Below are 57671 nucleotides of genomic sequence, written 5' to 3'. Positions count from 1 at the left end.
CCTTCGCGATGCGCTGAAGCACCGTGGGCTGCGGCGGGGGTGATTCCGTCACGGGACACCTTTGTTCTCGGGACCTGGGCAGTACGTGCGGGGCGTTGCTGTCGCCTCGGCCGACCGTTTCGGGCGTCCATGCCCGTGCCGACGCTTAGGAACGTACCGGTGATTACATTAGCTCCGCAAGCCCTGGCTCGATTTATGTACGGAATGGTACGGTCACAGCTATGCGCACCTCGATAGCCACCGTCTGTCTGTCCGGGGGCCTTGTCGAGAAGCTCCACGCCTGCGCCCAGGCGGGGTTCGACGGGGTCGAGATCATGGATGCAGACCTCGTCGCCGCCTACGAGTCCCCCGAGGAGATCCGTGCGCTGTGCGATCGGCTCGGACTCTCGATCGACATGTACCAGCCCTTCCGCGACGTCGAAGGCGTCGACGACGCCGTCTTCGCCGACACGCTGCGGCGCGCCGAGGCGAAGTTCGAGGTGATGGATCGCCTCGGGGCGTCGCTGATGCTCGTGTGCAGCAACGTCGCCACCGCCACGATCGACGACGACGAGGTCATGGCCGCGCAGCTGGGCGCACTCGCCGACGCGGCGGCGCGGCACGGCATCCGCCTCGCCTACGAGGCTCTCGCGTGGGGACGCTTCGTCGACGACTATCGCCGCGCGTGGCGCATCGTCGAGCGGGCCGAGCGGCCGAACCTCGGCGTGTGCCTCGACAGCTTCCACATCCTCTCGCGGGGGCACGACCCGGCCGGCATCGAGGAGATCGATGGCGCCAAGATCTTCTTCCTGCAGCTCGCCGACGCGCCGGCGCTCGACATGGACGTCCTCTCATGGAGCCGGCATCACCGCCTCTTCCCCGGCGAGGGTGACTTCGCCCTGAGCGGCTTCCTCGCGCACGTGCTCAGGGCCGGCTACCGGGGCCCGCTCTCACTCGAGGTCTTCAACGACACGTTCCGTCAGACCGATGTCGTGCGCACCGCCGCGCACGCCCGACGCTCGCTCGCGTGGCTCGCCGATCGCACCGCCGCGGACAACGGCTGGGAGGTCATGCGCCTGGGCGACCCTCGACCGGTGAGCGGCATCGACTTCGTCGAGGTGGCTGCCGAGGACGTGACACGGATCGACGAGCTGCTGGACGGGCTCGGCTTCTCGTTCCGCGGCCGCCACCGCAGCAAGCCGGTGCGGCTGTGGAGCGCCGGCGAGGCCCGCATCATCCTGAACGAGCAGGAGCACGACCGCACCGTGCGCCTCTCGGCGATCGGCCTCACCGTCGACGACGCCGCCGCCGCCGAGGAGCGCGGGCTCGCGCTGGGCGCGCCGAGCGTGTACCGGCGCACGTATGCCGGCGAGCAGCGATTGGGCGCCGTGGCGGCTCCCGACGGCACCGAGGTCTACTGGAACGACCGCCCGGCCGAGGAGTCCTGGATCACCGAGTTCGTCGGCGGATCCGAGCAGGACGCGACATTCGCGGGCGTCATCGACCACGTCAACCTGGGCTACCGCTGGAACGAGTTCGACGAGGCCGTGCTGTTCGCCCACAGTGTGCTGGGCCTGGCGACCGAGTCCGCCGCCGAGGTGCCGGGGCCCCTCGGACTCGTCCGCAGCCAGGTGATGCGCAGCGCCGACGGCGTCGTGCGCCTGCCGATCAACCTCGCCCCGCCCACGGCTCCGCTGCCCACGCGGCACATCGCCATCCGGTGCGACGACGTCATCGGGATCGCCGAGCGCGCGCACGAGGCCGGTGTGCCGTTCGTGCGGGTGCCCGATAACTACTACGACGACGTCGCGGCCCGGTTCGCGCTCGACCCGGAGCTGCTCGAGACCCTGCGCCGGCTCGACCTCTTCTACGACCGCGACGCCGACGGCGAGTTCATCCACTTCTACACGCACACGTTCGGCGACGTCTTCTTCGAGCTCGTCGAGCGTCGCGGCGGCTACGACGGGTACGGCGCGGTCAACGCACCGGTGCGCCTGGCGATGCAGCGCGCGCTGGCCTGATCGCCGCGTCGGCTACAGGCGACCCACGGTTTCGATGTCCTCGAGGAAGTCGTCCGCGACCTGCGTCGAGACGGTTGTGCGGGTGGTGGAGATCGCGGCGACGTAGTCGTCGATGAAGGGGCCCTGCGGGTCTTCTGCGCGCGAATCCACCGCGTGCTCGAGGGCGGATTGGGACGCCTTGCGCGCCGCGTACTCGATGTCGGCGGGCGAGAATCCCTCGGTCATCGTGACCAGCTGTGCGATGTCGATGCCGACCGCCGCGTCGGGGATGTAGCGCTGCCAGATCGCGGCGCGGGCCTGTTCGTCCGGCAGGCCGATCGGGATGACGTAGTCGAATCGGCCGTGCCGCAGGAAGGCGGCGTCCAGCGCCCGGATGAAATTCGTCGCGCAGATGAGAAGTCGCCCGGGCTGCTCCCGGAACGCGGGGATGATCTTCAGCAGCTCGTTGGTGACGCCCTGCGTGGGCGAAGGGGGCTCGCCCTGCCGGTGAGACGCGATCTCCTCGACCTCGTCGATGAAGACGACGGCGTGCTCGAGTTCGGCGATGGTGGCGAACGTCTCGCGGAGAGCGCCGGCGAGACCGCCGGGATTCGCGGCGAGGCGCGAGGGGAAGACCTCGACGAAGGACCACTCCAGGCGGGACGCGATCGCCTTCGCGAACGTCGTCTTCCCCGTTCCGGGCGGCCCGAACAGCACGATCGCCCGCGGCGGCACGACGCCGAACCGGTCGGCGAGCTCGGACTCCGCGAGCGGCAGCACGACCCGACGCTCGAGCATCTCCTTCTCGGCGGCCATCCCGCCCACGGCGTCCCACAGGCCGCGCGGGAGCACCCGGCCCCCCAGTTCGGCGAGGCGCTTGAGCTCCTCCCGCTGCACCGGGATGTGACGCTCGAAGTAATGCAGGTCCTGTTTGAGCTCGAACCCCTGGTTGAGGAAGGCGCCCATGCGCGTCTCCGCCGCAGGCATGAGTGCCGACAGCTTCGAGATGCCCTGGGGCGCCATCCGGGCCTCCAGCGCGGCGAGCAGCGACGAGCCGATGCCGGTGCCACGCAGGTGCGATGCGGTGGCGAGGAAAACCACCCATCCCTGCGCGTGGGCAGCGCGGCCGACCACGGCGCCGACGATCTGCTCGCCCGCCACCGCGACCACCGCGTGGTCCTTGGCGCAGGAGGCGAGCACCTCCGACAGGCTGTACACCGGTTCGGTGCCGTCTTCGGTGACCTGCTCCCAGAGCCGCAGAATCCCGTCGACGTCGTCGGCGTGATAGTCGCGGATGCGCCATCCTGCCATGGTTCGGATCCTCTCGGTTCGGCCGCGCCGGCGCAACCCTAGGCCGCGGGAACGAGGATGTCGCGTACCAGCGCGTCGAGCTGAGCGTCGGCGTCGAGGAACTGACGAAGGGTGTTGCGCGCGGCCCCGAAGTCGGCGAACTCGTCGGCGCGCATCCCGTCGACGTCGTAGGCGCGGCGGAACTCGCTGAGCGACATCAGTTCGTCCAGGATCTCTGCCGGCACCGGCACGTCGATGCGATCCTCGGCCGGGATGACGTTCGCATCGATGCGGTGCTGCCAGTCGAAGGGCGGAGAGACGACGAGGTCTCCCCCGACGAGCTCGGACCACTGCAGGTGATTGCGGAACGCCGCCGACAGCATGCGGCTGCGGAAGCCGCGCTCACGGAAGACGCGGTGCGCCTTCTTGAGCGCGGCGACGCCGGCCCAGTCGAGGGCTCCGGGAGTGGCCAGGATGCGATTCTTCGCGGTCCACGCCTTGAGCCAGTCGTCGAGGCGGCCGCCCATGATCGTGACGACGTGGCCGAACTCGCGCTCGGGCAGCTCCCCGTCGCGTCGGCGGTCGAGCGCGCGCTCGAGGGCCTCGCCCACGGCGACGGCCTGCGGCACGGTGAAGCTCAACGTCGCGTTGATGCTGACGCCGCGGAACGCCGCTTCCTCCATCGCGGCGATGCCCGGCGCGGTGGCGGGGATCTTGACGATGATGTTCGGGGCGAGCTGCGAGAACTCGACGGCCTGGGCGACGAGGGCGTCGACGTCTCGGTGCAGTCGCGGATCGGTCTGGATCGAGAGACGTCCGTCACGGCCGCCGCTCGCCAGGAAGGCAGGCTCGAGCAGCCGCGCCGCCTGGATGGAGAGCTCCTTGACCGCCTGCCAGCCGAGCTGCGACTCCCCCCAGGTCGGATGCTCATCCGCGAGAGCGCGCAGGCGCGGCGCCCACACGTCGGGGTGGTTGCGGATCGCGGTGAGCGCGATCACCGGGTTGCACGTCGCACCGACCGCACCCAACGCGATCGAGCGGCGCAGTTCGTCGGGGTCGGCGGAGTCGTTCCACAGCGCGGTGGGAAAGCGCTCTGCAGCTCGCGCGAAGGGGCGGGCGGCGGCATCGGCCATCAGGGTCATCGCGGCCTCCTCAGGCGTGGGTGACGGTCGGACCGGCAGAGGGCACGGCGAGCTCGCCGGTCATGTACTGGGCACGTCCGAATCCGAACGACCAGTCCTGCGGACCGTTCTCGACGTAGCCGATGAAGACGTCCTCCGGCGCAACCCCGACCTCACCGAGCCGCGCGGCGATCTCTGCGTAGAGGCGCTGCTTGTCCTCATCGCTGCGACCGCGCTGCGTGAAGATCTGGATGATCACGGGGTCGGTGCGTTCGAACCCGAGGCCGGCATCCTCGGCGACGATCGTCGTCGCGGGCCGGGAGGTGACGACCTGGAAGCGATCGCGCACCGGGATGCCGTAGACCTCGACGATGGCGTCATGAATGGCGGATGCCAGCTCCGCCGGGTTCGATCGGGCGTCACTGTGGTCGATGCGGACGAGAGGCATGGGTCCTCCTCAATCGGGACTTTGTCCTGACATACTCACATATACGGAGGTGCTCGTCAAGTCGGTTGCGGACCCCGGGCAGGTATGACAGTATGTTCGGACAAATACGCAGACGGTGTAGTCATACGAAACGAATCACGCAAAGGAGCGCCTCCCGTGTCTCAATCCACAACTTCCGCTGCCGCCCCGTCCGTCTCCCGGCGCAAGGGCTTCCTCGTCAAGCTGACGATCATCTCCACCCTCGGCGGCCTGCTCTTCGGCTACGACACCGGTGTGATCTCGGGTGCGCTCCTCTATATGCGCGACGACCTCGCCATGAACGCGGTCGAGGAAGCCTGGGTCGTCAGCTCACTGCTCTTCCCGGGCGCCGCGTTCGGCGCCCTGCTCGGCGGCCGCATCGCCGATGCCCTAGGCCGCAAGAAGGCCCTCATCGTGTGCGCGCTGATCTTCTTCGTCGGCGCGGTCCTGTGTGCGATCGCCCCGAACGTCGAGATCATGGTCGGTGCGCGCATCCTGCTCGGCTTCGGGGTCGGCGCGGCAGCCGTCTCGGCTCCTCTCTATCTCGCCGAGATGGCGCCGGCCGAGAAGCGCGGCCGCATGGTCACGATCAACGAGCTGATGATCGTCACCGGTCAGATGCTTGCGTTCGCGATCAACGCGCTGCTGGCGGTCACCATCGAAGGCGCGCACGTGTGGCGGATCATGCTCGCCGTCGCCGCCATCCCCGCGGTCGCCCTGCTGATCGGCATGTTCCTGCTGCCGGAGTCCCCGCGGTGGTTCGGCGCTCGCGGTCAGAGCGAGCAGGCACGCAAGGTCCTGACCTTCAGCCGCAGCGAAGACGAGATCGACGAAGAGCTCTCCGAGATCGTCGCGACGGCCAAGGCCGAGGGCAACAGCCGCAAGCACGCGTGGCGCGCGCTGCGCGCGAACAGATGGATGCGCCGCCTGCTGTGGATCGGCTTCGGTCTCGCTGCGGTGCAGCAGGCGACCGGCGTCAACACGGTCAACTACTACGCGCCCAGCATCCTCACCCGCTCGGGTCTCGGCGACCAGGCGGCCCTCATCGCCACGATCGGCGTGGGTGTCACGAGCGTGACGATGACGATCCTCGGCATCTGGCTGCTCGGCTTCGTCGGTCGCCGCGTCATGCTCATGATCGGCTTCGGCGGCGTCGTCGGGTCGCAGCTCGCACTGTCCCTCGTCTTCACGCTGCCGCCGTCGGACGCGACCAGCTATACGATCCTGGCGTTCATGATGCTGTTCGTCGCCTTCGTGCAGGCGTTCATCGGCACGTGCGTGTGGCTGCTGCTGAGTGAGATCTTCCCGCTCGCGATCCGAGGCCTCGCAATGGGACTCGCCGTGTTCGTGCTCTGGACGGTCAATGCCGCGATCTCGTTCGTGTTCCCGATCATCGTCGAGGGTCTCGGATCGACCCCCACGTTCCTCCTGTTCGCCGCGGTGAACTTCATCTCGCTGATCTTCGTGTGGCGCGCCGTTCCCGAGACGAAGGGGCGTTCGCTGGAGACCCTCGAGGAGGACTTCCGCACCCAGGCGATCCGCACGGTCCCCCGCCGCGAGCGACTGACCCACTGATGCGATGACGGATGTCCGGGCCGCACCCACCGGCCCGGACATCCGTGTTCCCCGCGGGGAGTCAATCGCGCAGGATCGCGACGCCCTGTGCCGGCAGCCGCATCCCTCGCCCCGGGGCGCCGGTGAGCAGGTCTGTGCCCTCGAGGCTGATCTCCGCGACATCGGCGCCGTGATTGATGACGAACGTCGCGTCGCCGCGCCGGACCACCTCCACGTCCGCGCCGTGGTCGACGCCGCCCGGAAGATCCAGCCCGGCCGAATCGGCCAGGCTCCGCGCCAGCCGCGCGAGCGGCTCAGGATCGGGCAGCGTCGCGACGTACCATGCCGCGCCACGGCCGCCGGCTGCCGCTCGGCACGTCACCGCCGGCCACCCGGCGAGCACGCCATCGTCGAACACACCGACCACGTCGGCGTCCGCCACGCGCACGAACTCGCCCCACGTCGAGGCCGAGACGGCGCCGCCCAGCACGTCGCCCGACAGCGCGAGCGGCGGCGGCGGCGCCTCCCCGGTCGCGGCGAGGTCGGGCCCCGCGGGCGGAGCGAACTCCTCGATCCACACGCCGAGCGCGGCACGCAGCGGCTCGCCGAGGTAGCCCCCGAGCCGGATGTGCAGGTTCTCATCGGTGAGGGCACTGGCGAACCCGACGGCGAGCGTGCCGCCGTCGCGCGCGTATGCCGCGAGGTTCTCGCCCTGGGCCTCGGTCGTCACGGCGTGGGCCGGAACGACGACCACTCCGTACCCGGACAGGTCGTCTCCCGCTCTTACGAAGTCGACGACCAGCCCCAGTGACGACAGGGCGCGGTGCCACGCGAACACGACCTCGACGTATGAGATCCGCACCGGCGCCGCCTCCTGCTCGACGGCCCACCAGCTGTCCCAGTCGAACGCGATGGCCACGCGGGCCGGCACCTCTCGGCCCTCGATCCCCGCTCCGGGCCCCGAGAGCGCGGCGAGCTCGCCTCCGAGCCGCTCGGTCTCACGCCACACCCGCGTGTCGGTGCCCCCGTGCGGAAGCATGCCGGAGTGGAACTTCTCGGCTCCCGCCGCGGACTGCCGCCACTGGAAGTACAGGATGCCGTCAGCACCGCGCGCGACCGCCTGGTACGACCACGCCCTCATCTGACCGGGCGCTTTGGGGGCGTTCCGAGTGCGCCAGTTCACGGCGCTCGGCGCCTGCTCCATCAGCAGCCATGGCGCTCCGCGCCCGAGCGATCGCATCAGATCGCGCACCATGGCGGCGTAGGCGGTGGAGGTCGGGTCGGCAGGATCGGGATAGGCGTCGTCAGAGACGATGTCGACCCTCGAAGCCCACTTCCAGTAGTCCACGGGCTTGAAGAACCCCATGAAGTTCGTCGTGATCGGCAGGTCCGAGTGCTCCCGGATGATCGCCGCCTCGGCGTCGTAGCACGCCATGAGCTCGTCGCTCGAGAATCTGTCGAAGTCGAGCAGCTGCGTGGGGTTGCGGAACGACGGCGCGGCGCGCGGCGGCGAGACCTCGTCGAACGAGTCGTAGCGCTGCGACCAGAACGCCGTGCCCCACGCGGCGTTGAGCGCCCCGACGGACCCGTACTTGGCCTCCAGCCACGCCCGGAACGCCGCTGCGGAAACATCGCAGTAGCAGCGGCTCACGTGGCACCCGTACTCGTTGTTCACGTGCCACAGCTCGAGGGCCGGATGCTGCGCGTAGCGTTCGACGAGACGCTCCACGAGCATCCGCGCCCGCTCGCGGTAGACCGGCGAACTGGGGCAGTACTGCTGCCTGCTCCCGACCGCGAGGACGACGCCCTCCTCGGTGACCGGCAGCGTCTCGGGGTGCCGCGCGGCCAGCCACGGTGGCGGAGACGCCGTCGCGGTGGCGAGGTCAACGCGGACCCCGCCGTCGTGGAGCAGGTCGAGAAGCTCGTCCAGCCAGGCGAAGTCGTACTCCCCCGGGCGCGGCTCGAGGCGCGCCCAGGAGAACACGCCGACCGTGGCCGTCGTGACGCCCGCGCGCCGCATGAGGGCGACGTCCTCGTCCCACACCTCGCGGGGCCACTGCTCCGGGTTGTAGTCGCCGCCGAATCGGATGACCATCGCTACTCCTTCACGCTGCCGGTCGCGAGCCCGCTCTGCCAGTACCGCTGCAGGAACAGGAACGCGATGATCAGCGGCAGGATCGAGACGAACGCCCCGGTGATGACCGTCGAGAAGAGCGCCTGGGCGCCGCCGCCGGCGGTCGCCGCCGACTGGATCTGCGCGAGCCCGACCGTGATCGGGTACAGATCAGAGCTGTTGAGCATGATCAGCGGCAGGAAGTAGTTGTTCCACGTCGCCACCAGCGAGAACAGGAAGACGGTCACGAGCCCGGGACCGAGCAGCCGCAGCCCCACCTGCCAGAAGATGCGGAACTCGCCGGCGCCGTCCACGCGTGCCGCCTCGATGAGGCCGTCCGGGATCGCATCCGCCGCGTACACGCGCATGAGGTAGACGCCGAACGGGCTGACCAGCGACGGGATGATGATCGCCCACGGGGTGTCGGTCAGGCCCATCCGCGAGAACAGCAGGTACGTGGGCAGGGCCAGCGCCGTGAGCGGGATCATGATCGCCCCGAGTGTGACGCTGAAGAGGACCTTGTCGCCGGGGAACTTGTACTTCGCGAAGGCGTAGCCGGCCATCGCGGCGAGCATCGTCGCTCCCGTGGCCGAGACGACCGCGTACACCACGGTGTTCAGCAGCCAGCGCAGGAAGATCCCGCCGCGGACGGTGAACAGGGTCTGCAGGTTCTCCCACAGCGACAGATCACCGCCGAACCACAGCCCGAAGGTGGAGAACAGCGCCGCGTTGTCCTTGGTCGACGACACCAGCAGCCACCACAGCGGCAGCACGAAGTACAGCACGCACAGCCAGAGCAGGACGGTCAGCAGCCAGTTGCGCCGCTTCGCAGGGTTGTATGCCCGCGCCTTGCGGCGGGCGGCGCCGCGAGCGCCCTTGATGACGACCTCACGGGTCTCGGTGGCGCTCATGCGGCGCTCCTCTCACGGCGCTCGCGGCGTTGCGAGCCGAGCTGGACGATGTACGACACGATCGCGATGACCAGTCCCAGGATGAACGCGATCGCCGCCGCGTAGTTGAGCTCCTGGTTGATGAAGGCGAGGTTGTAGGCGTAGTAGTTCGGTGTGAACGAGTTGGTGATCGCCGCCGGCGCGATCGCATTCAGCAGGCTGGGCTCGTTGAACAGCTGGAACGTGCCGATCACCGAGAAGATCACGGTCAGCATGATCGCCGGCCGGATCGCGGGGATCTTGATGTTCCACGCGATGCGGAACTGGCCGGCGCCGTCGATCTCCGCCGCTTCGTACAGCTCCGACGGGATCGACCGCAGGGCGGCGTACATGATGATCATGTTGTAGCCGACGAACTCCCACGTGACGATATTCATCATCGATCCGAGGATGTTCTCGGGCGACAGGAACTCCGGCGTGCCGAAGCCGACCGCCCGCGCCATCTGCGCGATCGGTCCGAAGTCCGGGCCGTACAGGTATCCCCACATCAGCGTGGCGACGACGGCGGGCACGGCGTAGGGCATGAAGATGAACAGTCGTGCGCCCTTGGACCAGCGGGCCCGGCCGCTGTCGAGGGCGAGGGCGAACGCGAGGGCGAGACCGAGCATGATCGGCACCTGGACGACGAAGAACAGCGCCATGCGGCCGATGCTCGCCAGGAAGGCCGAGTCGGTGAGCGCGCGCACGTAGTTGTCGAAGCCGGCGAACACCTCACCGCCGATGAGCTTGCTCTGGAACAGGCTGAGGTAGCCGGAGTACACGAGCGGGATGACCAGCATCGTGATGAACACGACGAAGAACGGGAGGATGAAGAGGTACGCCGCGAGGTACTGCTTCTTCTTGACCGGGGTCAGTCGCTGCTTGTGGCGCACGGACCTGCCGGTCCCCCCTGCCGTCGTGATGGCTTCTGTGTGGGTCACGATCGATCCTTTCGGGTGTGAGCCGGGTGGGCGCCCGCCCGTGGGACGGGCGCCCACGGGAGCATCACTGGACAGTGAAGCCCTGGCTCTCGGCGTAGCTCACCAGCTGGTCCTGCCAGCTGTCGAGCGCCACCGAGATGTCGCCCTTGTCGGCGATGACGGCGCCGAGGGTCTCCTCGTAGCTGGAGTAGACGAACTCCATGAACGGCAGCCACTCGAAGTCGGTGTCGACCGTCTCGGAGATCTCGGCGAAGAGCTCGTTGACCTGCTGGCCACCGTAGAACTCCAGCTCCTGGTCGGCGAACGCCGGGTCCTCGAGCACCGACAGCTGCGGCGGGAACAGGAACTGCTCCGTCGCGAGCTTGAACGCCGACTCCTCGTCGTGGTTGATGAACCGCGCCAGCTCGGCCGCGGCGATCGGGTTCTCGGTCGTCGCGAGAACGGCGTCCGACGATCCGCCCCAGTTTCCCGAGACGGACTCGCCGGCAGACCACTGCGGCAGCGGTGCGGCGCGCCACAGGCCCGACGTGTCCGCCGCGGTGCCCTGGAGGAAGATCGGACCCCATGCCGCGGTCAGCCAGCCCGCGTACTTGCCGTTGGCCAGGCCCTGGTACCACTGGTCGTTGAAGTCGACGTCGACCGAGATCAGATCCTGCTGGATCAGGTCGGTCCAGTACGAGGCGACCTCCTTGGCCTCGGCGCTGTTGACGCTGATCCCGACGGTCTCCTCGCCGTCGTACGAGAACGGCTTGACACCGGCCTGCCACATGAAGCCGATCATCTGTCCGGCCTGCGTGGCGCCGAGGTTGGAGATGTACGCACCCGTCTCGTCCTTGACGGCCTTGGCCGCGGCGGCGTAGTCGTCCCACGTCGCAGGCGCTTCGTCGATGCCGGCCTCGGCGAGGATGTCCTCGCGGTAGAGGTTCCCCATCGGTCCGACGTCCTGTGGGATCGCCCACACCTCATCGCCGGGCGAGACCTGGTTCCACGCCCAGCCGACGAAGTCGTCCGCGATGTCCTCGGCTCCGTAGGGCCGCAGATCCAGCAACGACTGGGTCAGCACGAACGACGGGATGTACTGGTATTCGATCTGCGCGACGTCAGGGGCGCCCTGACCTGCCTCCAGCGCGCTGCGGAGCTTCTGGTAGTGCTCGAGGCCCTGTCCGACGTTCTCGACGGTGACATTCATCGCGGGGTAGGCCGCCTCGAAGAGGGCGACCTCGTTCTCGATGTCGGGGACCCACGTCCAGAAGGTCAGATCGGTGGGCGTGCTCATCGCCTCGTCGAACTGATCCTGGGTCGTATCGTCGCCGGTCGACGTGTCCTCGTCGCCGCCGCCGCCGGCGCAGCCGGACAGCGCGAGCGCGGATGTGATGGCGATGGCGCCGAACGCCAGTGCTGCTCTTGGTGCGTTCCTCATGTCCTTCTTCCTTCTTCTTTGATGGGGACCGGAATCTCCGGCCGTTTCACTCGTCGATCAGGGTCAGCGTCGACCACGCCGCGAGCGAGAGGTCTGTGTCTGCGGGATGCGCGGCGCCGGTGACCGCGTCGCGCACAGGACGGGCGAGGCGCACGGACTGCTCGTCCCATCCCCAGTTGAAGACGAACCACGCGCGCCGGCCATCAGGGAGCTTCCCCGACGACACCGTCACCGGCAGGATCCGATCCGGAGCGAGTTCGTCCGCGGTCGCCGTGGGCAGCAGCCAGCGGACGAGGTCGGCGGCCAGCGCCGACGACGGCACGGTGCCCACCGTGGTGACCCGCCCACGGCCGTGGTCCTTGGTGGCGACGGTCGCGAAGTCGCCGAAACGGGGGTGCTGGTAGCGCACCAGCGTCTCGGCGTCCTCGGCAATGAGCCCGTCCGCCCACAGCAGCGCGGTCGCGCGCTCGGAGACCGGCATCGATCCAACCGCGACGACAGACACGGCGCCCGCCAGGTTCGAGAACTCCTCGTACCGGACGCCCGCGGCACTGCGCAGCCGGGACGGAGCGACCTCGACGCGGGCGCGCGCCTCCTCGTCGCCGTAGCCGGTCCGGATGCCGACCACGAGGTGGCCGCCCGCGGCCGCATATGCGGCCAGCAGGTCGAGGTCGTCGTCGGTCGCGACGTATAGAGCGGGCGCGACCAGAACCGGGAACCGCCGTGCGAGTTCGTCCGCGCCGAGCTCGTGAGCCTGCAATGGGTGGACGATGCGCGACTGCGCGCCCGCATCGATCACGCCCCGGTGGAAGGCGTCGAAGATCCGGTGGTAGGCGGCGGGGTCGTTCTCGCCGTCCGGCGTCCTCAGCGGCGAGAAGAACTCCAGGGCGAAGCGGCTGTCATTCGACCACAGGATCGCCACGTCGGCGTCGGGCTCGAAGCCGTCGAGCCGATCGCCGATCGCGGCGAGGTCGGAGCCGACGCCCGAGAGCTCTTCGTAGACACGACCGGGCACGAGGCTGTGCGGGATGACGCCGCCCCAGTAGGTCTCGGTGCCGTACGGCAGGGTGTGCCAGTGCCAGTACTCGATCATCGCCGCGCCGCGAGAGATGAACGCCATCGCCGCCTGCCGCAGCTGACCCGGGTACGGGGGGAGATTGAAGGCGGAGTCGCCGATCGACTGGGCATCCGTCTCGGTGACGAGGAACCGGGACTGCTTGGAGGAGTACAGCCGGTCTGCCTGGCGGAACAGGCCGCCGACGCCCGAGGTGGTCCACGGGGTGAGCGGTTCGAGGTCCTTCGTCGCGTCAAGGTGGTCCTGCATCGCGTAGTACGGGTTTCCGGCCGTGATGTCCAGAGCCTCGGTGAGCTTCTCGTCGGCCTGCGCAGGTCGCGGGTAGGCGATGCAGGTGGTCACGAACTGCCCTTCGGTCGCGTACTCGCGCACGATGTCCGCCTGCCACGCGATGAACTCGGCCGTGAGGTCCGCCTGGTAGCGGCGCCACGCCAGGTCGTACTGCGGCAGGGTGTTGCCCTCGGGGGTCCACAGGTCGGACCAGTCCGACAGCCGGTGCGACCAGTACGTCAGGCCCCACTCGCGGTTGAGCGTGTCGACGTCTCCGTAGGCCGCCTTCAGCCGCCGCACGAAGCGGGCGAACGTCCCCCGGTTGTGGAACAGGTGCAGCCCCGGCTCGTTGTCGACCTGGAACCCGATGACGCTCGGGTGATCGGCGTAGCGCGCGACGACGGCGCGGATGACACGCTCAGCGTGGAACCGGAAGGCCGGGTGCGAGTAGTCGACCTCCTGGCGTCCGCCCCAGGGAACGGGCTGCCCGTTCGCCTGCTGAGCGGCGATCTCGGGATAGGCGGTCTGCAGCCACGGCGGAACCGCGTAGGTCGGCGTGCCGAGGATGACGCGGATGCCGCGAGCATGGGCCTCGTCGAGCACCGGCTGCAGCCAGTCGAGGTCGAACTCGCCGTCGCGCGGCTCCCACGTGGACCACACCGATTCGCCGACGCGGATGACGTTCATCCCGGCCGCGACCATGAGATCGAGATCGACCGTGAGTCGCTCTTCGCGGTGGTACTCGTGATAGTACGCAACCCCGAACAGCAATCCGCTGGGCTCGTAGGTCTGCGTCGTTGCATCCATGTGCTGACTCACTCCGTCGTCGTCGCCGGGACCGGATTCAAACTTTTACCGGTAACAGTGTTGATACGGGGTATTGTTACCGGTAAAAGTTGGGTCCACAACCCCCTAGATCAGATTGTGACCTTGGGTACGCAGGGACGGAGACGGATGTGGCGACCGAGGCCTCGACGGCAGCGAGTGGCGCTGCTCGCACCCCGCGACGCTCGGCCACCATCTACGACATCGCCCGCCTCGCGGACGTCTCGCACCAGTCGGTGAGCCGGTACCTGCGGGGTCTTCCCATGCGCGATTCGACGCGGGAGCGCATCGAGAAGGCGCTCACCGAGGTCGAGTACAAGCCGAACCTCACAGCGCGCGCCCTCACGACGGGCCGCTCGCATCGGATCGGCGCATTGACCCATGAGATCGATCAGGTCGGTCCCAGCCAGATCGTCCAGGGCGCCAGCCAGGCTGCCCGCGCGGCCGGCTACCTGCTCGACATCGTGTCGCTGGACATGACCGATCCGGCCGCGGTCGAGGAAGCCGTCGCCCTGTTGAGGCAGCATGACCTCGCGGGCATCCTGGCCCTCTCCTCGACCGACGAGATGCGTCGCGCCTTCGAGCACGCATCGTTCGACGTCCCGACGGTGATCGTGACCGAGTCTGACGATCCGGACGACGATGACCTTCTGTCTTTCGCCATCCCCGCCCTGATCGACCATCTGGCCGATCTCGGCCACGAACGCTTCCTTCACGTCGCGGGCCCCGACGCCTGGGCAGCCGCGCGCAACCGGAGGCTCGCCTACGAGCGCGCAGTCACGGCGCGCGGCCTGACATCGGTGGGAACACTCATGGGTGACTGGTCGGCGAAATCGGGGCACGACGCGATCGCGAGCCTTCCGGACGCCCGGACCGCGACGGCGATCGTCGCCGCCAACGACCAGATGGCACTGGGGGCACTCCGCGCGCTGGCGGAGCGCGGCATCCGCGTCCCGGACGACGTCAGCGTGACGGGCGTCGATGACATTCCCGAAGCCGCATACTTCACGCCACCCCTCACGACGGTGCGAATCGACTTTCGCACGCAGGGACGGGATGCCGTCCACGAACTGCTGGCCGAAGTCGACGGGGTCGAGCGCGAGCGCGCGACCACGATGAAGTCGGGGCTGATCCTGCGGTCGTCCTGCGGCCCCGCTCCGCGACTGCTCGGCGCCTGAGCGAGTCGATTCACACAGCCGCTATACGCCAGGAAGCCTCGGCCGTCTCCCCTGGTGCGAGCTCGATGAGCGCGGTGTCGAAGTCGTAGTTCGCGTCGTTGTAGGCATCCGGCGCACACGTCATCGGCTCGACGGCGAGTCCGATCCGATGGCCCGCTTGCGCCGGTCCGTCCGGCAGGTCCGCCGTGTGGATCTGAACCCACGGGCAGGCGGAATCCCACGCCATCACGACACCTGACCCATCGGTCGCGGTGAGCGTCACCTCCGCCGCCCCGCTGTCACTCCGGATCAGGCCGGTGTACGCGTGATCGATCCGCGCGCGTCCGATCGGGCGTGGCGCGCGGTAGTCGAACCGCCCGGCTGGCTCCCCGTCCACGGGGCGCAGCGCGCTCGGGATCAGGCGATCATCGGAGACCAGCAGGACCTGGGATGCGGGCAAGTCCAGCGTGCACTCGTCCAGCGAGGATGCCCCAGTGGACAGGTACGGGTGGGGAGCCGTTCCCCAAGGGGCCGGGCTCTCGCTGCGGTTGCGACCTCGGACGGATTGGGTGAGCCCGTCAGGGCCGAGAGAGAAGGTCGTTTCGACGTCCACGCGCCACGGGTAGCCGGCTTGCGGCTCGATCGTGGCGGTGAGCGTGACGCGGTCGGGCTTCGCGCCGGTCACATGGAAGTCGAGCCACGACGCCAGCCCGTGCAGAGCATGACCCCTGCCCCGCTCGGTGAGCGGCAGCTCGTAGGTCTGCCCCCGGAATGAATAGCGCCCGTCGACGACGCGGTTCGGCCACGGCGCGAGGGTCGCGCCGCGGTAATCGGGACGCAGCTCGTCGACGTCGAACGAGACGACGAGGCCTCGTCCGTCGTGCTGCAGGCTGCGAAGCGATGCGCCGACGCTTGCGATGACAGCCTCGTAGGGACCTGCTCGCAGCGTGTGCTGAACACCGGAGGCGGGAATGCGCGGCATGGGAAGAACCTCTCTGAAGCAGCCGGCCCGACGCTCGTGCGCCGTCGGAGGAGTCGGGAGCCCCGGCATCGAGCGTCGGGCGCGCTCGATGCCGGGGTTCCCGTCGCCTCTACTTCTGCTTCTTGCCGATCGTGAACTCGATCGTCGTGGTGTTGCCGAGCACATCGGTCGCCTCCACGACGTTCACACCGCGCACGACGCCGGGGAAGTCGGGCGTCAGCTTGTCGAGGTCGAAGCTCGCACCGACGACACCGTCCTGCTCGATGCCGTTCACCGTGACCGAAGCGAGCCAGAACGACGGTGCGTGAACCGTGTACGAGACCTTCCGATACACGCCGTCCTCGCCCACGGTCCACTGCGCCCCGTCCTTGACGGTGAACGTCGGACCGTGGACTTCGCCCACCGGAATGAGCGACCAGTCCTGGGTTCCATCGTCGGCGGACGCGCGCAGCGCCACATCACCGTCGGCTCCGCCGGCGAGATAGAGGTCGTCGAAGCCATGCGCGCGGAATCGGAGATAGCCGTCTTCGGTGGCCTCGAGGTCCCAGCGTCCGCCGTCGGCCTCATCGACCCACTGCACGATTTCCTGTCCGTCGAACCCGGGGGCTCCCCACGTCGAGACCGAGCGCCCTCCCGACTGGTTGAGCAGTTCCATCGTCCCCTCGCCCTCATCGACCACGTGCCACGCCTGCGTGTCGGCCCGGAATGCTCCCGCATCCTCGAGCTGGACGTCGTCGTGGCGAGGCACGTTCCATGATGCCTGCGCATCGGCGATGTTCCCGTCCGTGCCGAGGACCTGACCCGTCGCACGGTTCACAACGGTGTAGTAGTCGCCGACACTGTGACCGAGGTCGACGTCGCCGTACCGGATCACGGCACCGACGTCGGGTCCGCCCCACGTCCCCTGCAGGATGACCACGCGGCCGGTCCCCTCGACGTACTGGAGGTTGCGGCTGTACCCGCCGTCCAGGGTCGTGTTGAGCTGCGTCCAGACTCCGTCGCTCGCACCGGACTCGTTCATCCACACGTCGCCGCTGCCCGAGGCGTTGTAGAGCAGCCGGCCGTCCGGCAGGGCGACGAGCACCGGGCTGCCGCCCCACGACAGTCCCTGGGAGTACTCGTCGAACGGCAGGCCCACGGTCTGCGCGTCATCGATGTCCCCCACCGGGATGCCGTCGACGTCGCCGTCGCTGAAGTAGTCGACCGGGCTGTCCGAGATCTTGTAGCGGTTGTTGGCCATCCACCACGGGTCGCCCCAATACTCGAATGTCATCAGCCACTTGCCATCGGTGGTGGGTACCACCGTCGTCATGCCGGGTCGGCCGCCTCCGATGAGGTCCTTGCCGAGATCGAGCTCGACCCACTGCTCAGCGTCGTCGTCCCACGCCCAGCGCGTGCTGAACGTCTGCCCGGCGACGTCGACGACGGGCTCACTCCACGCCGAACCGCTGGTGCCGTCCCACGTGCGGTGCACGAGGATCTGCCCGCCCCCATCGATCGCGGTGTCGTTGTCGGGGTCGATGGCAGGGATGCCGGTCGCGGCGTCATAGCCGAGGTACTCGTTCTCGTCCGAGTAGTACGCGACCAGCTGGCCGTCGTGGACCATCAGGTGCGGCTCCCACAGCGGGTCGACCTGGCCGTACTCGTTGGCCTCTGCGACGTGCGAGAAGGAGGCGCCGGCGCTGCCGCCCTGCCAGCCACCCGCGGCGATCATGTCGACGAGGCCCCATGAGGCGCCGTCGTCGGCGCTCGAGAACAGCGCGATCGACACGTCGCGGCGGTCTCCGTCGTTGTCCGGAACCCAGGTCGCATCCGCGGCCTTCTGCTCCCGGTAGTACTCGTCCTCGCCCGACACGACGCTCGCGAGCAAGAGGGTGCCCGCGGCGAGGTCACCCACGTCCTCCGGGAGGACGTAGAGGTAGGGGTTGGTCCAGTTGCTCGTGTACGGGTCGTATTGAGGGTCGTCCGACAGGAATGCGGGCGCCTGGACCTCCGTGAGCGGCTGCCACGTGTCGCCGTCGTCGTCGCTCTTGTAGATGGGCATGGTCTGGCCCACCGCGCCGGTCGTCCCGTCGGCATAGGTGACGACGGTGGACCGCTCGAATGCGGCGACGATCCGCCCGCTCGGCAGCTGCGCGGACTTCGGGTAGACGGCGCAGTTGCCGAGGCCCTTCAGGCAGTCCTGTTCGCCGACCTCGTACAGGATTCCGCCGTCCGGGTCGTAGGCCTGCGCGGGGGCCAGCGGGGCGAACAGCAGCGCGAGAGCGGCCCCGGTGGCCGCAACCCCTTTCGTCTTCCACGACGACATGAGCTCTCCTTCGACTCGTGATGTGGGCGTCATCGACGTCCACGGCAGTTGCGCGTCCTCGATGACGTCCCCCGACCGTAGCATCAATGTTGCCGGAAACATACACTCGGCCCGAAAAAATGTTTCCGATAACATCCCCGTGATTCCGGCAAAGACGAGGGGACCCGGCGGTACCGGGTCCCCTCGCGCGGCGGACAGTCGGGTCTGCCCGCTAGGGGACGGTGATCGCCCCCACCGCAGAGACGTTGCCGGCTCCGTCGGTCGCTCGATACTCGAGGTCGATGGACTTCTTTCCGTTGAAGGTCACCGGGCCCGCGTACGACGTCCAGCCGCCGGCCCCCGCCTTGCGGTACTCGATCGAAGCGATACCGGACGCGTCATCGGTCGCGGTGAGCGTGAGCGTGCGCCCGGCGACCGACGCCGACACGTCCGGCGCCGTCGTATCCGACGGGGGCGTGGCGCCCTCGGCGTACAGCTGCCACTCCTGGGTGCCGTCGTCGACGAAGGCCGCGAGCGTCAGCGCCGCACCGCCGGATGCGCCGGTGAGATAGAGCGACTCGTCCGCAGCCGACTGCAGCCGGACGTAGTCCCCGGTCGTCGGCACGATGTTCCACAGGCCCGACGACGTGTCGTCGACCCACTGCCCGATCTGCGCCCCCGCATACGCGTTGCCGCCCCAGATCGCCGCGGCGCGCCCGCCGGACTTGTTCAGCAGCGTCGCCGCGCCGTCGGCCTTGGTGACCACGTGCCAGTACTGGGTGTCGGCGACAGGGGATGCGCCGAAGCCCTCGAGACGGACGTCGGCCACGTCGCCGTTTCCGATGTTGGCGTCGGTGATGTTCCCGCCCGTCCCGATCACCTGCCCCGTGGCACGGTTGACGACGCTGTAGTAGGCGTCCGTCGTGTGGCCGAGGTCCACGTGGCCGAACCGGACGGTCGACGGCGTCGTCGCACCCTCCCATGCGGCCTGGAGGATCAGGATCTGGCCGGTGACCGCGTCGTACTGGAGGTTGCGTGAGTACCCGCCCGGCATCGCGGTCTGGAACTGCGTCCACACGCCGTCGCTGGCGCCGGACTCGTTCACCCAGATGTCTCCGCTGCCCGCGGCGTTGTAGACCAGCCGGCCGTCGGGCAGCGCCTTGACCACGGGGCTGCCTCCCCACGTCAGACCCCGTGACCCGGGCGCGAAGGGCAGGTCGCCCTGCTGGCCGCTGGCGAGGCTGATCTCGCGGCCGTTCGGGTCGCCGTCGGAGGAGAAGGCCAGCGGGTCGCCGACCATCTTGAAGCGCACGTTCGCGCCGCCTCCGAAGTACTCGAACGTCAGCATCCACTGGCCGTCCGTGGTCGGGGCCACGTACGCCATGCCCGGACGGCCGCCGCCGATCTGCTGCCCGCCGTTCCAGCTGAAGGTATCGCCCGAGACGTCGACGATCGGTCCGCTCCACGCCGCGCTGGTGCCGTCCCACGTGCGGTGCGCGAGGATCTGCGCACCCGAGTCCGGAGCCGTCGCGTTGTTCGGGTCGACCGTGGGCACGCCCGTGCTCGGGTCGAACGCGAGATAGTCGTTCTCGTCGGAGTAGTAGGCGACGAGCTCGCCGTTTCGCGCCATGAGATGCGGTTCCCACACCGGGTCGATCTGGGCGAACTGGTTGGCATCGGCGATGTTGACGCCCGTGGCGCCGGCCGACCCGCCCTGCCATCCGCCGGTGGCGATGATGTTCTCGAAGCTCCAGCTGGCGCCCTCGTCGGTGCTCGAGTAGAGCGCGATCGCGATGTCCGAACGGTCGCCGTCATTGTTCGGCGTCCAATTCGGGTCCGCGGCCTTGTGCTCGAGGTAGTAGTGATCGTCACCCGACACGACGCTCGCGAGCAGCAGGGTGCCGGCCGCGAGGTTCCCGACGGCCTCCGGAAGCACATAGAGGTTGGGGTTCGTCCAGTTGCTGATGTACGCGCCGTACGCCGGGTCGCCCGACATGTAGGCCGGCGCCTCGACCTCGGCCAGGTGCTGCCAGTTGTCGCCGCCGTCGTCGCTGACGTAGATCGGCAGCGTCTGCCCATCGGCACTGCCCGATGCCCCGACGACGGAGCGCTCGAACGACGCGACGATGCGCCCGCTCGGAAGCTGGACCGACTTGGGGTAGATGGCACAGTTCCCCAGGCCCTTGAGGCAGTCGGCGTCGGCCGGGAGCTCGTACAGGACGTCCGGCGTGGGCGTGTACGCGTGGGCGGCCCCCACGGGGAGCAGCAGGAGCGCGGATGCCATCGCCCCCGTCACCAGCAGTCGTTTCGTCTTCGATGACATGAACTCTCCTTCGAGTCGTCGGCGGGCCCGACGGGTGTTTCGGCACGAGGTGCGCGACCCGTTGCGGTTCGGGAACGATAGCATCGATGTTGCCGGAAACATAGGTCTCGCCGAAGGTGAATGTTGCCGACCACATAGCCGTCATGTCGCGTCAGCCGTTTCGCCCCGATCGGCCGCGACCGCACGCGGGGGTACGGTGGGTGGACACACCACGAGTGGCGGTGGGAGGAGGCTGATGGTCGAGCAGCAGCCCGCGGGCGCTCCCGGCGCGGCGCTCGAGGGCGAGCCGGTGCCGCGACGAGTCGCGCTGTCGACACAGCGCCGCGCCTCGACCGGGCGCACCGGACGTCCCGCCACGATCTACGACGTGGCCCTCGCGGCCGGCGTGTCGCATCAGACGGTGACGCGCTACCTCAAGGGCTTCGAAGGCATTCGCCCCGCGACCCGCGGGCGGGTCGAGAAGGCGCTCAGGGACCTGGACTATCGCCCCAACCTCGCAGCGCGCGCGCTGACGTCGGGGCGCTCGCTCCGCGTCGGCCTGGTCACCCACGAGCTCGATCAGTTCGGGCCGGGCAAGATCGTGCAGGGCGCCACCGAGGCCGCACGCGATGCCGGGTACGTCCTCGACCTCATCACGGCCGATCTGACGCGACCGGACGTTCTGGATCGCTCGTTCGACCTGCTCCGACGCCACGACCTGGCCGGCGTCATGGTGCTCTCATCCACCGATGCGATGTCCGAGGCGCTCTCGCAGGCGGATTTCGGCGTGCCGGTCCACCTCGCGGCCGAGCCCGATGACACGAGCGGCGAGGTGCCCTCCGAGCTGACCGAGTTCGGCTTCCCCGCCCTCTTCGATCACCTCGTCGAGCTGGGCCATCGCACCTTCCTCCACATCGCTGGTCCCCGCGACTGGTCGGCGGCACGGAACCGGTCGCGCGCCTATTCCCGAGCACTCGAGGCCCGTGGACTCGCGTCCGCCGACGTGCTCTACGGCGACTGGTCGGCGCGTTCGGGCTACGACGCGGTCGCGTCGGCCGCCGATCTCGGCGGAGCGACGGCGATAATCGCCGCGAACGACCAGATGGCACTGGGCGCGATGCTCGCGCTGCACGACCGCGGTCTGAGCGTCCCCACCGACATCAGCGTCGCCGGCGTCGACGACATCCCCGAGGCCGCGTACTTCTCACCGCCGCTGACGACGCTGCGCGTCGACTTCGCCGCGCAGGGCCGAGCCGCCTTCAACGCCCTGCTCGCGAAGATCGCCGGTGAGCCGGCGGCGAACGAGCCCGCGCTGCATGCCGATCTCGTCGTCCGGCGCTCGACGGCATCCGCTGCGGCATCCGTCTGACCACCGGGCGCCCGAAGGCCCGCTCCCCGTCACGGAGTCGGCCCTCTCGCCGCGCGCGTCCGGCGCTACTCGATCGCGGGTTCGGTCACCGAGGAGAGCCCTTCGACGAGCACAGCCACCGACCAGGGCGCGAGCTCGACGCGCGTCCCGGCCGACACCGTCTCACCGCCCTGGACCATCGTGCGCGGTGCGGTGACGACCGCGGCCTCGCCCGACCAGTTCGACGCGAACCACACGCGGCCCGCGGCCGTGGTGCCGGACGCGAGGGCGACCGTCGGGTCGGCCGCCCACGCGCCGCCGAGCGGCTCGGGCACCGCCCACCCGAGCACGGCCCGCGCGAGGGCCGCATCGGGAACCGTGCCGACATAGGTGACACGCCCGTCTCCGAATTCGTGGGTCGTCACGGCGGGAAGCCCTTGGTACACGCCGGCGCGGTACGTCATGAGCGACTCGGCGCCGGCGAGCTCGAGGCGATCCGCCCACGCCGTGCCCGAGCCCGCCGAGACGGCGTCACCGGCCACCGGGAGGGGCTCGTCGAGCGAGCTGTACTCCTCGTACGTGATGCCGGCGGCCTGCGCGAGCGGTCCGGGGGCGACCTCGGCCCGCGCCCGGGCCAGCTCGTCGCCGTAGCCGCTCCGGATGCCCACCACGAGGTGACCTCCCGCCTTCGCGTACTCGACGAGCAGCGCGAGCTCGTCGTCGTCTGCGATGTAGAGCGACGGCGCCACGAGCACCGGATGCCGCGAGGCGAGCGACCGCGGATCGAGCCCGGCCAGCTGCGAGTCGTGGAGGATGCGCGTCTGCAGCCCGCTCTCGAAGGCGCCCCGATAGAACGCATCGAAGATCCGCAGGTAGGACAGGCGGTCCGGGCCGCCGTCGGCGTCGGCGAGTGGCGGGTAGAACTCGAAGGCACGCTTGGTGTCCGTCGAGTAGAGCAGCGTCACATCGGCATCCGGCTCATACCCGCCGAGCACGGGCTCGATCTCGCGGATGCGCGCGCCGAGCGCCGCGATCTCGCGGTAGATGCGCCCGGGACGTCCGCTGTGCGGAAGGATGCCGCCCCAGTAGGTCTCGACGCCGGTCGACATCGTCTGCCACTGCCAGTACTCGATCATGCGGGCGCCGCGCGAGATGAGCGCGAACGCGCACAGCTCGATCTGTCCGGGATACGGCGGATGGTTCTGCCAGTGCGACTGACCGATCGACTGTGCGTTGGTCTCGGTCACGAGGAACGGCGCCTGCGCGGAGGAGTACATCCGGTCGCCCTGCTCGTACAGGCCCCAGACGCCCGACGACCACCAGATCTCGGGGCGCGGAACCTCGACGCCGATGCGCAGGGCTTCCTGCATCTTGTAGTAGGCGTTTCCCGAAGGGATGTCGAGGGCACGCGACATCCCGACGTCCTCCACGGCGGGCCGCTCGTAGGAGATGCACGTCGTCACCCACTGCTGCGGGGAGGCGTACTCGCGGACGATGCCGGCCTGCCACGCGATGAAGTCGTTCACCACTTCGGCCTGGTAGCGGCGCCACTCGAGGTCGTACTGCGGGAACGAGTTGCCGTCGGGAAGCCACAGGTCACCCCAGTCGCTCAGCAGATGCGACCAGTAGGTCAGACCCCACGCGCGGTTGATCTCGTCGACGGTGCCGTACTTCGCGCGGAGGTGGGCGACGAACCCCTCGAACACATCCCGGTTGTGCAGCAGGTGCAGCCCGGGCTCGTTGTCGACCTGGAACCCGATCACGGCGGGATGATCCGCGTAGCGGCCGACGACGGCACGGATGACGCGCTCGGCGTGACGGCGGAAGTCGACGTTCATGTAGTCGATCTCCTGGCGGTATCCCCAGGGGACCCGACGCCCGGTGGCGTCCTCCGCGGCGATCTCGGGATGCATCCGCTGCAGCCACTGCGGAATCGCGTAGGTGGGGGTGCCGAGCACGACGTCGATGCCTCGGGCGGCGGCCCCGTCGAGGACGGGCTCGAGCCAATCGAGCTCGAACCGCCCGGGCTCGGGCTCCCACGTCGACCAGACCGACTCCCCGACGCGGATGGCGGAGAACCCCGCCTCTGCCATGAGGTCCAGATCGCGGTCGAGGGTGCCGCTGACGCGGTACTCGTCGTAGAAGGCGGCTCCGAAGAGAATGCGGCTGTTGAGGTCGGACGGCGTCGTCACGTGATCTCCAGGGTTCGGGGGTGTGCGGGAAGCGTGAAGTCGGAGCCCGGAGGCGGCGGACCGGTGGAGCCGCGCACGACGAGGTGCGGCGGTGTTGCAGGCGCGGGCGACGGCGCTCGCTCCTCGATCTGCGCCAGCAGGGCGTCCATCGCCACGCGCCCCTGCTCCTCGTAGTGCGCGTCGATCGTGGTCACCTCGGGGCGCCCGAAGGCGGAGTCGGGGGTTGCGTCGAAGCCGATCACCGAGACGTCCTCGGGAACGCGGATGCCGCGAGCCAGCAGTCCGTGGGTGAGGCCGATCGCGCCGGCGTCGTTCGCGGCGAATATCGCGGTGATGCCGTCGGCAGGATCGAGGTCGCGTGCGGCGCGATCGCCCGACTCGGCCGACCAGTCGCCACGCCATACGCGGACGCACTCGGCGGGCCCATCGGCGAGCTCGGCGACGAAACCCTCACGGCGCTGGCGAGCGGGCAGCCAGTGTTCGGGGCCGGTCAGCATGGCCACACGCCGGTGCCCGAGCGCGACCAGGTGGCGCGCGGCCAGCGCGGCGCCCGCTTCATTGAACGACGCCCCCTCCCGGACGACCTCGGCCGGGTCGACGAGGATCGGGACGCCGGTGGACCGCGCGTCGACGGCATGGCGGACGCTGTCCGTCAGCGTGACGGCCATGATGCCCGCCGCCTGCTCTTCTTCGAAGGCCGCGAAGGCGGAGGCCACGGCGACCTCGTCCTCGCTGTCGACGCCCACGATCGTCAGTGTGTAGCCGTCCTCGCGAGCACGCCGGGTCGCGCCCCGCAGGAGGCCGGCGGGCCCGAAGGCGAACATCTCGTGGATCACGACGCCGATGCGCCGGGAACGCCGGGTCCGCAGGGCCTGAGCGACGCGGTTCGGTCGGTAATCCAGCCGTGCCAGGGCCGCCTCCACCTTGGCGCGGGTGACCGGCCGGATGCCCTCGTAGCCCGACAGGAATCGGGATACGGTCTGGGCGGATACACCGGCCGCCTCCGCGACGTCGTAGACCGTCGCCGGCCTGCGCCGATCGGGAGTGCTCGGGGTCATCGCGGCCCCTACAGCGTAGGATCCAGCGCCACGGCGACCGTCGACGGAAGACCGCGCACGACGCGGGCGACACCGGTGACGGCCACGGGGATCTCGATTCCGGGATCCGCCGCCGACGAGGCGACCGTGAGCATGACGGCTCCCGGTTCGACGACCCGCTCGAGATCGCGACCGATGTACGACAGGGCATCGGCCGGCACGTCGAAGGTCACCCGGCGCGTGGCGCCCGGGTCGACGGGCACTCGGGCGAAGCCGATGAGCCTGCGCACCGGCTGGACGACCGTCGACACGTCGTACGACACGTACAGCTGCGGGATGTCGGCACCCGGCACGTCGCCGGCGTTCTCGATGTCGACCTCGATCCTGACCGAGCCATCGCTCGGCATCGAGGCGGCGATAGGACCGGTCAGCGCGCGCTCGAACGTCGTAAAGGACAGGCCGTAACCGAAGGGGAACCGCGGCGTGGGGTCCAGAGAACTGATCCCGTCGGAGTGCCGACCGAGTCTGGGCGCCAGATACGTCCCCGGCTGCGGCGCATCGGGCTGCGGCACCTGGACCGGCAGTCGCCCGGACGGATTCACTGCTCCGGTGAGGATGCCGGCGAGCGCGCGACCTCCTTCCTGCCCCGGCTGGAACGCCTGGATCACCGCTCGCGCGGAATCGATCGAGTCGGCGAGGGCGTAGGGCCGGCCCGAGCTGACCACCACGATGGTCGGCGTGCCGGTCGCGATGACGCTGTCGACGAGCTGCTGCTGACTGCCCGGCAGGCGCAGATCGGCGACATCGCATCCTTCGCCAGACGTGCCGAGCCCGAACATGCCGGAGCGGTCGCCGACGAAGACCACCGCGATGTCCGCGCCGCACGCCGCGGCGATCGCCACGTCGAGGTCACCGGCCCCGTCGTCGAACAGGGATGCGCCGGGGGCGGCCGTGATCTGGGCATCGGGGACGGCGTCGCGGATCGCATCGATGTACGACCGCGCGTCGACGCCGATCTCCAGCCCCGGGTGATGGGGAAGAACGTGGTTGGGGAACGAATAGCAGCCGAACAGGCAGTTGACGTCCTCGGCGATCGGGCCGAGGACCGCGATCCGACCGAGCCCGCCGGCCAGCGGCAAGATGCCGTCGTTGCGGAGCACGACGATCGATTCCTCGGCGAGACGCCGGGCGACGTCGCGGTTCTCCGGCGAGTCCGGATCCAGGCCCGTGACATCGAGGTCTGCGGACCACCCGGGCTCGAGGAGACCGAGCTCAGCCTTCTGAGTGAGCACGCGCAACACGGCGCGGTCGATCATCGCCTCGTCTACACGGCCGGCGGCCACGGCATCCGCAAGGCGGGCGAACGTGCTGGTGTGGGGCAGCTCCACGTCGCATCCGGCTGCGAGAGCCATCTCCCCCGCGCTGAACCCATCGCCGGCCACCCCGTGCATCGTCGCGACGAAGGGGATCGCCCAGTAGTCGGTGACGACGGTCCCCTCGAATCCCCAGCTCTCACGTAGTGTGCGGTCGAGAAGCTCCCGGTCGATCGTCGCCGGAACCCCGTCGCGATCGGTGTAGGCGGTCATGACCGAGCGGGCGACGCCGAGTGCGTGCTGGAACGGCGGCAGGCAGACCTCGGCGAACTCGCGCGGCCCCATCGACACCGGCGCGTGGTTTCGGCCCGCACGGGATGCCGCGTACCCGGCGAAGTGCTTCGGCGTTGCCACGATGCCCGCAGACTCGATGCCCGAGACGTATGCGGTGCCGACCGTCGCGACGAGATGGGGGTCCTCCCCCATCGTCTCCTCGACCCGCCCCCATCGGTAGTCACGGGCGACATCGAGCACGGGCGCGAGCCCCTGGTGGACGCCGAGCGCCCGGAGATCGCCCGCGATCCGGGCGCCCATCTCCTCGACGAGCGCAGGATCGAAACTCGCACCCCACGCGAGGGGGGTCGGGTAGACGGTGCACCCCCACGCGGTGACGCCGGTGAGGCATTCCTCGTGCGCCATCGCGGGGATGCCGAAGCGGTTCGCGGCGACGACCCGGCGCTGGCGCTCGGCCAGCGCGGCCGCACCATCGGCCGCCGATATCGGGGCGGTGCCGTACGTGCGGGTCAGCTGGCCGAGGCCGTCGCGGATCGCGTCGGCGAAGGACTCCGCTGCGCGGTGGACGTCCTGCATCGGGGCGACATCGCCGGTCGCCTCCTCGGCGCCCGGCCACGTGCTGCCGAGCTGCGCGATCTTCTCCTCGAGCGTCATCTGAGCGAGGAGCACGGCCGCCCGTTCGCCAGCGGTCCGAGACGGGTGAGGTCGCGTTGCTGCATCCCTCACTTGCCGCCCACTCCCATGAGGCCGCGGACCAGGGCTCGACGGGCGAAGATGTAGATCAGCATCATCGGGATGATCGTCAGGACGACCGCGGACATGAGCCCGGGAACGTTCAAGGCGTACTCCTTGCGGAAGATGCCGAGCCCGAGCGTCGCGACGCGGATGTCCTCCGACCGGGTCAGGGTCAGCGGGATCAAGTAGTTGTTCCACGCCTGCAGCGCCGCGTAGACGACGATCGCGGCGATGCCGCCCTTCGACAGGGGAAGGACCATGGTCAAGAACGTGCGGAGCGGTCCGGCGCCGTCGATCGACATGGCCTCGTAGAGCTCGGGTGAGATCTCGCGCATGCTGCTGGACAGCACGAGCGTGCACAGCGGGATCGCGAAGGCGACGGTCGGCAGGATCACACCGAGCAGGGTGTCGTACAGCCCCACCTGGACGATGAGGAAGTACAGCGGGATCACGACCACCTGCGCGGGGATCGCCAGGCCGAACAGCATGACCTGGAACACCATCCGCACCCAGCGGCTGTTGCCGCGCACGATGACGTAGGCCAGGGGCGGGACGAGGATCGCGATGACGATCATCGTGCCGACGGTGACGATGCCCGAGTTGAGCAGGTACTTTCCGAAGCCGCTCTCGAACGAGTACACGAAGTTCTCGAAGGTGAGGGGATTGAACCAGCCGATCGGCCCGGTGGCGCCGTAGTCCTCCTGGCTGGAGAACGCGGCACGGACCATGACGTAGACAGGGATCAGGACGACCAGCAGCCAGACGGCTGCGAAGATGCCGGCGACCCAGGCGGGACGAGTACGCATCAGATTCCCTCCAGAGTGCTCTGCATCTTGTCGTAGCCGGTGACCCGGACCATGACGATCGAGACGAACATCGCGATGACGATCAGGAGCACGGCGACGGCGCTTCCATAGCCGAAGTCCAGCGACGTGATGCCCTTGTCGTACATGAAGTAGGGCAGGTTCGACGTGCCGCCGCTGGGACCGCCACGGGTCAGCAGCAGGATGATGTCGAACGAGGTGAAGGTGCCGACGACCATGATGATCGTCGAGGTGATGATCGTGTTCTTCAGCTGCGGGATCGTGATGCTGAAGAACTGACGGACCTTGCCGGCACCGTCGAGCGAGGCCGCCTGGTAGAGGACCTCGGGAATGGCTCGCGCGCCGCCCTGGTAGAGCAGGGTGTGCAGCGGTGAGGAGCCCCACAGGTAGATGAACGCGATCACGCCGATCGCCGTCCACTGGTTGCCCAGCAGATTCGAGAACATGTTGTCGGGCGGGAGGTTGAACACCTCGGTCAGGACGGCGGGGATGCCGAAGTTCGGATCGACCAAGGACGCGAACAGCACCGTGATCGCCGCGGACGACATCAGCAGCGGGATGAAGTACAGCGAGACCACGATCGCCCGAGACTTCTGGAAGCCGGCCGCCCATACTCCGATCAGGAGCGAGATCGGCACCTGGGTGAGGACGGCGAGGACGATGAGGACGATGGTGACCACCAGGCTGCGGTACATGGCCGGATCGCTGAACAGCCGGGTCCAGTTGTCCAGGCCCGTCCACTGCGGCGGGATCACGGGGATGCCCTGGTAATCCGTGAAGGAGAGGTAGATGGCCACCGCCAGGGGCGCGAGCGCGAACAGTGCGAAGAAGAGGAACGCGGGCAGCGACCAGACGAAGCCGGGGCGGCCTGCACCGTGCAGGCCGCCCCGCTTCCTGGTGTCCGCGTCCTGTGCGAGAGGACGGGTCATGATGTTGCTTTCTGGATCGATGGGTGGCTGGTGGCGGAGATCCGCGGGCTAGCCGCCCGTCACCACCGAGTTCATCGCGTCGACGAAGCCCTGCGCGTCGATCACTCCGTTGAAGAAGTCCGCAGCGGCGTCCTGGCTGGCCGGTGCCTGCGATGCGGGAACCGTCTGGTCCCAGGACAGCTGGAACGTCGGGGCGTCGGCGACCAGGTTCACCACGAAGGTGAGGTGCTCCTTGGTCTTGTCGTCGAGGCTGGTGTCGGCCGCGATGAGGTCCGCCGCGTTCGTGGTCGGAGGCGTGTTGCCGAAGCTCAGCTGACCGTTCAGGAAGTCGTCGCTGTACAGCTCCTTCAGGAAGTCGCGCACGGTCTCGGGGTACTTGGTGTCCGCGACGACGTTGTAGAAGTTGCTGAGGTTTCCGGCGATCTCACCATCCTGGCCGTCGCCACCCGACACCGACGGGAACGGAGCCCAGCCCAGGTTCGCGGTGTCGCCGATCGTGCCGAAGTGCCACGATCCCATCAGGTCGTATGCGGCCTTGCCGGTGCGCAGCAGCGCGGCGGTGCCATCAGCGCCGTACGAGACCGAGGCGTAGTTCGACCCGAAGGCGCCGGCGTCGATGAGCTCGCTGATCATGTCGAGCGCCTCGTAGGAGCCGTCCGACTCCCACACCGACGTGTCGCCGGCGAGGCCCTTCGCGACCTCGTCGTTGCCGATCATGCGGGCGTAGAGGAACTGGAACCAGATCTGCTCGGGCCACTTGTCGGCACCGGCAAGCGCGAACGGGATCACACCGGCGTCCTGCAGAACGGGGATCTGAGCGAGCAGCTCGTCCCACGACGCCGGCGGCTCGAGACCCGCGTCGGCGAGCACCTCGGTGTTGTAGTAGAGGAACTCCGGGGCCACGCCTCGCATCGGGATGCCGTACGCCTTGCCGTCGATGACCTCCTCTTCGAACACAGAGGGCAGGAACGAGTCGCGCAGCGCCGGGTCCTCCTCGATGAACCCGTCGAGGGGAAGCAGCGCCTGGGCGTCGACGAGAGGCTGGATGCCCGCCGAGCCCCAGCTCATGAAGATGTCAGGGCCGGTCGCGGTGCCGATCTGCGTGCGGACCTGGGTGTTGTACTCGACGCCGGCGGTGGGTCCGGTGTCGATGATGACCTTGATGTCCGACGTCTCGTTGAAACGGTCGGCGGCGGCCTGCTCGACCTCTGCGACCGAGTCGCCGAGGACAAGCACGTGGATCTCGTCGTCGGGCCGGGCGTCGTTGGGCTTCCAGTTCTCGTAGCCGAGCCCGCTGTCGGTGGTCTCGTCCGAGCCGGAACTCGCCGACGAGCAGCCGCCGAGGACCGCGGCGACGGACAGTGCCGTCCCCGCGGCGAGCAGCCTCATGGTGCGTGACTTCATCGTTGATTCGCCTCCCCGCCGCGTCCTCGCGGCGTTTCGAGTGGATTGCAGCGAGGGGCGGGTAGTCCCTCGTGCTTCTTGGCATCGATAACATTTGCTATCGATAACATTGGACTATAGGGGTGAGACCGCTGGTGCGCAAGCCACGTTTCCTGCCGTCGCCGAACCGAGATCCTCACCCCGGGGTTGCACGTGCAGGACTCCACGACGGTGCCCTCACGCTTGAAGGCGACCGTGGGAAGGGAAACGGCGAGCGCGGTGCCCCCGTCGCCGGGCTCAGGATCGGGCCGCGGTCGATTCGCGCACGACGAGCCGCGGCGGTGCCGGAGCCGTCACCGCTGCCGCGTCGGTGAGCTCACCGACGTCGAAGAGAAGCTGCTCGACGAGGCCCGCGCCCTCGCCCTCGAAGTCGAGCGCGATGGTGGTCAGCGCTGGGAGGTGGAAGCGCGCTTCCGGCACGTCGTCCGCGCCGATCACGCTGAGATCCTCCGGCGCCGAGAGGCCGTGCGCCGCCATCGCCGAAATGGCGCCGACCGCCGTCGCGTCGTTCGCCGTCGCGAGAGCCGTCGCTCCGGAATCGGTGCCGAGCAGCGACTCCGTTGCGGCGTAGCCCGCAGCCGCGGACCAGTCCGCGGAGACCGACCAGACCACACGGGCACCCAGCCGCTCGGCACGAGCGGTGAATCCGCGGGCCCGCTCATTCGCGGGGTCCCACGACGCGGGTCCGCCGAGGTAGGCGAGATCACGATGCCCGAGAGAGGCGAGGTGCTCTGCCGCGAGCGCACCGATCGCCTCATCGTGGGTCATGTCGAAGCCCTCGGGCGTGGTGGTCGCGCCGACCACGACGGGAAGTGAACCCGCTTGCCGCGCGAGGGTCGCGCGGACCGCATCCGTGTGCGCGGTCGCGATGATCCCGACGATCTGGTGTTCTGCCGCGAGCGCGAAGGCCATCGCGATCGATGCCGGATCGTCCCCGTCCATGGGGACGATATCCAGCACGTAGCCGTGACGACGGGCCGCGAGGGCGGCGCCTTCGAGAGTCCTGCCGGGTCCGGTCGAACTGACGGCGTGAACCAGCGCGCCGATTCGGTTGACCCGGCGCGTTCGCAGAGTGCGCGCGGCCTCATTCGGCTTGTAGTCGAGCTTGTCGAGCGCCTTCATCACGCGATCGCGGGTCACCGGCCGGACACCCTCGACTCCGCGGAGGACACGGCTCACCGTCTGCGCCGACACTCCGGCCACGTCGGCGACGTCGTAGATCGTCGCGCTCCGGGATGCCCCGCCACGCGTCGGCCCGGCCGTGGCGGCGGCCTCCGAGACCTCCTCCGGGGGTATCATCCGGCGACCACCTCCGCCGTCATGCTACCGGCGCGGGCCGCCCGTCAGCCGATGAGCTCGCGCAGGCGCTGCAGCTGGTAGCGGGACACCTCGTCGGCTGTCTCGTCCTCGGCGAAGACGTTCGAGACGACGAGGGCGTCCTCGCGGGCGAGGTAGCCGATCGAGCGCAGGGTGCCGAACAGCTCGTCCCAGTCGACGTCGCCGTCGCCGATCCTCAGGTGCTGGTGCACGCGGGCGGTGTTGCCGGGCGGGTTCGAGATGTAGCGCAGACCGTGCGAACGGGTGTGGTCGAAGGTGTCGGCGGTGTAGACGGTGCCGAGACGCTCGCCGATCTCGGGGAGGAGCGTCGTGGCGCGGTCGCCGTAGTGGAACGTATGCGACGCGACGTATACGAAGCCGACGGCCGGCGAGTTGAGCCCGCGCAGCACGCGCCACGCCTCGAGGCCGTCCTCGACGAAGTCGTCGGGGTGCGGGTCGATGTTGAGCTTCAGGCCCTCGAATTCGATGATCGGCAGCAGCTCCTCCATCGACCGGTAGAACGCGGCCTCGGACTCCTCGGAGCGCTCCGGGCGCCCCGAGAACTCGGTGTTGATGACCGGGATGCCGAGCTCGACCGCGAGCTGGATCACGCGGCGGAAGTTGCGCACCGCGGCCTCGCGCTGCGGCTCGTCGGGCCACGAGATGCGGTGGACGGGCAGGATCGCCGGAATCGAGACGCCCGCGTCGGACACCCCCTTCTTCAGCTTCGCGACGAGGTCGTCGTCGGCCTTCGGGTATCGGAAGAACGGCGTGAAGTCGACGTGCGGCGTCAGCTGGAAGTGCTCGTAGCCGAGGCGTGCGGTGACCTCGGGGAACTCCAGCAGCGAGAAGTCGTGGTGGTACGGGGTCGGGTCGAGCGCGATGCGGACCATGGGGCTCCTCCTTCGGAGCGATCGGGCTTCTGCGGTGTCAGGCGTAGAACGCGGGGCGTGCGGTGGATTCGACGGGGACGACACCGCCGCCCTCGAGGGCCTTCACGCCGGCCTCGCACGCGAGCGCGACGCGGTAGCCGTCGTAGGCGTTCGGTCCGTCGATGAGGCTGCCGTCCTGCACGGCGTCGACCCAGCGCTGGATCTGGGCGTCGTACGCGGGCGCGAAGCGGGTCACGAAGCTCGTGTGGTCGGCGATGCTGAACCGGCCGTCGCGCCACTGCTGCAGGCCCGACGGCTGACCGATGCGGGCGAGGCCCTTCTCGAACACCGCCTCGGTGGCGACCTGATACCCGAACTGCACGCTGACGTTCATCTCGACGTCGACGTGGACGCCGTTCTCGAGCTGCATCAGCACGAGGATCGGCTCGCGCAGGTGGACGGGCGACAGCGAGTTGCGGCGGGGGAACTTCACCTCGACCGAGGCGACCGGCGACCCGGCGAGCCACGGCACGACGTCGAACTCGTGCACGACCGAGTCGTTGATGAGCATCTGCTGCGTGTACGAGTCGGGCACCGACGGGTTGCGGTGGACGCAGCGGAGCATCATGAGCTCACCCGGCTCGCCCGAGGCGATGAGGTCGCGCAGAGCCTGGTACTCGTCGTCGAAGCGGCGCATGAAGCCGACCTGGATGTGCGGCCGGTCGAGCTTCTGCTCGAGCTCGAGGATGCGCAGCGCCGATGCCGAGTCCGGCGTCAGCGGCTTCTCGCACAGGATCGGCAGCCTCGCCTCGAGCGACGGCACGATGACCGGCTCGTGGAACCTCCCCGGCGTCGCGATCAGGACGGCGTCGACGGCATCCGCCGCGATCGCGTCCTCGATGCTCGCGAACGCCTGCGAGCCAGGCGCGTCGGCCGCCGCGGCGGCGGCTCGGCCGGCATCCGGCTCGACGACCGCCGAGACGACGGCGCCGTTGATGCGCCGCGTGATGCGGGTGATGTGGTCGGCGCCCATGAGGCCGGCGCCGACGACGCCGATGCGAAGGTCGTTGGTCATTGTTCTCTCTCCGATGAGATGTGGGTCAGTGGACGCGGGCCAGATGCGTGCATCCGAAGATGTGCTCGCGGGTCCGCTTGGCGATGGGGAACGGGGAGTCGACGGCGCAGCCGTACATGTCCTGCTCGACGATCGCGAAGATGTCGGGATCGATCGCGGCGACGGCCTCGATGATCGGGGCGAGGTCGGGCACGCCGTGGGGCGGTTCGATCATGATGCCCTGGCTCACGGCATCCGCGAACGGCACGTCGTTCTTGAGCACGTCGAACAGCAGCGATGTATCGACCTGCTTCAGGTGGAGGTAGCCGATGCGGTCGGGGCGATCCTGGATGAGCGCCACGTTGTCGCCGCCGTAGTAGGCGAAGTGGCCGGTGTCCAGGCACAGGTTGGTGTAGCGCGGGTCGGTCTCGTCGAGGAAGCGCAGGACCTCGCGGGTCGTCCCGACGTGGCTGTCGGCGTGCGAGTGGAACTGCTGCCTGACGCCGAACTCCTCCCGCAGCGCCTTGCCGAGCCGGTCGTGCCCGGCGGCGAGCTTCGCCCATTGCTCGTCGGTCAGGGTGCGCGCTTCGAGCACCTCGCTCGTGGCGTCGCTGCGCCACAGGTCGGGGATGACCACCAGGTGCTCGGCGCCGAGCTTCGAGGCGAGCCCCGCGACCGCGAGAGCCTGATCCCACGCGCGCTGCCACTGGTCGTCGCCCTTGTGGAAGCCTGTGAACACGGTGCCGGCCGAGAGCTTCAGGCCGCGCGAGCCCAGCTCGTCCTCGAGTTCGTGCGGATCGGTGGGCAGGTATCCGTACGGTCCGAGCTCGATCCACGAGTAGCCCGCCGCGACGACCTCGTCGAGGAACCGCTGCCACCGAACCTGCTTCGGGTCGTCGGGGAACCACACGCCCCACGAGTCCGGGGCGGTGCCTATGCGCAGCCCGGGGTTCTCGCCCGCGAGCGACGAGGCGGCCGTGAGGGCGGTGTCGGTCATGAGGCTCTCTCTGGTGAGGAGTGTCGGATGGCGGGTCAGCCGAGCAGGGGCCGCTGGGCCGCCTGCTGCTCGAGGTACTCGGTGCGGGCGCGCTGGGTCGATTCCAGCGTCGAGGTCGCGGGGACCGGGACGTCCCACCACCCCGCGCCGTCGGGCGCGTAGATGAGCGGGTCGCTGTTGATGTGGATGAAGGTCGAGCGGTCGGACGCCTTGGCCGCCGCGACGGCCTCGGACAGCTCGACGATCGCCATGGGGCTCGGCTCGATCTCGACGACGTCCATGCCGTAGCTGCGGGCGTTCATCGCGAGATCCACCGGGAGGATCTGCTCACCCTGGAAGTTGCGCTTGTCGGGGTCGTATTCGCGGTACCACGTGCCGAACCGCTCGGAGCCGACCGTCTCGGACAGGTGCCCGATCGACGCGTAGCCGTGGTTCTGGATGAGCACGACGATGAGCTTGATGCCCTCGGCGACCGCCGTGACCAGCTCGGAGTTGAGCATGAGGTACGAGCCGTCGCCCACCATGACGATCACGTCGCGGTCGTCGCCCTCGGCGATCAGGCCGCGCTTGGCGCCGAGACCCCCGGCGATCTCGTAGCCCATGCACGAGAAGGCGTACTCCACGTGGTAGCCGAGCGGGTCGCGCACGCGCCACAGCTTGTGGAGGTCGCCCGGGAGGGAGCCCGCTGCCTGCACGACGACGTCCTCCGGGGCGCTGGCGGCCTGCACAGCGCCGATGATCTCGGGCTGCCCGGGCAGCTCGAGGCTCGACGGGGCGAACGCCTCGTCGACTGCGGCGTCCCACGTCGCCTTCTCGCGCGCGATCTGCTCGGCGTGATCGGGCGAGACCTCGAAGCCCTCGAGCTCGATGATGAGCTCGGCCAGCGTCTCGCGGGCGTCCGCGATGACCGGCAGCTGCGAGCCGTGCTTGTAGGCGTCGAACGAGGCGATGTTGATGTTGACGAACGTCACGTCCGGGTTCTGGAACGCTGTGCGCGACGCGGTGGTGAAGTCGCTGTAGCGCGTGCCGATGCCGATGATGACGTCGGCCTCGGCCGCGAGGCGGTTCGCCGCGAGCGTGCCGGTGGCCCCGACGCCGCCCAGGTTCTGCGGGTGATCCCAGTCGAGGACGCCGCCGCCGGCCTGGGAGGTGCCGACCGGGATGCCGGTGGCCTCGACGAGTTCGCGCAGCTGCTCCTCGGCGCCCGAGTAGAGCACGCCACCGCCCGCGACGATGAACGGTCGCTTCGCGGCGCGGATCGCGGCGACCGCGCGGGCGAGGGGTCCGCGTTCGGGCAGCGGCCGACGGATGTGCCATTCCCGGTCCTGCAGGAATTCCACCGGCACGTCGAGCGCCTCGGCCTGCACGTCCTCGGGGAGCGCGATCGTGACGGCACCGGTCTCGGCGGGGTCGGTGAGCACGCGCATCGCGGCGAGCGCGATCGAGTACAGCTGCTCGGGCCGCTGCACGCGGTCGAAGAACTTCGACACCGGGCGGAACGCATCCGTCACCTGGAGGCCCGTATCCCACGGCTGCTCCACCTGCTGCAGCACGGGGTCGGCGACCCGCGTGGCGAACGTATCGCTCGGCAGCAGCAGGGCCGGCATCCGGTTGGTCGTCGCCAGTGCCGCGCCGGTGAGCATGTTGGCCGCGCCCGGGCCGACCGAGGCGGCCGACGCGAGCGTGCCGCGACGGCGGTGCATGCGGGCGTACCCGACGGACTGGTGCACCATCGCCTGCTCGTTGCGCGCCTGGTAGTACGGCATCGCATCGGGCTGCTCGACGTTCAACTGCTTGAGGGCCTGTCCGATGCCGGCGACGTTGCCGTGGCCGAAGATGCCGAACATGCCCGCGACGGTCCGCTCCCGGAGGTCGCCGTCGACGGTCCATTGATGGGCCAGGAACTCCACGAGCGCCTGGCTGACCGTCATCCGCTTCGTCGCCGCCATCAGTGCCGGCCTTCCTTGTCGCTGGTGTACGGGAGTCTGGTATCGAACTCCTGGCCTGTCCAGGAGTCGCGCACCCACGCGTGGGCGGGGTCGTCGCTGATGAGCCACGCCCGCTCGGGGTCGGGGCCGGCCATGACGTTGAGGTAGTAGAGGTCGTACCCGGGGGCCGCGACGGCGGGGCCGTGGTAGCCGTAGGGGACGAGAGCGATGTCGCCGGTGCGCACCATCGCGTTGATGTCGATATCGCCCGCGGGCGAGGAGTAGGTGCTGAACATGCCGAACGCGTCCTCGTCGGATCCCGCGTCCGCGCCGCGCGCGCGAGCGGTCTCAAAGTAGTAGATCTCCTCGAGGCGCGACTCGTGGCCCGGGTGGTGCTCGTCGTGCTTGTGGGGAGGATAGGACGACCAGTTCTCGGCCGGCGTGATGACCTCGCACACGATGAGTTTGTCGGCGTCGAGCGCCTGCGGCGTGCCGAAGTTGTGGACCTGCCGGCTCGAGCGCCCGGCTCCCCGCAGTTCGACGGGGGTGTCTGCGGCGGGGATGTAGCGGACCTGGCCGCCGGCGGTGCTCGGCGCCTCGGCGACGGCGACGCGGCCGAGTCCGCGGATCTCGGCGGCAGTGCCGCTGGGGAGGTAGAGCACGTCGGTCGGTCCGTCGAAGACGGACGCACGCCCCTGCAGGACCGTCTCAGACTCCCCGGGGAAGTGGTGGTGCGTGACGGCGAACGAGCCGGCGAGCGGGACGACGATGCGCTCGACGTCGCGGGCCGTCAGCGAGACCTGATCGCCCTCGGCGAGTTCGGCCACGCGGATGCCCGTGTGCTGCCAGCCGGGGATCGACCCGTCGACGACGGACTCCCACCCGTCGTCCGCCAGGGTCCCCTTGCGGCGGAACCAGCCCTCGTCACCAGCCATGTTGCTTCTCCAGATCGGATGCCGCGCCCCTCGTCATCGAGGAGCGCGGGACGCGGCATCCGTCGTATCGGTTCGTCGTACGTCAGTGGTTCTGCGGGAACCCGAGGTTGATACCGCCGTGCGTGGCCGGGTCGAGCCAGCGGCTCGTGATCGCCTTCTCGCGCGTGAAGAAGTCGAAGCCGTGCACGCCGTAGGCCTTGCTGTCGCCGAACAGCGACTGCTTCCACCCGCCGAACGAGTGGTAGGCGACCGGTACCGGGATCGGGACATTGATTCCGATCATGCCGACCTGCACCTCGTTCTGGAAGCGCCTGGCCGCGCCGCCGTCGTTGGTGAAGATGGCGGTGCCGTTGCCGAACTGGCCCGAGTTGATGAGGTCGAGACCCTGCTCGTACGTCTCGACGCGCACGACCGAGAGCACCGGGCCGAAGATCTCCTCGGTGTAGGCGCGGCTGGTCGTGGGGACGTTGTCGAGCAGCGTCGGGCCGAAGAAGAACCCGTCCTCGTGGCCGTCGACGGTGAAACCGCGGCCGTCGACGACGATGGTCGCCCCGTCGGCCTCGGCGATGTCGACGTAGCCCGAGACCTTGTCGCGGTGCACGTCGGTGATCAGCGGCCCCATGTCCGGCTCCACGCCGTCGACGCCCGCGCCGTTGCCGATGCGCAGCTTCGCGATGCGCTCGGAGATCTTGGCCACCAGCTCGTCGGCGACGGGCTCGACGGCGAGGACGACCGAGATCGCCATGCAGCGCTCACCCGCGGCGCCGTAGCCGGCGTTGACGGCCTGGTCGGCGACGAGGTCGAGATCGGCATCCGGCAGCACGAGCATGTGGTTCTTGGCGCCCCCCAGGGCCTGAACGCGCTTGCCGTGGCGGGATGCCGTCTCGTAGATGTACTGGGCGATCGGCGTCGACCCGACGAACGAGATCGACTGCACCGTGGGGCTCGTCAGCAGCCCGTCGACGGCGAGCTTGTCGCCCTGCAGGACCGTGAAGACGCCGTCGGGGAGCCCTGCCTCCTTCCACAGCTGCGCCATCCACAGCGACGCCGACGGGTCCTTCTCACTCGGCTTGACGACGACGGCGTTGCCGGCGGCGATCGCGATGGGGAAGAACCACATCGGCACCATCGCCGGGAAGTTGAACGGGCTGATGACGCCCACGACGCCCAGCGGCTGCTTGAGCGAGTACACATCGACACCGGTCGAGGCGTTCTCGCTGAACGCGCCCTTGATCAGGTGCGGGAAGCCGGTCGCGAGCTCGACGACCTCCTGACCGCGCAGGATCTCGCCCATCGCGTCCGAGACGACCTTGCCGTGCTCGGCGGTGATGATCTCGGCGAGCTCCTTCTTGCGGGAGTTCAGCAGCTCGCGGAACGCGAACAGCACGGTCTGTCGCTTCGCGATCGAGAAGCCGCTCCAGACCTCGAAGCCGCGCTGCGCCGAGGCGATCGCCTCGTCGATCTCGGCCTGGTCGGCCAGGGCGACGTTCGCCTGGACCGCGCCGGTCGCAGGGTTGTACACGGGAGCGGTGCGACCGCTCGTCGACGGGCGCTCGGCCCCATCGATCCAGTGCGAGATCACACGGACGTCGGTGTCGGCGCCCGCGGTGGCGGGAGTGGTGTCGGTGATGCTCATCAGACGGTTTCCTTCGTGGTCGAGCTCAGAAGCTGGGAGTGGACGAGACCGGCGGCGATGTCTACGGCTGCCGCGACATCGCCGTCCGGCGGATAGAGGAGGGTGCGCCCGACGGTCAGACCACGGACGCCGGGGAGGGCCAGCGCGTCCTCCCACGAGGCGAACGTCTCGTCGGGGTCTGCGCCGGAGTCCCCCCCGAGCAGGAGGGTCGGCATGGTGGTGGCTTCCATGACGCGCTCCATGTCGGGGACGACGGGGAGCTTCATCCAGGTGTAGGCGCTGCTGGCGCCCAGGCCCGAAGCGATCCCGATCGAGAGGATCACGGCATCCGTGGAGAGGTCGTTGACGATCCGGCCGTCGACCCAGCGGCTCATGAACGGCTCGAGCATGATCGGCAGGCCCGCGGCCGCCGCCTCGTTCACCGCCTTCGTGGTGGCCTCGAGCGTGGGAGCGGTCGCCGGATCCGCGAGATTCACGCGGATGAGCGTCTTGGCGAAGTCGAGCCCTGCGGAGACCATCGACGCGACGTCGTACCCGGTGTAGCGGTCGTCCATCTCGAAGGACGCGCCCCGCAGCCCTCCGCGGTTCATCGAGCCCACGACGATCTTGTCGTCGAGCAGGCCCAGCGCCGCGAGGTCGTCGATGATGTCGGGCGTGCCGAGCACGCCGTCGACACCGGGTCGGCTCAGGGCGACGGCCATGCGCTCGAGCAGGTCGTACCGGTTCGCCATGGCGGTCGGGTTGGACCCGACCGCGAGCGCGCCGCGCGCCGGGTGGTCGGCCGCAACGATGAACAGACGTCCGTCGCCGTTGAGGATGTCGCGCCGACGGCGCTGGGCGTAGATCGCGGCGAGCTGCTCGGGACGCCGGGCGCGCAGTTCGCGCAGGCCTTCGAAGTCGGCCGGGGCGAGGATCGGAGCACCCATGTCAGCGCACTCCGCTCAGGATGGCCTCGACCTCGTCCGAGGTGGGCATGGCGGTCGAGCACTCGCGGCGCGATGCGACGAGGGCGCCGGCGACGTTGGCGAAGCGGAGGATGCGCTCGAGGTCCCAGCCCGACAGCAGGCCGTGGCAGAGGGCGCCGCCGAACGCGTCGCCGGCGCCGAGGCCGTTGACGACGTCGACCCAGTACGGCGGGACCTCGACGGACTCGCTGCGGGTCTTGGCGAGAACGCCCTTGGGGCCCTGCTTGACGATGGCGAGCTCGACGCCGCGGTCCAGCAGCGCGTCGGCCGCGCGCTGGGGATCGGTCTCGCCGACGGCCACCTCACACTCCTCACGGTTGCCGACCGCGACCGTCGCGTGCTGGAGGACCGCGTCGACCTCGGCATGCGCCTCACGCGGATCGGTCCAGAACATCGGGCGGTAGTCAAGGTCGAAGATCGTGGTGCCCCCGGTGCGGGCGGCGAGCGCGTAGTGGTGGGCCGCGCGGCTCGGCTCCTCGCTGAGGCCGGTGGTGGTGAACCAGAAGATGCGGGCCTGACGAACGGCGTCGAGGTCGATGTCGTCGATGCCGACGTTGAGGTCAGGCGCCTTCGGCTCGCGGTAGAAGTACAGCGGGAAGTCGTCGGGCGGGAAGATCTCGCAGAACGTGACGGGAGTCTTCAGATCGGCGTCACGGCGCACATACTCGTTGCCGACGCCGAGCCGGTCGAGCTCCCCCAGCAGGTACCCGCCGAAGGGGTCGTCCCCGACGCGGGAGATGAGCGATGCGCGGTGACCGTAGCGGGCGGCGGCGACGGTGACGTTTGCCGCCGTGCCCCCGAGGTACTTGCCGAAGGTCTCGACCTCCGCGAGCCCCACGCCGTCCTGCAGAGGGTAGATGTCGACGCCGAGCCGGCCGATGGCCAGGACGTCGAGGGGGGTGGTGTTCTCGGTCATACTCCGCTGTACAACTCTCTGATCGGGGTGCTCGTACCGTGGACTATTTGTCCTGACATTAGCACATGTAGGGAAGTTCGTCGAGTCCCAAGGGACTGGGTTCCCGCCGGGCCGCGTGCACGAGACACGGCCCGGCGGGAGGTCGGGTCAGGGCAGCTTGGTGGGAGCCGTCAGCTCGGCGAGCTCGGCCTCGAGCTCCGCCATCGCCTCGCCACCGGCCATGAGGTCGGTGATCTGCTCGCGCGTGCGCTCGCCCTTGCGGAAGTCGTCGGCCTTCTTGCCGTGGATGAGCACGGCGAACCGGTCGCCGACCGCCATCGCGTGCGTGACGTTGTGCGTCACGAACACGACCGCGATACCCTGCGCACGCGCGTGCATGATGATGCGCAGCACGTGCGTGGACTGCTTGACGCCGAGCGCCGACGTGGGCTCGTCGAGGATCAGCACGCGCGCCCCGAAGTACACCGCGCGGGCGATCGCGAGCGACTGACGCTCGCCGCCCGACAGAGCTCCGGTGAGGCGGTTGCCGTCGGTGACGCGCGTGATGCCGAGCTTCTGCATCTCGCGGACCGTGATCTCGCCGGCGGACTTCTTGTCGAAGTACTTGAACGGCCACACGCCCTTGGTGGGCTCGTGCCCGACGAAGAAGCAGCGGGCGACCGACATGAGAGGGAACGTGCCGCCGTACTGGTGTACGGTCGCGATGCCGACGTCGCTGGCGTCCTTCGGGCTGTCGAAGACGACCGGCTTGCCGTCGACCTCGACCGTCCCCGACGAGGGCTTGTGAACCCCCGAGAGCACCTTGATGAGCGTCGACTTGCCGGCGCCGTTGTCGCCGAGCAGGCACAGCACCTCACCGGGGTTCACCTCGAGCGAGATGTCCGAGAGGGCCTGGTTCGTACCGAAGCTCTTCGAGACGTTCGACAGTTTGAGCAGTGGAGTGGACATGTCAGGCTCCCTTCGCAGCCGCAGGCTTCTTCTTGCCGCCGCCGCTGAGCGCGAGGCGTCGGAAGGTGTTGTTCATGAGCACGGCGACCAGGAGGAGGACGCCGAGGATCAGCTGGGCCCAGTCCGAGTTCCAGCCGGTGTAGTAGATGCCCTGGTTGACGATCGCGAACGTGAGGCAGCCGAGGATCACGCCGGGCACCGAGCCGTAGCCGCCCGTGAGGAGCACACCACCGACGACGACCGCGACGATCGAGTTGAAGACGAACGACTGGCCGGAACCCGTCTGGGCCCCGTTGTAGAGCATCGTCTGGATGATGCCGACCAGCGAAGCGCCGATGGCCGTGGACATGAAGAGCGCGATCTTGACCTTGGGCACGGGGATGCCGGCCGCGCGGGCGCTCTGCGAGTCGCCGCCGATCGCGAAGATCCAGTTGCCGGCGCGCGTCATCTGGAGCAGCCACACGACGATGAGCGCCGCGCCGATCGCCCAGAAGATCGCCACTTCGAACTGACCGTTGATCAGGGTGCCGAACATGGCCTTGAAGATGGGGTCCGGCGTGATCGGGACGCTCGTCGAGCCGGCGATGACGCGGGCGAGACCGAGGGTGAGGCCGGCGAGCGCGAACTGCATGGCGAGGGTCACGATGAACGACGGGACGTTCGTCCGCGCCACGATGATCCCGTTGATGAAGCCCGTGAGCGCGCCCACAGCGAGGGCGGCGATGATGCCGACGATCTGAGGCATCCCGTACACGCCCGAGACGACCGCGAGGGTGACCGAACTGCTCGCGACGACCGAGCCGACCGACAGATCGAATTCGCCGGCGATCATCAGGAGCGCGACGGGCAGGGCGATCAGCGCGAGCTCCGAGGCGATGTTCAGCCAGCTGGCGGTGCCGCCGGTGGTGAGGAACTGCGCGCCGCCGAAGATGGCGAAGAAGATGAAGACCGTCACCGTGCCGACGAGGGCACCGGTCTCGGGTCGACGGAAGAGGTCGCCGATGGTCCGCTGGGAGTGGACACCGGGGAGGACGACGTTCGTCTCGGTGGGGTTGAGGGAGGACGAGCCGCGTGACGGCGGCGCCCCCTGGGGTGTTTGCGTGGTCATGTCTGCTCTTTCGCTCGTGCTTCGTTGCAGTGAGGTGGTGTCCCGGGGGCGGCGCAGTCCCGCCGCCCCCGGGATGGTGATCAGCGGACGCCGAGGTCGACGCCGGCCAAAGCCGACTCGACGTTGTCCGCATCGATGACCGCCGGTCCCGTCAGGAACGGGTCGACGGCGAGCTGGATGCCGTACGCGGCGAGCTGGAACGCCGCCGAGACGCCGTAGTAGCCCTGGGCATAGCCCTGCTGGTCGATGGCGAACAGCTGAGTGCCATCCTGGATGCGGGTCAGCGACTCGGAGTCGAAGTTCTGGCCGCCGAGGAACACGCTTCCGGTGGCGCCGGCCTGGTCGATGCCGCTGGCCGCCGCGTTGGTGTCCGACTGGCCCGGGGTGAAGATGGCGTCGATCGTCGGGTCCTGGATGATGGCGCCCTTGATCGCCTGCGCGACCGCGGTCGGGTCACCGAACTGCGAGGTCGGCAGCGCCAGCTCCTCGTAGTCCACTCCCGTCGCCCCGTCGCTCACGCCCTGGCAGCGGGCGTCGGCGTTGGTCGTGCCGGGGAGGGTGTTGACGCACACGACGTGCTGGGCGCCGGCCTCGACGAACGTCTCACCGGCGAGCTTGCCGGAGGCGTAGTCGTCCGAGCCGATGTAGCCCTCGGCGCCGACATTCTCGACCTCGTCGATGCCGGTGTTGTACAGGAAGACCGGCGTGCCGCCGCTGGTGATCGAGATGATGTTCTCGTTCTGCGCGTCGGGCGCCCAGTCGGGGATGACGGCGGCGCTCGGGTTGAGCGACTGGATGTTGGCGACGAGCTTGGCGGCGTCGGCGTTGAAGTTGTCGTAGTTGGGCATGGCAAGGAAGGTGACACTCCCGCCGGCCGCCTCGACGGCCTTGGCGGCCGCCTCGCCGCCGCGCTTCACGGTCGACCAGAACGGGTCGTCGGTTGCGCCGCCCATGACGACGATCGAGATGCCCTCGGCACCGCCGTCGGACGAGGTGCTGCCCCCGTCGGTGCTGGTGGCCTCTCCGCCGCCGCCAGAGCATCCGGCGAGAACGACGCTGGCGAGGGCGGCGGTCGCGATGGCGGCGCCGACGACGATCCGACGCTTCGGGTGAGAGCTCAGCGATTCGAGCAGCGTGGAATTCATCCCGCGACTCCCTTCATTGGGGTGTAGTGCCGCACAGGGCGGCAGGATCGGCTTTGATCTGACGGATAGACTGAAGTATGTCCGCACATAAGGACAACCGTTTGTATACTTCCGTTACCGTTTCGTTACAGTCATCGCACCGGCGCGACGAGAGGACAAACCCATGGCACTGCGCATCGGACTGGTCGGCTACGGAGTCGGCGGCAGGATGTTCCACGCCCCCTACATCCGCGCCTCGCAAGCGTGCGAACTCGTCGGCATCGTCGCCCGCGCGCCGGGAACGGTGGCCTCGGCAGCGACCGACCACCCTGAGGCCGCCATCCACTCGTCCCTGCCCGAGATGGTCAACGCCGGCATCGACGCCGTCGTCATCTCCACTCCACCGGCAACCCGGCGCGCGCTCGTCCTGGAGGCCGTCGGCCGCGGCGTGCCTGTCATCGCCGACAAGCCATTCGCACCATCTGCTGCCGCGGGGCGCAAGCTCGTGGCCGCCGCGAACGAGGCCGGCGTGCTCCTGAACGTCTTCCACAACCGCCGCTTCGACTCCGACATCGTCACCGCGAAGGCGGTGACGGCATCGGGAGCCCTCGGCCGGATCACGCGACTCGACCTCCGCTGCGATCAAGACGACCGGGCGACGCTCGAGGCCGGACCCGACGGCGGCCTGCTCCGAGATCTGGGGAGCCACGTCGTCGACCAGGCCCTCTTCCTGCGGGGCCCGGCACGCGCGGTCAGCGCCCACATGGACTGGGTCGACCTGCCTGCCGGTCGGACCGACAGCGGGTTCGTGATCACGATCACCCATGCCGACGGCTCGCACTCGCACGTGTCGTCGAGCAAGATCAACCACCTGGTCTCGCGCGAACTCCGGCTCCACGGCGACCGCGGATCCTACGCATCGGACTACAGCGACGTGCAGTTCGAGGCGCTGCGCGCGGGCCGCACACCAGCGGAGGACCGCGAGCATTGGGGATACGAATCCGCAGAACGCTGGGGAACGCTGGCGGTCGACGGCGAGCGCCGCGCCGTGCCCTCGCTCCAGGGAGACTACGCCGCGTTCTACGACGCCTTCGCCGCTGCCGCTATCGACGGGGGCGAAGGACCGGTGCCCGGCCGCGAGGGCGTCGCCGTCCTCGAGGTGCTCGACGCCGCACGCGCGAGCGCGATGGAGGGTCGAGTCGTTGAACTTTGATCTGACCTATTGACAGGACATATCGACAACTATAGAGTCCCCACGGAGCGCTCCTCATGGAGTCTCTCACCGCACCGGCGCCGTGAGGGGCCGGGTTTCCCCTACCTGGAGGACCGTTGTCCACGACTAGCCTCGGCGTCGCCGTCATCGGAGCCGGCATGGCCGGCAAGGCGCATGCCGCCGCGTACCGCACGGCTCCGACCTTGTATCAGAGCATCCTTCCCCCGATCCGGCTGGCGTCGATCGCGGACGTGTACCAGCCGGCTGCTGAGGCAGCGGCCACTCGCTACGGGTACGAGCGGCATGACACGTCCTGGCAGGCGATCGTCGAGGCGGAAGACATCGACGTGGTCAGCGTCGTCGTCGCCAACGCCCTCCACCGCGAGATCGTCGAGGCACTGCTGGATGCCGGCAAGCACGTCCTGTGTGAGAAGCCGCTCTCGGACACGATCGAGAACGCGCGCGCCATGGCCGATGCCGCCCGCACCGCGTCGAGCATCGCCCGCGTCGGCTTCACCTACCGTCGCTCCCCCGGCATCGCCTCGATCCGCGCCCTCATCCAGTCGGGGGTGCTGGGGTCGGTCTATCACGTGAGCGGCCGCTACTGGACCGATTACGCCGCCGACCCGCGCTCGGCGATGAGCTGGCGCTTCCGCGGCGCACCGGGCACCGGCGCGCTCGCCGACGTCGGAAGCCACGTCTCGTACCTCATGGAGTTCCTCGGCGGAGACATCACCTCGGTCGGCGGCGGCCGGTTCAGTACGGTCATCCCGCAGCGCCCGAAGCCCCTCGGTGCCGTCTCGGGGCACGGCAACGCGTCGGCCAGCGATGAGTACGAGGCCGTCGAGAACGATGACTACGCCACATTCAACCTGTCGTACGCCAGCGGCGCCGCGGGTACCGTCGAGGTGTCGCGCGTGGCGGCCGGCCACCCGAACGCCCTCATCCTCGAGGTATTCGGCGAGAAGGGCTCGGCACGCTGGGACCAGGACCGTCCGTCCGAACTGCAGCTCCACCTCAGCGAGGGGCCGGCCGATCAGCGCGGCTTCCGTCGCGTCCTGCTCGGCCATGACCACCCGTATGTCGCCGGCGGTGCGCCGATCGACGTGTCGGGCGTCGGCTTCGGCCAGAACGAGGGCTTCGCCTATCAGGCGCGCGCCTTCCTCGAAGAGGTCGCGGGCATCCCCGAGTCCGACTCGCTCCCGCGCAACGCCTCGTTCGACGAGGGCGTCCACAACATGCTGCTCCTCGATGCCGTCGCCCAGTCGGCGGCGCAGGGCGGCGCCTCGGTCCAGATCCAGCAGCACCAGCTCCAGCACTGAAAGACACCATCATGCGACTCGGTCTCTACAACGCCATCCTCCACGACCGCTCTCTCCCGGAAGCCATCAAGGTCGTCGCCGACCTCGGCCTCACCGGGCTGGAGATCAACACCGGCGGGTTCCTGCCGGCCGTCCACGTTCCGACGATGGATGACATCCTCGTCAGCGACGCCGCGCGCGACGACTTCCTCGGCATCTTCGAGGGCACCGGTGTCGAGATCGCCGGCCTCAACTGCAACGGCAACCCGCTGCATCCGAACGCCGTCATCGGCGACAAGCACGCCGAAGACGTGCGCCGAGCGATCCGCCTCGCGCAGCGCCTGGGCCAGCACCGCGTGGTCACCATGTCGGGTCTCCCCGGGGGCGAGCCGGGCACCGTCCACCCCAACTGGATCGTGAACGCCTGGAACTCGGCGGCGCTCGACGTGCTCGACTACCAGTGGGGCATCACCGCCGACTTCTGGCGCGAGACCGACCGGCTGGCGCGCGACCACGACGTCAAGGTCGCGCTCGAGCTGCACCCGCAGAACCTGATCTTCAACTCGGCGGACGTGCACAAGCTGATCGACCTGACAGGCGCGACGAACGTCGGCGTCGAGCTGGACGCGTCACACCTGTTCTGGCAGCAGATGGACCCGGTCGCCGTCGTCCGCCACCTCGGCTCGCTGGTCTTCCACGCCGCGGCCAAGGACGTTCGGATCAACCCCGAGTGGGCCGCGCTCAACGGCGTGCTCGACAACAGCTTCCGCCGCCTGTCGCCCGACGAGCCGCGCGTGAACCTCGGCGGTGACGAGTGGGCCAACGAGTGGCCGAAGAACTCCGCGTGGGACTTCGTCGCCCTGGGCAAGGGACACGACGTCGCGTACTGGACCGAGTTCCTGCGGGCGCTGCACGAGGTCGACCCCGAGATGATGGTGAACATCGAGCACGAGGATGTCGAGCTCGGCCGCATCGAGGGCATCCAGGTCGCCGCCGAGGTCCTGAGGGCCGCGGATGCAGCACTCGAGGCCTCGCTGGTCTCCTAAACCCGGAAGTCCGTATCCGGGCGGGTGCTCGGGGCCGCATTCGGCTTCGAGCACCCTGTCTCCATACACATGCGAGCGGGTCGCTCCGCCCGCATCCGATCGCCGCGTGTAACATTGTCCCGACAATGTGACGTGTGGAAGGAATGCAATGGCGCAGGACGAGAGCAAGCTGCCGAGCGACTTCTTCCTCGAGCTTGACCGCTCCAGCCCCATCCCGCTCTACTTCCAGATCGCCAAGCGACTGGAGACCGCGATCGCGGATGACGAGCTGCCGGCGGGGTCGCGACTCGAGAATGAGATCTCGATCGGGCAGAGATTCGGACTCTCCCGGCCTACCGTGCGACGCGCGATCCAGGAGCTCGTCGACAAGGGCCTTCTGGTGCGCCGTCGGGGCATCGGCACCCAGGTCGTCCACGGGCAGGTCACGCGCGGCGTCGAGCTCACGAGCCTCCATGACGACCTCGCCCGCAGCGGACAGCGCCCGGAGACCCGGGTGATCCACTTCGAGAACACGACCGCGGATGAGCAGGCGGCCGCCGCGCTCGGCGTCGAGGAAGGCGCGCCCGTGGTGCGCATCGTGCGCCTTCGCCTCGCCGACGGCGTCCCCATCGCCGTGCTCGACAACACGCTCCCCGCTGAGTTCACTGACCTCACCGAGCAGGACTTCGCCCAGTACGGGCTCTACCAGCTCATGCGGTCGCGAGGCATCACCCTGCGGGTCGCCAAGCAGCGCATCGGCGCGCGCACCGCGACGGCCGAGGAGAGCCGCCTGCTGTCGCTGCCCAAGGGAGCAGCGGTGCTGACGATGTCGCGCACAGCGTTCGACAACTCCGGTCGTGCCGTCGAGTTCGGCCAGCACTGCTACTCGCCCGACCTCTACTCCTTCGAGATGACCCTGGTCGAGAAGTGACGCGGCGCGGCTCAGCCTGCGCCGATGGCGTGCCGCGAACCCCAGGTCCTCACGGGAGCCGGGGGTAGACGGTGCCGTCCAAGCCCGGGACGACAACGCGCGACGGATCGTTGTCGTTCTCGACGAGCTGCGCCACGGCGTAGTCCGTGACGCAGCCCGAGAGCAGCTGGCGCGGGTCCTCGAGCACCACCCGCAGGCGCGTGCCGAGCGCATCCCAGTCGTCGGGCCCGTGGATCACCGGCAGCTCACCCACCTCGCGCACCTCGCCCGCGTCGAGATCGGGGAGGACCTCCGTCCGAGCCCGGAACCGCGGATGCTGCGGGAACATGAGCCCGCCGAGCCGGACGGTGCCGGCGATGTTCGCCCACAACTCGCGCATGGGCCCCTCGAGGCCGGCGACGTCGCCTTGGGCGGCAGCGGTCGGGGCATGCGGCGCGAGCAGGATGCGCGCGGGATCGAGCTCGTATCGCGATGCGCCGCGCACGAGTGCCGCGACACTCGACGTGTCGAGGGTGACACCGGCCGTCGGGCGTCCCTGCTGCCCGGCGATCACGACCATCGCGCGATCCCAGTCGATCCGGTGCTGGTCGAACCAGCGGAGCACCCTGAATCCGGTGTCGAGGCCGACCAGGAAGAACGTCGCGATCATCACCTTCTCGAAGGGGACGGGCAGCCGGTCGTCGCCGCCGGCGAGCACGTCCCGATGCAGCGTGTCAGCGCTCAGGGACGCGGGATCCGACAGACCGTGCTCCAGGTACCGGATCGCCACCGCGCATGAATAGTCGATCATCGCCGCGATCGCCGGCTCGCGACCGAGGAACGCCTCGACCCTGATGCGCTCCCGCCACAGCTCGACCGAGTTCGCCGCGCGTGCCGCCTTCGTGCGATCGCGCAGGCGCGCCGCCTGCTCCCGCCACGCGTCGTCACCGTAGGTCTCGCGCAGTTCGACGATGCTCGCCAACGCAGGTCCGAGGTGCGATACGGCGGCAAGCTCCGTGAATCCGCGCGCCCCGAGGCGAAAGCTCTCGACCGTGGGAGGGCGTCCGCGCCCCGGGAACAGCACCAGATCCGAGGCGGTGGCGAGCAGCAGAGGGTCGTCGACGCTCGTCGCCGCACCCGCACGGCTGACTCGCGCACCGATGCTGTCCGCGCTCGCGGTGTAGGTCGTGAACAGCTCGACCAGCTCGGGGCTCTCGTACGGTGTCGGCTCGTCGCTGGCCATGGTCCCGTCTCCTCGCGCAGGTATCGGACGTCAGCACGATATCGCGCGCCGGACGTCACGGCCCGGGTAGCGAGCCGCCACCGCCCACCCGCTGTCACGAGCATCCTCAGCGCGCGCGTCGGAAACGGATCCCGTGTCACGCTCGGTATGTTGGTCCGGATGAGCCGGAAGAAGACGATCGTCGCCGTCGCCGCGCCGGCCCTGATCGTCGTCGGACTCGTCGCGCTCACGCTGCCGGTCATCGCTCCCCGGCTCCCCGTCGTGCAGGGGCTCGGCATCGGCACGATCGATACGGTGCCTGCATCGGTGGATGAGTTCCTCGCCCGGACCGACAGCGACCGCTACGGAGTTGGGAGCGGCTCGCTTCCCCACGACTCGGCACAGGCTCACTAGGCTGAGGGCGACCGCGGGATCCGCTGGTGGATCAGCGCCGCGAAACGGAAGGCGAAGATGCCCGAGTCCACTGATGCCGCCGAGTCCACCACCTCCCCCGGCACTCCCTCCGCGGCGGGCGCCCGAGGCCCGGTCACTCCGTCGTGGGACGCACCGCCCGGGGCGACCGCCTCGATGACCTGGTCGCCCGACGGCCATGAGCCGCTCACCCTGACCGCGACCGCCGACTGGACCGTGCTGCGCCGCGAGGAGTCGCCGGCCGCCGAGGTGTTCGCGGTCTCGTACCTCGCGGCCGACGCACCCGCGGACCGCCCCGTGACCTTCGTCTTCAACGGCGGACCGGGCGCCTCCTCCGCCTACCTCCACGTCGGAGCCGTCGGGCCCCGACGCGTGGTCCTGCCGGACGACGGCTCCACCGCACGGATGCCCGTCCGTCTGGTCGACAACGAGGCCTCGTGGATCGCCGACACCGACCTGGTGTTCGTCGACCCGGTCGGCACCGGGTTCTCGCGGGCGATCCCGCCCGAGCCGAACGCGGGCAAGGATGCGCCGACCTACTGGAGCTATGACCGCGACCTCGCGGCGATGCGCGAGTTCATCAGCCGCTGGCTGTCGCGCAACGGGCGCTGGTCGGCGCCGGTCTTCATCGCGGGCGAGAGCTACGGCGGCTACCGCGTCGGGCGCCTCGCGTGGTCGCTCCCGAAGGACGAGGGCGTCGGGCTCGCCGGCGCCATCCTCATCTCTCCGGCGCTCGAGATCGCACCGCTCACCTTCACCGACTACGCGACCGACCCGTACGTCGACACGGTCCAGACCATGGCCGCCGGCGCGTTCCATCATGGGCGATGCCGGGCGGCCGAGGCGACCGACGGCGCCGAGGCCGTGGCGGCGGCGGCCTCTGCGTTCGCGACGACCGACTACGCGATGTTCCTGATGCGGGGCGCCGCCGTTCCCGCCGATGAGCGCGCGGGCGTGCTCACGCGCCTGGCCGACCTGATCGGCCTGCCCGTCCCGCTGGTCGAGCAGCTGCAGGGTCGCATCGGCATCGACCGCTGGGTCCGCGAGATCCTTCGCGACCGCGGCGAGGTTGCGGGGCTCTACGACGTCACCCAGACCGTCGTCGACCCGTTCCCGGATCGCGTGTCGTTCCAGGGCGGGGATCACACCCTGGCCGGATCGACGGCCGCGTTCACGATGGCCGTCAATCACCTGCTGCGCACCGAGATCGGCGTGAAGACCGACCGGCAGTACGCCGTGCTGAGCCTGGAGGTGAACACGAAGTGGGTCGCCGATGACGACCACCACGCGCTGGAGGCTCCTCCCGGGTCGGTCGACGATCTGCGTCGTGGGCTCACGCTGAACCCGCACCTGGAGGCACTGATCGTTCACGGGCGCCACGATCTCGTGACGCCGTCGCACAGCTCACGCCGGATCATCGATCTGATGCGACTGGCTCCTGCGACCGGCAATCGCGTACGTCTGCGCGAGTACGACGGCGGGCACATGTTCTACACACTCGCCGGAAGCCGCACCACGTTCACCTCCGACGTTCGGGAGTTCTTCGCCCTGTGCCTCGCAAGCTGAGAACTCTCCCTTTTTTGCTAGCTAAACTAGCGATATAGTGACGGCATGCCTGACGCATCCGCTCTCGCCACCCAGCCGTCCACGGGTTCGACTCTCGCCCCCGACGAGCTGCGCCGGTTCGTCGCGCACTCCGAGGCGATGATCTCCCCCAAGGCGGTCGCGGCGCTCTTCGGCCGAGCCGAGATGCTCGCGCGGATGCCGCTGCGCGTGCAGCGCTGGATCGTGTCCCACGCACGGGGCGCGGACCACATGGGCTTCGTCGTCGAGCCGCACTGTGTGTTCCTCTCTTACGAGATCACCGATCACCCGGCCGCCCAGCGGATGCTGCCGCCCGGCTATCGGCTCATCCCCTCCTCGATGTTCGCCGACGGCGAGCCACGGTACTGCGCCATCGTGGGCGCCTTCAACGTGCGCGCATCCTTCATGTGGGGCGTCCGGATCGAGCTGTACCTGATCGCCGAGGACACCCGCACCGGGATGCTGACCTGGGTGATCTGCGACTACGAGTCGAACACGATCAACTACGACCCGGGCCAGGGCTTCTCGCGCCCGACCACCACCCGTGCCATCGTCACGACCTCGCACGCCGGCGAGATCCTCGTCGACGTGCAGGCCGCAGAGCGCGAGAACGCCCTGCGGCTCGCGGCGTCGCTGCGTTCGGGCGAGATGCGTTCGCTCGATGAGCGCCTGTGGATCGACGGCAATCTCAGCGTCGACTACGGCGGCAGGCTCGCCCATGAGGGCTCGGAGCCGTTCGGCCTCATCTTCGATCCCGGCGAGATGACGCAGGCACTCGCCATCCCCCTCGACGACGTCGATGCCGAGCTCACCTCGTTCGGCGCCGACTTCCTCGCGCCCTCTCCCTTCGAAGCCGCCAGCTTCCCGTACGCGCAGCACTTCGTGACGACCAGCTACCCGAAGGCCAGCGCGGTCCGCGACCGGCGATCGCTGACGGATGCCGCACGCGAGCGTGCCGCATCCACCCCGTAGTGCTGATGCGCGCGGGCGCAGGAGTGAACTCCTGGCGAAACGACAAAACCCCCGGAATTCCGGGGGTTTCAATCTGTAGCAGGAGCGGGGCTTGAACCCGCGACCTCACGATTATGAGTCGTGCGCTCTCACCAACTGAGCTACCCTGCCGCATGCATCCTCGGTCGCGAAACCGGATGCTGCGAGCCCCGAGTCAGGATTGAACTGACGACCCCTTCCTTACCATGGAAGTGCTCTGCCACTGAGCTATCGGGGCGTGCCGCCTTCGTGAAGGCAACTAGAAGAGGATACCAGAGGCCGGACCCTCTTCTGAAACCGAGGTCACCCTCCGGCGTGCTGGCGCAACCATGGGATCGGGTCGATCGCCGTGGTGCCGTTCATGAGGATCTCGAAGTGCGTGTGCGCACCGTACGAGCGGCCGGTGTTGCCGGTGTTGCCGAGGACCTGACCGACCTCCACCTGCTGACCGGGGACGACGGTGATCGATCCGTAGACCATGTGGGCGTAGTGGCTCGAGACGAGCTGCCCGTCGATCTCGTGGTCGATGATGACGTGCACGCCGTATGCTCCGCCGGCGTTCGTGGCCACGCGGACGGTGCCGTCGGCGATCGCCTGGATCGGTGCGCCATACCCGGGGACGAAGTCGACGCCCTCGTGCATGCGACCCGAGCGCATGCCGAACCCGTAGCTGATCGGCACGCCGACCGCGAAGGGCCACTGGATCTCGGAGTTCGGGTCGTTGACGAAGAAACTCGAGTAGTTCGAGATGCCCGACTCGGACGCGATCTCGGCCATCGTCACCGTGTCGTAGTTCTCGTCGCGCAGCAGATCGGCGTTCTCATTGTCGGCCGGGGCGACGTAGGCCTGGATCTCATCGACGTCGATACCGGCCTCAGTGTCCGACGCAGCGAGCACCGACAGGTTGGTCTCGACGGCGGAGGATGCGGCGACCGCCTCGACCGGAGTGGTCATGCCGACCGTCATCAGGCCGACGATGCCCATGACGCCGACCGAGAAGCCGGTGGCGGCGATGCGGCGCAGCGAGGTGCGGGTGCGCGGGACACGCGGCGACGGCGCCTTCGCGGGCTGTTCGGCGGTCTTCCCGTCGGCGGTGTCGTCCGCGGCGGGATTTTCCACGGGCTTCTCGGCCTGGACCGGCGTCTCACCGGTGAACGAGAAGAGCGCGGCCGCGGCGGCGAACTCGTCGACACCGGATGCCGCGCCCTGACGGGCCTGCTCCTCGGGGAGCGCATGCGCGTCGGGCAATGACTCCGGCTCAGTGGCGGCGTGCTCGACGACCTCGACGGGCTCGAGCACGACGTCGGCCGCGGGAAGGACGACCGGACCGTCGGGCACCGGCTCGGCGACGATGGCCTGCTCGGGGGCGACGACCGGCTCGGGAGCCGCTGCCGGCGGGAGCAGCTCGAAGGGCTCGGCCGGCCGGAGAACGGCCTCGGGCAGCTCGGTCGGCTGGTCCGCCTTCAGGCGGGCGCGACGAGCCCGGCGGCCGGCGGTGTGGGACGTCGGGGCGAAGGGCGTCTCGGCCGGGCTCGGCGACGCGGCGTCGAGCCGGGGCTCCACCGAAGCCTGGTCGGTAAGGGGCTGAGGCTCCTCGGGCGCTGCGGCGACAGGCTCGGGCAGGGCGACGGGCGTCTCGGGCAGGGCGATCGCGGACGACTCGGGAGCGGCTGCGGCTTCGGGCTGCACCGGGGGCTGCTCGTCGCGCGAGCGGCGCGAGCGACGCGAGGAGGCAGGCGACGCCGCGTGCTTGGGCGTCGTGTCGACGACCGGAGCGGCGGGCTCGACCGCCGCGATGCGCTGCTCCGCCGTGGTCGGCTGGGCCGGGGCGGCGTCCTCGCGTCCCCACACGATCGCGGGACGCGTGTCGATGCTCGTCGTCGCGCGCCGCCGAAGTTCGGCGCGCGACGCCCCCGCGCTGGCCGCAGCGGGCGCTGCTGCGGCACGGCTCGAGCGTCGCGTGCGCGTCGGCTCGGCCTGGGGGGCTTCAGATGACAACCAGAACTGCTCTCGTGCGGTCGCTCGGGCGCGACGGTATGACTCGGGGGGCTACGTCCCTTCGACTTCGGGTGCCGAAGGTAACGATCCCGTAAACCCTACCCAAACCGGCCTGGGAATGCCATGAACGAAACCCGATCGAAACGTGGATTTGTGCGTCGGCGGGGTCGGGACTCAGACCACGGGGTCGATCGCCGCCGCGAGCAGGCGATCGAACAGGCCCGGCCCCGCAGCCACGGTCAGATCCGGCCCCGGAACCCCGTCGTAGCCGCCGATCCGTCCCCCCGCTTCGGTGACGAGCAGGCCGCCGGCGGCATGGTCCCACGGATGCAGCCCGCGCTCGAAGTATCCGTCGAGCCGGCCCGCAGCGACGAACGCGAGGTCGAGCGACGCCGCCCCCGCACGCCGCAGATCGCGCGCCATCGGCATGACCCGCGCGGCACGCGCGAGGTCGCCGGCGTGGGTCGCGGGGTCGTAGCCGAAGCCCGTCGCCAGGAGCGCGCCGGCGGGCGACGGCTCCGCGTTGACCTGGAGCCGTTCGCCCTCGAGCCACGCGCCCTCCCCGCGGGCGGCGTGGAACAGCTCGCCGGTGACGGGATTGAAGACGACACCCGCCACCGCCTGCCACGATCGCGGCTCGGGTTCGCCCGCCACGGCGGCGACGCTCACGGCGTACGACGGGATCCCGTAGGCGTAGTTCACGGTGCCGTCGATCGGATCCACGACCCACGTGATGCCGGACGAGCCGGGCTGGTGACCGGACTCCTCGCCGAGCAGGCCGTCCTCGGGGCGGGCTGCACGCAGCCGATCGAACACGAGCATCTCGACCTCGCGGTCGGCCTCGGTGACGATGTCGGCGATCGCCGACTTGGTCGCGGCGATCGAGACGCCCTCCGTCCGCCGGCGCCGGGCCAGCTCACCCGCCTCGCGGGCGATCTCGATGGCCAGGGTCTGCAGTTCGGCGGGAGCGGTCACGCTTCCACGCTACGCCGCCCGCGCGCGACCGTTCGCCGTCGCGCGGCTCGCGCCGCATCCCGTTCCCCGGTCGTTCGGCGGGCCGCCATGGATTGTTACCGTGAAGCATGCCGACCGCCGCCTCATCCGTGTTCGACGTGGTCATCGTCGGAGGCGGTCACAACGCCCTCGTCGCCGCCGCCTACCTCGCCCGCGCGGGCCGCTCGGTCGTGGTGCTCGAACGCCTCGACGCCGTCGGCGGAGCCGCGGTGTCGGAGCGGCCGTGGGCGGGGATCGACGCGCGACTGTCGCGCTACAGCTACCTCGTGAGCCTGCTCCCCCGCACGATCATCGACGAGCTCGGACTCGACATCCGCCTGCGCCGACGACGCTACTCGTCCTACACACCCGATCCCGCAGCGCCGGAGCGTGGCATCCTCGTCGACACCCACGACGCCGCCGTGACGACGGATTCGTTCGCCCGCACCACGGGCGACCCGGCCGAGGCCGCCCGCTTCGCCTCGTTCTCCGAGCGCATCGCGCCCGTCGCCCGCCAGCTGTTCCCGACCGTGACGTCGCCGCTCGCGCGTCGCGCGGACATCCGGCGCATGCTCGCGGACGACGCCCTGTGGTCCGACCTGTTCGAGCGGCCCCTGGGAGAAGTGGTCCGCTCGACGCTGCGGACCGACCTCGCGCGCGGCATCGCGCTCACCGACGGGCTCATCGGCACGTTCGCCACGGCCGACGATGCGAGCCTGCGGCAGAACCGGTGCTTCCTGTACCACGTCATCGGCGGCGGAACCGGCGCCTGGGACGTCCCCGTCGGGGGCATGGGCGCCGTGACGGCCGAGCTCGCCCGCGCGGCGCGGGATGCCGGCGCCGTCCTCCGCACGGGAGCCGAGGTCGCCTCCGTCGATCCCGACGGCGAGGTCGTGCTCACCACCGGCGAGCGCGTCCATGCCCGCATCATCCTCAGCGGCGTGGGACCGGCGGTGCACGACGATCTGCTCGTGGACGGTGCACGCGGCGGCACCGACGCGCACGCGGAGCGCCCCGAAGGCGCACAGGTCAAGGTCAACATGCTGCTGCGCCGCCTGCCGCGACTGCGCGACACCGAGGTCGCCCCCGAGGCCGCATTCGCGGGGACCTTCCACATCAATGAGACGATGACCCAGCTCGATGCCGCCCACGCCGCGGCCGCGGCCGGCGGCATCCCGAATCCGCTCCCGGCCGAGATCTACTGCCACTCGCTCACCGACCCGTCGATCCTCGGACCCGACCTGCGCGCCGAGGGAGCGCAGACCCTCACGCTGTTCGGCCTGCAGGTGCCCCACGCGCTGACCCGGAACGCCGACCCCGAGCGACTCCGCGCCGACCTTCTGGCTGCGGCGACGCGTTCGCTCGACGCGGTGCTGG

At 69.3% G+C, this 57671-nt stretch carries 45 protein-coding genes and 2 tRNA genes (2 of these 47 running past the window's edge); 12 read left to right on the top strand and 35 right to left on the bottom strand.

Annotated elements, in window-relative coordinates:
- Positions 1-52, bottom strand: partial view of a TRAP transporter small permease subunit gene (locus tag P0L94_18105; GenBank protein WES64365.1) — the 5' portion only. It extends 491 nt beyond the left edge of the window; the window shows 52 of its 543 coding nt (coding positions 1-52); it begins with the start codon at positions 50-52; its stop codon lies off the left edge, out of view.
- Between the two features lie 169 nt (positions 53-221).
- Here P0L94_18105 and P0L94_18100 point away from each other — a divergent pair, with 169 nt between their 5' ends.
- The gene (locus tag P0L94_18100) at positions 222-2000 is read left to right on the top strand and encodes a TIM barrel protein (protein ID WES64364.1); all 1779 of its coding nucleotides are present in this window, start codon (positions 222-224) and stop codon (positions 1998-2000) included.
- A 12-nt stretch (positions 2001-2012) separates the two neighbouring features.
- On the opposite strand, the gene P0L94_18095 is transcribed toward P0L94_18100, so the two are convergent.
- The 3 genes from P0L94_18095 to P0L94_18085 are packed head-to-tail and all read right to left on the bottom strand — an operon-like array spanning position 2013 to position 4838.
- Complete coding sequence (locus P0L94_18095) at positions 2013-3290, bottom strand: GNAT family N-acetyltransferase (GenBank protein WES64363.1); 1278 nt, start codon at positions 3288-3290, stop codon at positions 2013-2015.
- Between the two features lie 38 nt (positions 3291-3328).
- Complete coding sequence (locus tag P0L94_18090; protein ID WES64362.1) at positions 3329-4411, bottom strand: transaldolase family protein; 1083 nt, start codon at positions 4409-4411, stop codon at positions 3329-3331.
- A gap of 10 nt (positions 4412-4421) precedes the next feature.
- Entirely contained in the window at positions 4422-4838 is a 417-nt protein-coding gene (locus tag P0L94_18085; protein ID WES64361.1) for a tautomerase family protein, read from the bottom strand.
- Positions 4839-4994: 156 nt separating this feature from the next.
- Between P0L94_18085 and P0L94_18080 the strand changes: the two genes are divergently transcribed.
- Positions 4995-6431 (top strand): sugar porter family MFS transporter, encoded by a 1437-nt coding sequence (locus P0L94_18080; protein ID WES64360.1) that lies wholly within the window; start codon positions 4995-4997, stop codon positions 6429-6431.
- 61 nt (positions 6432-6492) lie between these two features.
- Here P0L94_18080 and P0L94_18075 read toward each other — a convergent pair whose 3' ends face one another.
- The 5 genes from P0L94_18075 to P0L94_18055 form a co-directional block, all read right to left on the bottom strand.
- Positions 6493-8505, bottom strand: a complete 2013-nt coding sequence (locus tag P0L94_18075; GenBank protein ID WES64359.1) for a beta-galactosidase — start codon at positions 8503-8505, stop codon at positions 6493-6495.
- Positions 8506-8507: 2 nt separating this feature from the next.
- On the bottom strand, positions 8508-9434 hold the full coding sequence (locus tag P0L94_18070; GenBank protein ID WES64358.1) for a carbohydrate ABC transporter permease: 927 nt from the start codon (positions 9432-9434) through the stop codon (positions 8508-8510).
- Positions 9431-10393, bottom strand: a complete 963-nt coding sequence (locus P0L94_18065) for a sugar ABC transporter permease (protein ID WES64357.1) — start codon at positions 10391-10393, stop codon at positions 9431-9433. Before P0L94_18065 ends, P0L94_18070 begins: the two co-directional genes overlap by 4 nt.
- Before the next feature lie 64 nt (positions 10394-10457).
- Entirely contained in the window at positions 10458-11813 is a 1356-nt protein-coding gene (locus tag P0L94_18060; GenBank protein WES64356.1) for an extracellular solute-binding protein, read from the bottom strand.
- A 46-nt stretch (positions 11814-11859) separates the two neighbouring features.
- Complete coding sequence (locus P0L94_18055; GenBank protein ID WES64355.1) at positions 11860-13965, bottom strand: beta-galactosidase; 2106 nt, start codon at positions 13963-13965, stop codon at positions 11860-11862.
- 89 nt (positions 13966-14054) lie between these two features.
- Between P0L94_18055 and P0L94_18050 the strand changes: the two genes are divergently transcribed.
- Positions 14055-15161, top strand: a complete 1107-nt coding sequence (locus P0L94_18050) for a substrate-binding domain-containing protein (GenBank protein ID WES64354.1) — start codon at positions 14055-14057, stop codon at positions 15159-15161.
- A 10-nt stretch (positions 15162-15171) separates the two neighbouring features.
- On the opposite strand, the gene P0L94_18045 is transcribed toward P0L94_18050, so the two are convergent.
- From P0L94_18045 to P0L94_18035, 3 genes are all read right to left on the bottom strand, one after another.
- Entirely contained in the window at positions 15172-16122 is a 951-nt protein-coding gene (locus P0L94_18045; protein ID WES64353.1) for an aldose 1-epimerase family protein, read from the bottom strand.
- A 109-nt stretch (positions 16123-16231) separates the two neighbouring features.
- Complete coding sequence (locus P0L94_18040; GenBank protein ID WES64352.1) at positions 16232-18430, bottom strand: RICIN domain-containing protein; 2199 nt, start codon at positions 18428-18430, stop codon at positions 16232-16234.
- Positions 18431-18641: 211 nt separating this feature from the next.
- The gene (locus P0L94_18035) at positions 18642-20732 is read right to left on the bottom strand and encodes an RICIN domain-containing protein (protein WES64351.1); all 2091 of its coding nucleotides are present in this window, start codon (positions 20730-20732) and stop codon (positions 18642-18644) included.
- Positions 20733-20967: 235 nt separating this feature from the next.
- Here P0L94_18035 and P0L94_18030 point away from each other — a divergent pair, with 235 nt between their 5' ends.
- Positions 20968-22080, top strand: a complete 1113-nt coding sequence (locus P0L94_18030; GenBank protein WES64350.1) for a LacI family DNA-binding transcriptional regulator — start codon at positions 20968-20970, stop codon at positions 22078-22080.
- A 65-nt stretch (positions 22081-22145) separates the two neighbouring features.
- Here P0L94_18030 and P0L94_18025 read toward each other — a convergent pair whose 3' ends face one another.
- The 18 genes from P0L94_18025 to P0L94_17940 form a co-directional block, all read right to left on the bottom strand.
- On the bottom strand, positions 22146-24251 hold the full coding sequence (locus P0L94_18025; protein WES64349.1) for a beta-galactosidase: 2106 nt from the start codon (positions 24249-24251) through the stop codon (positions 22146-22148).
- Positions 24248-25309 (bottom strand): LacI family DNA-binding transcriptional regulator, encoded by a 1062-nt coding sequence (locus P0L94_18020; protein ID WES64348.1) that lies wholly within the window; start codon positions 25307-25309, stop codon positions 24248-24250. Before P0L94_18020 ends, P0L94_18025 begins: the two co-directional genes overlap by 4 nt.
- Positions 25310-25317: 8 nt before the next feature.
- Entirely contained in the window at positions 25318-27564 is a 2247-nt protein-coding gene (locus P0L94_18015; protein ID WES64347.1) for a glycoside hydrolase family 3 N-terminal domain-containing protein, read from the bottom strand.
- Positions 27565-27617: 53 nt separating this feature from the next.
- Entirely contained in the window at positions 27618-28436 is an 819-nt protein-coding gene (locus P0L94_18010; protein ID WES64346.1) for a carbohydrate ABC transporter permease, read from the bottom strand.
- Positions 28436-29383: a sugar ABC transporter permease gene (locus tag P0L94_18005; protein WES64345.1), complete on the bottom strand. Its 948-nt coding sequence runs from the start codon at positions 29381-29383 to the stop codon at positions 28436-28438. Before P0L94_18005 ends, P0L94_18010 begins: the two co-directional genes overlap by 1 nt.
- Before the next feature lie 48 nt (positions 29384-29431).
- The gene (locus tag P0L94_18000) at positions 29432-30787 is read right to left on the bottom strand and encodes an extracellular solute-binding protein (GenBank protein WES64344.1); all 1356 of its coding nucleotides are present in this window, start codon (positions 30785-30787) and stop codon (positions 29432-29434) included.
- A 276-nt stretch (positions 30788-31063) separates the two neighbouring features.
- A complete protein-coding gene (locus tag P0L94_17995; protein WES64343.1) occupies positions 31064-32125 on the bottom strand; it encodes a LacI family DNA-binding transcriptional regulator in 1062 nt (353 codons plus the stop codon).
- Between the two features lie 44 nt (positions 32126-32169).
- Positions 32170-33036 (bottom strand): sugar phosphate isomerase/epimerase, encoded by an 867-nt coding sequence (locus tag P0L94_17990; protein ID WES64342.1) that lies wholly within the window; start codon positions 33034-33036, stop codon positions 32170-32172.
- A gap of 37 nt (positions 33037-33073) precedes the next feature.
- Positions 33074-34090: a Gfo/Idh/MocA family oxidoreductase gene (locus P0L94_17985; protein ID WES64341.1), complete on the bottom strand. Its 1017-nt coding sequence runs from the start codon at positions 34088-34090 to the stop codon at positions 33074-33076.
- A gap of 25 nt (positions 34091-34115) precedes the next feature.
- Entirely contained in the window at positions 34116-35066 is a 951-nt protein-coding gene (locus P0L94_17980; GenBank protein WES64340.1) for a sugar phosphate isomerase/epimerase, read from the bottom strand.
- A 35-nt stretch (positions 35067-35101) separates the two neighbouring features.
- The gene (iolD, locus tag P0L94_17975) at positions 35102-37015 is read right to left on the bottom strand and encodes a 3D-(3,5/4)-trihydroxycyclohexane-1,2-dione acylhydrolase (decyclizing) (protein WES64339.1); all 1914 of its coding nucleotides are present in this window, start codon (positions 37013-37015) and stop codon (positions 35102-35104) included.
- Complete coding sequence (gene iolB / locus P0L94_17970; GenBank protein ID WES64338.1) at positions 37015-37929, bottom strand: 5-deoxy-glucuronate isomerase; 915 nt, start codon at positions 37927-37929, stop codon at positions 37015-37017. The genes iolD and iolB overlap by 1 nt, the downstream gene beginning before the upstream one ends.
- Positions 37930-38011: 82 nt before the next feature.
- On the bottom strand, positions 38012-39565 hold the full coding sequence (locus P0L94_17965) for a CoA-acylating methylmalonate-semialdehyde dehydrogenase (protein WES64337.1): 1554 nt from the start codon (positions 39563-39565) through the stop codon (positions 38012-38014).
- Entirely contained in the window at positions 39565-40491 is a 927-nt protein-coding gene (locus P0L94_17960; protein ID WES64336.1) for a deoxyribose-phosphate aldolase, read from the bottom strand. Before P0L94_17960 ends, P0L94_17965 begins: the two co-directional genes overlap by 1 nt.
- A 1-nt stretch (position 40492) precedes the next feature.
- Positions 40493-41446 carry a 5-dehydro-2-deoxygluconokinase gene (gene iolC / locus P0L94_17955; GenBank protein ID WES64335.1) on the bottom strand — a complete coding sequence of 318 codons (954 nt, stop codon included), beginning with the start codon at positions 41444-41446 and terminating at the stop codon, positions 40493-40495.
- A gap of 147 nt (positions 41447-41593) precedes the next feature.
- Positions 41594-42394 (bottom strand): ATP-binding cassette domain-containing protein, encoded by an 801-nt coding sequence (locus tag P0L94_17950; protein WES64334.1) that lies wholly within the window; start codon positions 42392-42394, stop codon positions 41594-41596.
- A 1-nt stretch (position 42395) separates the two neighbouring features.
- Positions 42396-43502, bottom strand: coding sequence for an ABC transporter permease (locus P0L94_17945; GenBank protein ID WES64333.1), 1107 nt, complete (start codon positions 43500-43502; stop codon positions 42396-42398).
- Positions 43503-43582: 80 nt separating this feature from the next.
- The gene (locus tag P0L94_17940; protein ID WES64332.1) at positions 43583-44647 is read right to left on the bottom strand and encodes a substrate-binding domain-containing protein; all 1065 of its coding nucleotides are present in this window, start codon (positions 44645-44647) and stop codon (positions 43583-43585) included.
- A 163-nt stretch (positions 44648-44810) separates the two neighbouring features.
- Between P0L94_17940 and P0L94_17935 the strand changes: the two genes are divergently transcribed.
- The 4 genes from P0L94_17935 to P0L94_17920 all read left to right on the top strand — a co-directional run bounded on the left by P0L94_17935 (position 44811) and on the right by P0L94_17920 (position 49096).
- A complete protein-coding gene (locus P0L94_17935) occupies positions 44811-45839 on the top strand; it encodes a Gfo/Idh/MocA family oxidoreductase (GenBank protein ID WES64331.1) in 1029 nt (342 codons plus the stop codon).
- 116 nt (positions 45840-45955) lie between these two features.
- Positions 45956-47161 (top strand): Gfo/Idh/MocA family oxidoreductase, encoded by a 1206-nt coding sequence (locus P0L94_17930; protein ID WES64330.1) that lies wholly within the window; start codon positions 45956-45958, stop codon positions 47159-47161.
- 11 nt (positions 47162-47172) lie between these two features.
- Positions 47173-48186 carry a sugar phosphate isomerase/epimerase gene (locus P0L94_17925; GenBank protein WES64329.1) on the top strand — a complete coding sequence of 338 codons (1014 nt, stop codon included), beginning with the start codon at positions 47173-47175 and terminating at the stop codon, positions 48184-48186.
- A 148-nt stretch (positions 48187-48334) separates the two neighbouring features.
- Complete coding sequence (locus tag P0L94_17920; GenBank protein ID WES64328.1) at positions 48335-49096, top strand: GntR family transcriptional regulator; 762 nt, start codon at positions 48335-48337, stop codon at positions 49094-49096.
- 49 nt (positions 49097-49145) lie between these two features.
- On the opposite strand, the gene P0L94_17915 is transcribed toward P0L94_17920, so the two are convergent.
- Entirely contained in the window at positions 49146-50318 is a 1173-nt protein-coding gene (locus P0L94_17915) for a DUF5624 domain-containing protein (protein ID WES64327.1), read from the bottom strand.
- Positions 50319-50477: 159 nt separating this feature from the next.
- On the opposite strand from P0L94_17915, the gene P0L94_17910 reads away from it, so the two are divergent.
- The 3 genes from P0L94_17910 to P0L94_17900 are packed head-to-tail and all read left to right on the top strand — an operon-like array spanning position 50478 to position 53285.
- On the top strand, positions 50478-50711 hold the full coding sequence (locus P0L94_17910; protein WES64326.1) for a hypothetical protein: 234 nt from the start codon (positions 50478-50480) through the stop codon (positions 50709-50711).
- A 57-nt stretch (positions 50712-50768) separates the two neighbouring features.
- Positions 50769-52295, top strand: a complete 1527-nt coding sequence (locus P0L94_17905) for a hypothetical protein (protein WES64325.1) — start codon at positions 50769-50771, stop codon at positions 52293-52295.
- 45 nt (positions 52296-52340) lie between these two features.
- Positions 52341-53285: a hypothetical protein gene (locus P0L94_17900; protein ID WES64324.1), complete on the top strand. Its 945-nt coding sequence runs from the start codon at positions 52341-52343 to the stop codon at positions 53283-53285.
- Between the two features lie 76 nt (positions 53286-53361).
- Here the strand turns inward: P0L94_17900 and P0L94_17895 are convergent.
- The 4 genes from P0L94_17895 to P0L94_17880 form a co-directional block, all read right to left on the bottom strand.
- Positions 53362-53435 (bottom strand) — tRNA-Met (locus P0L94_17895).
- A 34-nt stretch (positions 53436-53469) separates the two neighbouring features.
- A tRNA-Thr gene (locus P0L94_17890) sits at positions 53470-53541 on the bottom strand.
- Between the two features lie 65 nt (positions 53542-53606).
- Positions 53607-55301, bottom strand: coding sequence for a peptidoglycan DD-metalloendopeptidase family protein (locus P0L94_17885; protein ID WES64323.1), 1695 nt, complete (start codon positions 55299-55301; stop codon positions 53607-53609).
- A gap of 174 nt (positions 55302-55475) precedes the next feature.
- Complete coding sequence (locus tag P0L94_17880; protein ID WES64322.1) at positions 55476-56276, bottom strand: inositol monophosphatase family protein; 801 nt, start codon at positions 56274-56276, stop codon at positions 55476-55478.
- Between the two features lie 107 nt (positions 56277-56383).
- On the opposite strand from P0L94_17880, the gene P0L94_17875 reads away from it, so the two are divergent.
- Positions 56384-57671: the 5' portion of an NAD(P)/FAD-dependent oxidoreductase gene (locus P0L94_17875; protein ID WES64321.1), read on the top strand. The gene runs 302 nt beyond the window's last position; the window shows 1288 of its 1590 coding nt (coding positions 1-1288); its start codon is at positions 56384-56386; its stop codon lies beyond the right edge, outside the window.

Source organism: Microbacter sp. GSS18 (assembly GCA_029319145.1).
GTDB lineage: Bacteria > Actinomycetota > Actinomycetes > Actinomycetales > Microbacteriaceae > Microbacterium.
Note: the sequence above shows the minus strand (reverse complement) of the source record. Positions and strands in the feature narration are given on the sequence as shown.

Excerpts from the sequence above, each read along its gene's own strand:
- P0L94_17900 (WES64324.1), top strand. The coding sequence starts at position 52,341 with ATGCCTGACGCATCCGCTCTCGCCACCCAGCCGTCCACGGGTTCGACT.
- P0L94_17920 (WES64328.1), top strand. The coding sequence starts at position 48,335 with ATGGCGCAGGACGAGAGCAAGCTGCCGAGCGACTTCTTCCTCGAGCTT.
- P0L94_18085 (WES64361.1), bottom strand. The coding sequence starts at position 4,838 with ATGCCTCTCGTCCGCATCGACCACAGTGACGCCCGATCGAACCCGGCG.
- P0L94_18055 (WES64355.1), bottom strand. The coding sequence starts at position 13,965 with ATGGATGCAACGACGCAGACCTACGAGCCCAGCGGATTGCTGTTCGGG.
- P0L94_17995 (WES64343.1), bottom strand. The coding sequence starts at position 32,125 with ATGATACCCCCGGAGGAGGTCTCGGAGGCCGCCGCCACGGCCGGGCCG.
- P0L94_17950 (WES64334.1), bottom strand. The coding sequence starts at position 42,394 with ATGTCCACTCCACTGCTCAAACTGTCGAACGTCTCGAAGAGCTTCGGT.
- P0L94_17980 (WES64340.1), bottom strand. The coding sequence starts at position 35,066 with ATGACCGACACCGCCCTCACGGCCGCCTCGTCGCTCGCGGGCGAGAAC.
- P0L94_18035 (WES64351.1), bottom strand. The coding sequence starts at position 20,732 with ATGTCATCGAAGACGAAACGACTGCTGGTGACGGGGGCGATGGCATCC.
- P0L94_18090 (WES64362.1), bottom strand. The coding sequence starts at position 4,411 with ATGACCCTGATGGCCGATGCCGCCGCCCGCCCCTTCGCGCGAGCTGCA.
- P0L94_18045 (WES64353.1), bottom strand. The coding sequence starts at position 16,122 with ATGCCGCGCATTCCCGCCTCCGGTGTTCAGCACACGCTGCGAGCAGGT.
- iolD (WES64339.1), bottom strand. The coding sequence starts at position 37,015 with ATGGCGGCGACGAAGCGGATGACGGTCAGCCAGGCGCTCGTGGAGTTC.
- P0L94_17945 (WES64333.1), bottom strand. The coding sequence starts at position 43,502 with ATGACCACGCAAACACCCCAGGGGGCGCCGCCGTCACGCGGCTCGTCC.
- P0L94_18070 (WES64358.1), bottom strand. The coding sequence starts at position 9,434 with ATGAGCGCCACCGAGACCCGTGAGGTCGTCATCAAGGGCGCTCGCGGC.
- P0L94_18000 (WES64344.1), bottom strand. The coding sequence starts at position 30,787 with ATGAAGTCACGCACCATGAGGCTGCTCGCCGCGGGGACGGCACTGTCC.
- P0L94_17965 (WES64337.1), bottom strand. The coding sequence starts at position 39,565 with ATGAGCATCACCGACACCACTCCCGCCACCGCGGGCGCCGACACCGAC.
- P0L94_18100 (WES64364.1), top strand. The coding sequence starts at position 222 with ATGCGCACCTCGATAGCCACCGTCTGTCTGTCCGGGGGCCTTGTCGAG.
- P0L94_17915 (WES64327.1), bottom strand. The coding sequence starts at position 50,318 with ATGGCCAGCGACGAGCCGACACCGTACGAGAGCCCCGAGCTGGTCGAG.
- P0L94_18030 (WES64350.1), top strand. The coding sequence starts at position 20,968 with ATGGTCGAGCAGCAGCCCGCGGGCGCTCCCGGCGCGGCGCTCGAGGGC.
- P0L94_17925 (WES64329.1), top strand. The coding sequence starts at position 47,173 with ATGCGACTCGGTCTCTACAACGCCATCCTCCACGACCGCTCTCTCCCG.
- P0L94_18010 (WES64346.1), bottom strand. The coding sequence starts at position 28,436 with ATGCGTACTCGTCCCGCCTGGGTCGCCGGCATCTTCGCAGCCGTCTGG.
- P0L94_18075 (WES64359.1), bottom strand. The coding sequence starts at position 8,505 with ATGGTCATCCGATTCGGCGGCGACTACAACCCGGAGCAGTGGCCCCGC.
- P0L94_17910 (WES64326.1), top strand. The coding sequence starts at position 50,478 with ATGAGCCGGAAGAAGACGATCGTCGCCGTCGCCGCGCCGGCCCTGATC.
- P0L94_17985 (WES64341.1), bottom strand. The coding sequence starts at position 34,090 with ATGACCAACGACCTTCGCATCGGCGTCGTCGGCGCCGGCCTCATGGGC.
- iolC (WES64335.1), bottom strand. The coding sequence starts at position 41,446 with ATGACCGAGAACACCACCCCCCTCGACGTCCTGGCCATCGGCCGGCTC.
- P0L94_17935 (WES64331.1), top strand. The coding sequence starts at position 44,811 with ATGGCACTGCGCATCGGACTGGTCGGCTACGGAGTCGGCGGCAGGATG.
- P0L94_18020 (WES64348.1), bottom strand. The coding sequence starts at position 25,309 with ATGACCCCGAGCACTCCCGATCGGCGCAGGCCGGCGACGGTCTACGAC.
- P0L94_17940 (WES64332.1), bottom strand. The coding sequence starts at position 44,647 with ATGAATTCCACGCTGCTCGAATCGCTGAGCTCTCACCCGAAGCGTCGG.
- P0L94_18005 (WES64345.1), bottom strand. The coding sequence starts at position 29,383 with ATGACCCGTCCTCTCGCACAGGACGCGGACACCAGGAAGCGGGGCGGC.
- P0L94_17960 (WES64336.1), bottom strand. The coding sequence starts at position 40,491 with ATGGGTGCTCCGATCCTCGCCCCGGCCGACTTCGAAGGCCTGCGCGAA.
- P0L94_18095 (WES64363.1), bottom strand. The coding sequence starts at position 3,290 with ATGGCAGGATGGCGCATCCGCGACTATCACGCCGACGACGTCGACGGG.
- iolB (WES64338.1), bottom strand. The coding sequence starts at position 37,929 with ATGGCTGGTGACGAGGGCTGGTTCCGCCGCAAGGGGACCCTGGCGGAC.
- P0L94_18060 (WES64356.1), bottom strand. The coding sequence starts at position 11,813 with ATGAGGAACGCACCAAGAGCAGCACTGGCGTTCGGCGCCATCGCCATC.
- P0L94_17905 (WES64325.1), top strand. The coding sequence starts at position 50,769 with ATGCCCGAGTCCACTGATGCCGCCGAGTCCACCACCTCCCCCGGCACT.
- P0L94_18040 (WES64352.1), bottom strand. The coding sequence starts at position 18,430 with ATGTCGTCGTGGAAGACGAAAGGGGTTGCGGCCACCGGGGCCGCTCTC.
- P0L94_17990 (WES64342.1), bottom strand. The coding sequence starts at position 33,036 with ATGGTCCGCATCGCGCTCGACCCGACCCCGTACCACCACGACTTCTCG.